Source organism: Pseudoalteromonas qingdaonensis (genome assembly GCF_038739665.1).
In the GTDB taxonomy this organism is placed as follows: Bacteria; Pseudomonadota; Gammaproteobacteria; order Enterobacterales; family Alteromonadaceae; genus Pseudoalteromonas; species Pseudoalteromonas qingdaonensis.
The window spans coordinates 1-57,671 of record NZ_JBCGCU010000013.1 but is presented as its reverse complement, the minus strand read 5'-3'; the positions used below and the strand labels follow the sequence as shown (position 1 = coordinate 57,671).

52 protein-coding genes, 3 tRNA genes and 2 rRNA genes (1 of these 57 running past the window's edge) are annotated in these 57,671 nt (G+C 49.0%); 26 read left to right on the top strand and 31 right to left on the bottom strand.

The features are described 5' to 3' along the window. Nucleotides 1-183, top strand: partial view of a chromate efflux transporter gene (gene chrA / locus WCN91_RS11825; protein WP_342679298.1) — the 3' end only. It extends 975 nt beyond the left edge of the window; only the last 183 of its 1,158 coding nucleotides appear in the window; its start codon lies off the left edge, out of view; its stop codon occupies nt 181-183. A 64-nt stretch (nt 184-247) separates the two neighbouring features. Here chrA and WCN91_RS11820 read toward each other — a convergent pair whose 3' ends face one another. From WCN91_RS11820 to speA, 4 genes are all read right to left on the bottom strand, one after another. Beyond that, a complete protein-coding gene (locus tag WCN91_RS11820; protein WP_342679296.1) occupies nt 248-1,444 on the bottom strand; it encodes a mechanosensitive ion channel family protein in 1,197 nt (398 codons plus the stop codon). Nucleotides 1,445-1,451: 7 nt separating this feature from the next. After that, nucleotides 1,452-2,375 (bottom strand): acyltransferase, encoded by a 924-nt coding sequence (locus WCN91_RS11815; RefSeq protein ID WP_342679293.1) that lies wholly within the window; start codon nt 2,373-2,375, stop codon nt 1,452-1,454. 2 nt (nt 2,376-2,377) lie between these two features. After that, nucleotides 2,378-3,271: an acyltransferase gene (locus WCN91_RS11810; protein WP_342679291.1), complete on the bottom strand. Its 894-nt coding sequence runs from the start codon at nt 3,269-3,271 to the stop codon at nt 2,378-2,380. Nucleotides 3,272-3,371: 100 nt separating this feature from the next. Beyond that, nucleotides 3,372-5,264: a biosynthetic arginine decarboxylase gene (speA, locus tag WCN91_RS11805; RefSeq protein WP_342679289.1), complete on the bottom strand. Its 1,893-nt coding sequence runs from the start codon at nt 5,262-5,264 to the stop codon at nt 3,372-3,374. 160 nt (nt 5,265-5,424) lie between these two features. On the opposite strand from speA, the gene speE reads away from it, so the two are divergent. Both speE and WCN91_RS11795 read left to right on the top strand, forming a co-directional pair. Further along, nucleotides 5,425-6,288, top strand: coding sequence for a polyamine aminopropyltransferase (speE, locus tag WCN91_RS11800; RefSeq protein WP_342679287.1), 864 nt, complete (start codon nt 5,425-5,427; stop codon nt 6,286-6,288). Between the two features lie 444 nt (nt 6,289-6,732). After that, nucleotides 6,733-8,766 (top strand): glycoside hydrolase family 97 protein, encoded by a 2,034-nt coding sequence (locus tag WCN91_RS11795; RefSeq protein ID WP_342679285.1) that lies wholly within the window; start codon nt 6,733-6,735, stop codon nt 8,764-8,766. Nucleotides 8,767-8,798: 32 nt separating this feature from the next. On the opposite strand, the gene WCN91_RS11790 is transcribed toward WCN91_RS11795, so the two are convergent. From WCN91_RS11790 to WCN91_RS11780, 3 genes are all read right to left on the bottom strand, one after another. Continuing rightward, the gene (locus WCN91_RS11790) at nt 8,799-8,927 is read right to left on the bottom strand and encodes a hypothetical protein (protein WP_342679283.1); all 129 of its coding nucleotides are present in this window, start codon (nt 8,925-8,927) and stop codon (nt 8,799-8,801) included. 253 nt (nt 8,928-9,180) lie between these two features. Then, entirely contained in the window at nt 9,181-10,236 is a 1,056-nt protein-coding gene (locus tag WCN91_RS11785) for an ion channel (RefSeq protein ID WP_342679281.1), read from the bottom strand. A gap of 75 nt (nt 10,237-10,311) precedes the next feature. Further along, complete coding sequence (locus WCN91_RS11780) at nt 10,312-12,090, bottom strand: DUF885 domain-containing protein (protein ID WP_342679279.1); 1,779 nt, start codon at nt 12,088-12,090, stop codon at nt 10,312-10,314. 213 nt (nt 12,091-12,303) lie between these two features. Between WCN91_RS11780 and ubiE the strand changes: the two genes are divergently transcribed. From ubiE to WCN91_RS11730, 10 genes are all read left to right on the top strand, one after another. Further along, a complete protein-coding gene (ubiE, locus tag WCN91_RS11775) occupies nt 12,304-13,059 on the top strand; it encodes a bifunctional demethylmenaquinone methyltransferase/2-methoxy-6-polyprenyl-1,4-benzoquinol methylase UbiE (RefSeq protein WP_342679277.1) in 756 nt (251 codons plus the stop codon). A 9-nt stretch (nt 13,060-13,068) separates the two neighbouring features. Continuing rightward, on the top strand, nt 13,069-13,701 hold the full coding sequence (locus WCN91_RS11770; RefSeq protein ID WP_342679275.1) for a ubiquinone biosynthesis accessory factor UbiJ: 633 nt from the start codon (nt 13,069-13,071) through the stop codon (nt 13,699-13,701). 2 nt (nt 13,702-13,703) lie between these two features. Next, nucleotides 13,704-15,302 (top strand): ubiquinone biosynthesis regulatory protein kinase UbiB, encoded by a 1,599-nt coding sequence (ubiB, locus tag WCN91_RS11765; protein WP_342679273.1) that lies wholly within the window; start codon nt 13,704-13,706, stop codon nt 15,300-15,302. 88 nt (nt 15,303-15,390) lie between these two features. Next, nucleotides 15,391-15,636, top strand: a complete 246-nt coding sequence (gene tatA / locus WCN91_RS11760; protein WP_105200358.1) for a Sec-independent protein translocase subunit TatA — start codon at nt 15,391-15,393, stop codon at nt 15,634-15,636. 6 nt (nt 15,637-15,642) lie between these two features. Then, nucleotides 15,643-16,038, top strand: a complete 396-nt coding sequence (tatB, locus tag WCN91_RS11755) for a Sec-independent protein translocase protein TatB (RefSeq protein ID WP_342679270.1) — start codon at nt 15,643-15,645, stop codon at nt 16,036-16,038. Then, nucleotides 16,031-16,783, top strand: a complete 753-nt coding sequence (gene tatC, locus WCN91_RS11750; protein ID WP_342679268.1) for a twin-arginine translocase subunit TatC — start codon at nt 16,031-16,033, stop codon at nt 16,781-16,783. The genes tatB and tatC overlap by 8 nt, the downstream gene beginning before the upstream one ends. After that, the gene (locus tag WCN91_RS11745) at nt 16,780-17,328 is read left to right on the top strand and encodes a hypothetical protein (protein WP_342679266.1); all 549 of its coding nucleotides are present in this window, start codon (nt 16,780-16,782) and stop codon (nt 17,326-17,328) included. The genes tatC and WCN91_RS11745 overlap by 4 nt, the downstream gene beginning before the upstream one ends. Before the next feature lie 2 nt (nt 17,329-17,330). Beyond that, the gene (locus tag WCN91_RS11740; protein ID WP_342679264.1) at nt 17,331-18,101 is read left to right on the top strand and encodes a TatD family hydrolase; all 771 of its coding nucleotides are present in this window, start codon (nt 17,331-17,333) and stop codon (nt 18,099-18,101) included. A 307-nt stretch (nt 18,102-18,408) separates the two neighbouring features. Next, nucleotides 18,409-19,419, top strand: coding sequence for a porphobilinogen synthase (gene hemB / locus WCN91_RS11735; RefSeq protein WP_342679262.1), 1,011 nt, complete (start codon nt 18,409-18,411; stop codon nt 19,417-19,419). Nucleotides 19,420-19,912: 493 nt separating this feature from the next. Beyond that, complete coding sequence (locus tag WCN91_RS11730) at nt 19,913-22,549, top strand: ExeM/NucH family extracellular endonuclease (protein ID WP_342679260.1); 2,637 nt, start codon at nt 19,913-19,915, stop codon at nt 22,547-22,549. A 213-nt stretch (nt 22,550-22,762) separates the two neighbouring features. Here the strand turns inward: WCN91_RS11730 and WCN91_RS11725 are convergent, their stop codons facing one another. Further along, nucleotides 22,763-23,518, bottom strand: a complete 756-nt coding sequence (locus WCN91_RS11725) for an abortive infection family protein (protein WP_342679258.1) — start codon at nt 23,516-23,518, stop codon at nt 22,763-22,765. A gap of 1,367 nt (nt 23,519-24,885) precedes the next feature. On the opposite strand from WCN91_RS11725, the gene WCN91_RS11720 reads away from it, so the two are divergent. Together WCN91_RS11720 and WCN91_RS11715 are read left to right on the top strand one after the other, a co-directional pair. Continuing rightward, nucleotides 24,886-25,158: a type II toxin-antitoxin system TacA family antitoxin gene (locus WCN91_RS11720; protein WP_275863087.1), complete on the top strand. Its 273-nt coding sequence runs from the start codon at nt 24,886-24,888 to the stop codon at nt 25,156-25,158. Continuing rightward, nucleotides 25,155-25,652, top strand: a complete 498-nt coding sequence (locus WCN91_RS11715; protein WP_342679254.1) for a GNAT family N-acetyltransferase — start codon at nt 25,155-25,157, stop codon at nt 25,650-25,652. Before WCN91_RS11720 ends, WCN91_RS11715 begins: the two co-directional genes overlap by 4 nt. 200 nt (nt 25,653-25,852) lie before the next feature. Here the strand turns inward: WCN91_RS11715 and WCN91_RS11710 are convergent, their stop codons facing one another. The 9 genes from WCN91_RS11710 to nudE all read right to left on the bottom strand — a co-directional run bounded on the left by WCN91_RS11710 (nt 25,853) and on the right by nudE (nt 35,188). Further along, nucleotides 25,853-26,590: a hypothetical protein gene (locus WCN91_RS11710; RefSeq protein ID WP_342679252.1), complete on the bottom strand. Its 738-nt coding sequence runs from the start codon at nt 26,588-26,590 to the stop codon at nt 25,853-25,855. 60 nt (nt 26,591-26,650) lie between these two features. Further along, nucleotides 26,651-28,438 carry an alkaline phosphatase gene (locus tag WCN91_RS11705; RefSeq protein ID WP_342679250.1) on the bottom strand — a complete coding sequence of 596 codons (1,788 nt, stop codon included), beginning with the start codon at nt 28,436-28,438 and terminating at the stop codon, nt 26,651-26,653. A gap of 12 nt (nt 28,439-28,450) precedes the next feature. Then, a complete protein-coding gene (locus WCN91_RS11700) occupies nt 28,451-30,040 on the bottom strand; it encodes an alkaline phosphatase (RefSeq protein ID WP_342679248.1) in 1,590 nt (529 codons plus the stop codon). Between the two features lie 254 nt (nt 30,041-30,294). Next, nucleotides 30,295-32,382 carry an elongation factor G gene (fusA, locus tag WCN91_RS11695; protein WP_342679361.1) on the bottom strand — a complete coding sequence of 696 codons (2,088 nt, stop codon included), beginning with the start codon at nt 32,380-32,382 and terminating at the stop codon, nt 30,295-30,297. A gap of 518 nt (nt 32,383-32,900) precedes the next feature. Beyond that, a tRNA-Met gene (locus WCN91_RS11690) sits at nt 32,901-32,977 on the bottom strand. A 249-nt stretch (nt 32,978-33,226) separates the two neighbouring features. Further along, nucleotides 33,227-33,303 (bottom strand) — tRNA-Met (locus tag WCN91_RS11685). Between the two features lie 163 nt (nt 33,304-33,466). Beyond that, a tRNA-Met gene (locus WCN91_RS11680) sits at nt 33,467-33,543 on the bottom strand. Between the two features lie 265 nt (nt 33,544-33,808). Then, complete coding sequence (gene cysQ, locus WCN91_RS11675; RefSeq protein WP_342679246.1) at nt 33,809-34,612, bottom strand: 3'(2'),5'-bisphosphate nucleotidase CysQ; 804 nt, start codon at nt 34,610-34,612, stop codon at nt 33,809-33,811. 24 nt (nt 34,613-34,636) lie between these two features. Then, entirely contained in the window at nt 34,637-35,188 is a 552-nt protein-coding gene (gene nudE / locus WCN91_RS11670; RefSeq protein ID WP_342679244.1) for an ADP compounds hydrolase NudE, read from the bottom strand. 61 nt (nt 35,189-35,249) lie between these two features. Here nudE and yrfG point away from each other — a divergent pair, with 61 nt between their 5' ends. Next, nucleotides 35,250-35,903, top strand: coding sequence for a GMP/IMP nucleotidase (yrfG, locus tag WCN91_RS11665; RefSeq protein WP_342679242.1), 654 nt, complete (start codon nt 35,250-35,252; stop codon nt 35,901-35,903). 6 nt (nt 35,904-35,909) lie between these two features. Here the strand turns inward: yrfG and WCN91_RS11660 are convergent, their stop codons facing one another. The 4 genes from WCN91_RS11660 to WCN91_RS11645 all read right to left on the bottom strand — a co-directional run bounded on the left by WCN91_RS11660 (nt 35,910) and on the right by WCN91_RS11645 (nt 39,964). After that, entirely contained in the window at nt 35,910-36,530 is a 621-nt protein-coding gene (locus WCN91_RS11660; RefSeq protein WP_342679240.1) for a dUTP diphosphatase, read from the bottom strand. A 156-nt stretch (nt 36,531-36,686) separates the two neighbouring features. After that, entirely contained in the window at nt 36,687-37,190 is a 504-nt protein-coding gene (locus WCN91_RS11655) for a hypothetical protein (protein ID WP_342679239.1), read from the bottom strand. Nucleotides 37,191-37,287: 97 nt separating this feature from the next. After that, complete coding sequence (locus WCN91_RS11650; RefSeq protein WP_342679238.1) at nt 37,288-39,618, bottom strand: fatty acid cis/trans isomerase; 2,331 nt, start codon at nt 39,616-39,618, stop codon at nt 37,288-37,290. Beyond that, nucleotides 39,611-39,964 (bottom strand): hypothetical protein, encoded by a 354-nt coding sequence (locus tag WCN91_RS11645; RefSeq protein WP_342679237.1) that lies wholly within the window; start codon nt 39,962-39,964, stop codon nt 39,611-39,613. The genes WCN91_RS11650 and WCN91_RS11645 overlap by 8 nt, the downstream gene beginning before the upstream one ends. Nucleotides 39,965-40,082: 118 nt before the next feature. On the opposite strand from WCN91_RS11645, the gene WCN91_RS11640 reads away from it, so the two are divergent. Further along, nucleotides 40,083-40,670, top strand: a complete 588-nt coding sequence (locus tag WCN91_RS11640) for a LemA family protein (RefSeq protein ID WP_342679236.1) — start codon at nt 40,083-40,085, stop codon at nt 40,668-40,670. Between the two features lie 2 nt (nt 40,671-40,672). Then, a complete protein-coding gene (locus tag WCN91_RS11635) occupies nt 40,673-42,541 on the top strand; it encodes a M48 family metallopeptidase (protein WP_342679235.1) in 1,869 nt (622 codons plus the stop codon). On the opposite strand, the gene WCN91_RS11630 is transcribed toward WCN91_RS11635, so the two are convergent. The 4 genes from WCN91_RS11630 to WCN91_RS11615 form a co-directional block, all read right to left on the bottom strand. Next, nucleotides 42,530-43,195 (bottom strand): SDR family oxidoreductase, encoded by a 666-nt coding sequence (locus WCN91_RS11630; protein WP_342679234.1) that lies wholly within the window; start codon nt 43,193-43,195, stop codon nt 42,530-42,532. The genes WCN91_RS11635 and WCN91_RS11630 overlap by 12 nt on opposite strands. A gap of 3 nt (nt 43,196-43,198) precedes the next feature. Further along, nucleotides 43,199-43,981 carry a VOC family protein gene (locus WCN91_RS11625; RefSeq protein ID WP_342679233.1) on the bottom strand — a complete coding sequence of 261 codons (783 nt, stop codon included), beginning with the start codon at nt 43,979-43,981 and terminating at the stop codon, nt 43,199-43,201. 413 nt (nt 43,982-44,394) lie between these two features. After that, nucleotides 44,395-45,348, bottom strand: a complete 954-nt coding sequence (gene ylqF, locus WCN91_RS11620; RefSeq protein WP_342679232.1) for a ribosome biogenesis GTPase YlqF — start codon at nt 45,346-45,348, stop codon at nt 44,395-44,397. 202 nt (nt 45,349-45,550) lie between these two features. Further along, nucleotides 45,551-46,198, bottom strand: a complete 648-nt coding sequence (locus tag WCN91_RS11615) for a hypothetical protein (protein WP_342679231.1) — start codon at nt 46,196-46,198, stop codon at nt 45,551-45,553. A 143-nt stretch (nt 46,199-46,341) separates the two neighbouring features. Between WCN91_RS11615 and WCN91_RS11610 the strand changes: the two genes are divergently transcribed. Beyond that, nucleotides 46,342-46,761 (top strand): hypothetical protein, encoded by a 420-nt coding sequence (locus tag WCN91_RS11610; RefSeq protein WP_342679230.1) that lies wholly within the window; start codon nt 46,342-46,344, stop codon nt 46,759-46,761. A 66-nt stretch (nt 46,762-46,827) separates the two neighbouring features. On the opposite strand, the gene WCN91_RS11605 is transcribed toward WCN91_RS11610, so the two are convergent. From WCN91_RS11605 to norR, 3 genes are all read right to left on the bottom strand, one after another. Further along, the gene (locus WCN91_RS11605) at nt 46,828-47,208 is read right to left on the bottom strand and encodes a hypothetical protein (RefSeq protein ID WP_342679229.1); all 381 of its coding nucleotides are present in this window, start codon (nt 47,206-47,208) and stop codon (nt 46,828-46,830) included. Continuing rightward, a complete protein-coding gene (locus tag WCN91_RS11600) occupies nt 47,165-47,341 on the bottom strand; it encodes an Arm DNA-binding domain-containing protein (RefSeq protein ID WP_342679359.1) in 177 nt (58 codons plus the stop codon). Before WCN91_RS11600 ends, WCN91_RS11605 begins: the two co-directional genes overlap by 44 nt. A 146-nt stretch (nt 47,342-47,487) precedes the next feature. Further along, nucleotides 47,488-49,083, bottom strand: coding sequence for a nitric oxide reductase transcriptional regulator NorR (gene norR, locus WCN91_RS11595; protein ID WP_342679228.1), 1,596 nt, complete (start codon nt 49,081-49,083; stop codon nt 47,488-47,490). 171 nt (nt 49,084-49,254) lie between these two features. Here norR and WCN91_RS11590 point away from each other — a divergent pair, with 171 nt between their 5' ends. The 4 genes from WCN91_RS11590 to WCN91_RS11575 all read left to right on the top strand — a co-directional run bounded on the left by WCN91_RS11590 (nt 49,255) and on the right by WCN91_RS11575 (nt 52,262). After that, a complete protein-coding gene (locus WCN91_RS11590; RefSeq protein ID WP_342679227.1) occupies nt 49,255-49,527 on the top strand; it encodes a hypothetical protein in 273 nt (90 codons plus the stop codon). Between the two features lie 226 nt (nt 49,528-49,753). Next, complete coding sequence (gene hmpA, locus WCN91_RS11585; protein WP_342679223.1) at nt 49,754-50,935, top strand: NO-inducible flavohemoprotein; 1,182 nt, start codon at nt 49,754-49,756, stop codon at nt 50,933-50,935. A gap of 118 nt (nt 50,936-51,053) precedes the next feature. After that, nucleotides 51,054-51,599, top strand: coding sequence for a YaeQ family protein (locus WCN91_RS11580; RefSeq protein ID WP_342679221.1), 546 nt, complete (start codon nt 51,054-51,056; stop codon nt 51,597-51,599). A 63-nt stretch (nt 51,600-51,662) separates the two neighbouring features. Further along, nucleotides 51,663-52,262, top strand: coding sequence for a PGAP1-like alpha/beta domain-containing protein (locus tag WCN91_RS11575; RefSeq protein ID WP_342679219.1), 600 nt, complete (start codon nt 51,663-51,665; stop codon nt 52,260-52,262). Here WCN91_RS11575 and WCN91_RS11570 read toward each other — a convergent pair. Next, entirely contained in the window at nt 52,259-52,456 is a 198-nt protein-coding gene (locus WCN91_RS11570) for a hypothetical protein (protein WP_342679357.1), read from the bottom strand. The genes WCN91_RS11575 and WCN91_RS11570 overlap by 4 nt on opposite strands. A 549-nt stretch (nt 52,457-53,005) precedes the next feature. Here WCN91_RS11570 and WCN91_RS11565 point away from each other — a divergent pair. The 3 genes from WCN91_RS11565 (at nt 53,006) to WCN91_RS11555 (ending at nt 55,565) form a co-directional block, all read left to right on the top strand. Continuing rightward, nucleotides 53,006-53,479, top strand: coding sequence for a Dps family protein (locus WCN91_RS11565; RefSeq protein WP_342679217.1), 474 nt, complete (start codon nt 53,006-53,008; stop codon nt 53,477-53,479). A 76-nt stretch (nt 53,480-53,555) separates the two neighbouring features. Further along, nucleotides 53,556-54,941, top strand: coding sequence for a class II fumarate hydratase (locus tag WCN91_RS11560; RefSeq protein WP_342679215.1), 1,386 nt, complete (start codon nt 53,556-53,558; stop codon nt 54,939-54,941). Between the two features lie 108 nt (nt 54,942-55,049). Next, complete coding sequence (locus WCN91_RS11555) at nt 55,050-55,565, top strand: hypothetical protein (RefSeq protein ID WP_342679213.1); 516 nt, start codon at nt 55,050-55,052, stop codon at nt 55,563-55,565. Nucleotides 55,566-55,995: 430 nt separating this feature from the next. Here WCN91_RS11555 and rrf read toward each other — a convergent pair. Then, nucleotides 55,996-56,110: ribosomal RNA gene (gene rrf / locus WCN91_RS11550) — 5S ribosomal RNA — on the bottom strand. A gap of 178 nt (nt 56,111-56,288) precedes the next feature. Beyond that, nucleotides 56,289-57,671, bottom strand: a 23S ribosomal RNA gene (locus WCN91_RS11545); the annotation flags it as partial.

Genomic DNA, 57,671 nt, shown 5'->3' with positions numbered 1-57,671 from the left:
GTGGTTGGCTTTATTTTGGCGGCGCTCTATAACCCCATCATTCCCGCCGGTTTAACTCAGAGGTGGTACCTTGTTTTTATTGTCTTGGGATGGTGGTGGTTGCAGCGCTTTAAGCCACCTGTATTGATGCTGATTGCCGTCTTTGCGGCGCTAGGGCTATTGCTGGAACAATTGCCTTATTAACCAGATAAACTGTAAAGCAAAAGCCCGGCAAGCCGGGCTTTTTAGATGAATATTTATGGTTACCCTACTGGCTGGAGCCATTCATTTGCCCGCTGACGCTCTGATAAGGTAGCAGCTCAAAAATGGGCAATACCGCCAACAGATGATCCATAATTTCCGCCTGAATATGCTCGTACGAGATCCAGCGCTTATCGGCGCTAAAGCAGTAAAACTCGATGGGCAGACCATGATTCAAGGGCTGTAACTCACGCACCATCAGGGTTAGGTCCTTATTGAGACGATCATGCTGCTTAAGATAACCCTCGGCATAACGACGAAACAGCCCCAGATTGGTGACCTTATCCGGCAAGGAGGTGGTATTGATATACTCGGACAGCTGCAAGGTTTCCTCTATGCTTTGCTGCAACTCGTCATCGGCGATACGTATGCTGTTCATATCTATATTGAGCGAGCGCTTAATACGGCGACCGCCGGACTCCTGCATACCGCGCCAGTTTTTAAACGAGCCAGAAACCAGGGTATAGGTCGGCAAGGTAGTGATGGTGTTATCCCAGTTGCGCACCTTCACCGTGTTTAGACCTAGGTCTATCACCTCGCCATCGGCGCCATAGCTGTCCACCTGGATCCAATCACCATAAGTAACCAGGCGGTTGGCGGCTATCTGAATGCTGGCCACAAAGCCTAAAATAGTGTCTTTAAACACCAACATGGTTACCGCGGCAATGGCACCGAAGCCGGAAATAATATAGGTAGGCGAGCGCTCCAGCAGCAGGGCAAAAATTAAAATGGCACAGATGATAAAGGTGATCAGCTTCACCAGCTGGATCAAGCCCTGAATCGGCACCTCGCGGGAGAATTCAAACTGGTTATACAACGCACCGCCTATGCTCACCATGCTACTGACAATAAAACCACCGTAGACAATCAGCAGAATTTTCACACCCGTGTGCATTAAATTCAGATAAAGCTCAGGGAGCTGCACTACGGTTTGGAAAGACGCAAGAAAAGCGACACAGCAAATAAAGCCAGCCAGGCGACGGTTAAGTTTAACCAGCAAGGGCTTCAAGGTCGAAGTGCGATGCGGTGATATGCGCATCATCAGGCTTTGCAGCGCCGGCAGCATTAAACTACTTAAAAAGAAGTACAGCAGGATAATGGCCATCAGGCCGATACCCGCCGCTGAAATAGTGCTTAGCAGCTCGGCACGCTCGGTGTCGGCAAATAAGGGCTTAAGCATTTTTTGTAAATGACTTTGGGTCATAGCTGAGTTACACCTTTCCTGTGGTATCTACTACTTTGGCACAATTGGGGGCGGCTGTGGGTGCTTGTTGCTGGGCAATAAGCTCATCCTTGGCCTGCCAAATTTCGTTGAGTTGCTGTTGGAACTCGACCCGAAACGCCTTGTCTTGCTGATAATCACCGATCAATTGCGGCGCTATGTCGCGTACATTGACCAGTAAGTCTATCTGGGTCAGACGTCCGAGCATAAAATCACGACAGATATGGCTTCCTTGTGATTGATAGCATAGTGTGGCATCAAGCAAACCATCAAACTGCTCCCCTAAAACCTGCAAAGCAAAGGCGATACCGCCAGCCTTGGGTTTTAGCAAATACGCAAACGGACTAAGTTGGCGCTGCTTTTTACCTGGGGTAAAGCGTGAGCCCTCAACAAAGTTAACTATGCAGGACGGGTATTGCTTAAAGTTATGGCAACTGCGTTTGGTACGCTCCACATCCATGCCTTTTAACTTGGGATTCTTGGCGATCTGTTCCTTGCTGGCGCGCTTCATAAAAGGCATACCCATGGCCCAGGCACCGCTGCCGATAAAGGGCACGTATTTAAGTTCATCCTTAAGGAAAAACTTCGGCGCCGGCAGCTCGGTAACGGCGCTAAGCACTACGATATCAAGCCAGCTCAGGTGATTGGCAATCAAGAGATACCATGCCTTGGGGTCAACCTTGCCGTCAAAGCGCACATTAAAGCGCTCGCAGCCCAGCTGTAACGCCAAACGATTACCTAAACGCCAGCCACTGTAGGCCCAGTGCAGCACCACAGTAGTGGCATAAAAAGGCAGGATAAGTTTTACCAGCCCAAGGATAAAAACGATCACTCCCCACACCAAGGTATTTACCAGCAATAAGCAGGTGGCCAGGCTTCCCACCAGCCATTTGGGCAATAATCGTTTCAGCATAATTAGTTCCTTTTCTGCTGCGTTAGCTGCTTCAGGGTCGAGTCTTTTTCTTGCCATAAGGCATTGAGATGCTGCTGAAACTCTACGCGAAATGCATTGTCGTTGCTATAGTCACCGATCAGCTGCGAGTCCAGCGGACGCACTTCCACATGCACTACAACCTCTTTCACTTTACCGCCGGCAAAGTCCATAAAGGTAGGAATACCGCCCGGGTAATGAATAGTGACATTGACGATTTTACTGATCTGCTCGCCCATGGCCTGCAAGACAAAGGCAATGCCACCGGCTTTAGGCTTAAGTAAATGATTAAAAGGGCTGTTTTGACGCTTATGCTTGGCATCTGTGTAGCGGGTTCCCTCAACAAAGTTGACTATGGACACCGGCATTTCCTTAAACTTTTCACAGGCCTTGCGCGTGGTTTCTAAGTCTTTACCGCGCAGTTTCGGGTTTTTCTTCAGCTGTGACTTACTGGTTCGCTTCATAAAAGGGAAGTCCAGCGCCCACCAGGCCAGGCCTAAAAACGGCACATACAGCAGCTCTTTTTTCAAAAAGAAGTTCAAAAACGGAATGCGCCCACGAAAGATACGCTGCATCACCAGAATATCGACCCAACTTTGATGGTTAGCCACCAGCAGATACCAGTCTTTTTTGTCTAGTTGTTCAAGCCCGGTCACTTTCAGCTTATAAGGAGTGATCAGTTTTTGGTTTAAGGAGTTACCCGCAACCCAGCAACTGGCCATGGCTTTTGCCAAGGCGCTCATGGCTTTTCGCCAGGGTTTAATAGGGATAATTTTAAGAACACCACAAAGAACTATTGGAAGAAACCAAAATAAGGTGTTCAGGGTATAAAGACCAACACTCACAATTTGCCGAAATAAAGCAACCACTGCACGCACAACAACTTTCCTGTTTGGGTATAAAAAACAAGCGCTAATGATAGCGCTTTTTTGTCTTTAACGGAAAAGGGTTCTGTTGCCGACTAGCAACACCCCTGGGCTAGTCCTCAAAATAGGTATAGCCGCTTAATCCCTGATTTAGCTCATCCAGATAACTCTGCTTCAGCGCCGAGTCGATAGCCAAGGCACTCACTCTTTGCTGATAGCGCGCCGCCAAGGCTTCACTATCGTAATGAACGAATTTTAATACGTCCTGAACACTGTCGCCCTTGATTTCATTGGTCAGGCGGTACTCATCGCCGTGCATTTCCACATGCACAGAGTCGGTGTCACCAAAGAGGTTATGCAGGTCGCCCAGGATCTCCTGATAAGCACCTACCATAAACATGGCCAGGTGATATTGCTGACCAAACTCATAGCGTGGAATAGGCAAGCTGGCTTCGATACCGGCACCGTCTACATACTCGCGAATTTGTCCGTCCGAATCACAGGTAATATCCTGAATGATCACACGCTGATCCAACGGCTTATCAAGATTTTCTATAGGCAGTACCGGGAATAACTGACCAATACCCCACACATCCGGTAACGACTGGAATAATGAGAAGTTTACAAACAGCTTGTCCGCCAACTTTTCATTCAGCTCATCGATCACCTCGCGATGGGCACGGGCTGACTCGCTCAAACAAGCACGCACCTTGTGCAGGGTACGGAAATAAAGTTGCTCAACCAGAGCCCATTGCTCAATACCCAGCATACCATGAACATATTGAGCATGAGCCTCGCTAAATAGATGCATGGCATCGTGATAGCTTTCGATAGCCATTCGGACGTTCACACCGACGCAGGTTTGCTGCATTTCCAGCACCACCTTGGGCAGGTTTGCATCATCGGCTATCGTCACCTCGTTATTAGGTGCTTTTTCTACGTCCACCACATCTGTGATCAAGACCGCATGGTGTGCGGTCAGCGCCCTGCCCGACTCGGTAATAATGGCCGGATGAGCCAGACCGTTGGCATCGCTCACCTCAGCAAAGGCGGTCACCACGTTTTTGGCATACTCTTCAACCGTGTAGTTCATTGAGCAGCTGCTGCGCGAGCCCGAACCTTCGTAGTCGACACCCAGGCCGCCACCCACATCCACGGTTTGCAGCGGCACGCCCATTTGACACAACTGCGCATAATGGCGGGCGCATTCGGTTAGCGCACGTTGGATATCGCGAATATTGGCGATTTGCGAGCCGATATGGAAATGCACCAGCTCCATTAAATGCAGCTTATTGTGTTTCTTTAAAGTCTCAACGGCCTGCAGCACCTGAGAGGCGGTCAAACCAAATTTGCCACGCTCACCACCGGTATTTTGCCACTTGCCCTTACCCACGGAATTAAGACGAATACGAATACCAATTGGCGCTTCAAGGGCCATGGCATCCATTTCGCGGATCAGCGCATCAAGCTCGGAAAGCTTTTCGATAACAATATTAACCTTGTGACCGGTAGCCTGACCGATCAGCGCCAGGCGCATAAACTCGCTGTCTTTGTAACCATTACAAACTATGGTGATGTCTTTTTCGGCCAAACCTAAAATAGCCATTAGCTCAGGCTTAGAGCCAGCTTCTAAGCCGACCTGACCACTGCTGTGCGCCAATAACTTGGATACCACAGAGCGCTGCTGATTTACCTTAATGGGATAAACGCAGGTATAGTCACCCTGATAAGCCTTGGTGGTTTTAGCCTGACTAAAGGCGGAAATTAAACGCGATGCCCTATGCTGCAAAATATCGGTAAAACGCACCAACACCGGCAAGGTCAGGCCTTGCTCTTTAAAACGCTCGACTAAGGCATTTAATGCCAAACCGGGTTTATTTTTATCGCCATCGGGATAAGCCACCAGCTCACCCTGAGCGTTAATATCAAAGTAGCCATCGCTCCAATGACTGACGTTATAAACGGATTGAGCGACCTGGTAACCCGCTGGGTGAACCTTTTCCATACTCTGCTCTCAATATTGACCCAAGAATTTGCCGCTAGTTTAATACCTCTTATTGCCACTAGCGAATAGAAAATCACATAAATGCAGCTAAAATGTGATTGAGCATTGCCCTGCACACTGGCAAAATTGCGTTTCTCATTTATTGGTGATTATGTAACACATGACAAGTTTAGATAAAAACCACTGGTTTACCGAAATCAGTGACCGTGATGGCAGTGCTTTCTCACTGCGTATCAACAAATTACTTGAAGAAAAACAGTCTCCCTTTCAGCATGTTGCCATGTATGAAACCACCGACTTTGGTAACCTGATGATCATTGACGGCTGCACCATGGTGAGTACTCGCGAGAATTTCTTTTACCATGAAATGATCGCCCACCCTGCGCTGTTCAGTCACCCGAATCCGAAAAACGTGGTGATCATCGGCGGCGGCGACTGCGGTACCCTGCGTGAAGTGCTTAAGCACGATAGCGTAGAGTCGGTCACGCAAATCGATATCGACCAAGTTGTTACCGAGATGTCGCTCAAGTACTTCCCTGAGCTGTGCACTTCAAACCAGGACCCTCGCGCCACCTTGTTATTTGATGACGGCATCAAATACATGCGCGAAGCCGCGCCTGAGTCTATCGACGTAGTGATTGTTGACGGCACAGATCCGGTTGGCCCGGGTGAAGGCCTGTTCAACCACGCCTTCTACCAAAGCTGCTTGAAAGCCCTGCGCCCTGGCGGCGTGCTGGTACAGCAAAGCGAAAGCCCGCTAATGCATATGCCATTACTATTGGAAATGCGTGGTGCAATGAAGGAAGTGGGCTTTGGCGCCTTGCAAACCTTGCCATTCCCGCAGCCTATTTACCCGTCGGGTTTATGGTCTGTGACTCTGGCCCGTAAAGGCATGGGTTTCGACGGCTTCCGCGCCTGTGATCCACAAGCACTACAAACCGAATACTACACCCCGGGTATCCACCAGGGCGCCCTAAGCGAGCCGCCATTTATGGCCAGAGCCTTCGCTGGCGAAACAAAATAAAATCAGGCGAGTTCAACTCGCCTTTTTTACCTCTGCAGCTAGCCCCTCGCCTTTGAATACGTATGCAATCTCTATGTGATCGCCCCCCGTTCACCTTACCCTAAGATTTCTCTTTAGGCGTTTCATAACTTGGCTAGGGTCTGTTGACCTTTGTTGTTTGTTTCTGCAGCAGTTTGTAGTGTATTTGTACAAGGCGGCACATGTGTGGTGTAGTTATTCTACATAAACATGTAACAACACAGTAGAAATGCGCTACAAACGCTGCCCTACGGGTTCACCTAAACGCATCCTGCTCTGTGTTGCTCGCGATGAACATAGAATGACTATGCATCATAACGAGCGTCGTGATCAGAATGCGTTTAGATTGAACATAAAGTAAACCGCAAAGATAAACAGACCCTAGGTAAATCTCAGCCTAACCATAGTTATTACCAGGACAAGTCAATGCGAGTATTTATCCCTTTGCTTTTGGCATCGCCATTAGCGCTGGCAAAAACCGTGAGCGTCAGCTCTCCCGACGGACAGATCCAAATTTCTTTAAGCGATGAAGGCGCCCCAAGTTACCAGGTGACCTTTGCCGGTAAGCCGGTGATTAACTCATCCAAACTGGGTTTTTATTTTAAGGACGAAGTGCCACTGCGTGACGACCTGGTGATCACCGAGACGCAAACTCAAAGCGCCGACCAAAGCTGGCAACAGCCCTGGGGTGAGCAACGCCTTATTCGCGACAATCACAACGAACTGACGGTCACCTTCAGCGACGAAAGCGATGCCAGTCGCAACTACATGGTGCGGGTGCGCGCCTTTAATGACGGCCTGGGCTTTCGTTATGAATTAGAAGGCAAAGAGCGCCCCGATTACCAGATCACCGATGAGCTCACCGAGTTTGCGCTGGCAGGACAAAACAACGAAGCGCTGTGGATCCCGGCCCGTGGCTGGAACCGTTACGAGTACGTGTATAAGCGCACCGACGCCAGCGAAGCAGCCCATGTTCATACGCCCTTTACCCTGAAAATGGGCAACGGCGTCCATATCAGTATTCATGAAGCCGCCCTGGTCGATTATGCTGGCATGACTCTAAACCAGCGTCGTCCGGGGATTTTTAAAGCGGATCTCACCCCTTGGTCCGACGGCATTGCGGTAAAAACCGAAAACGGTTTCACCACCCCCTGGCGTACCATTCAAATCGCCGATAAGGCCACAGGCTTGCTTAACTCGCACCTGATCCTCAACCTTAATGAACCGAATAAACTCGGCGATGTATCCTGGGTGAAGCCGGGTAAATACGTGGGTATCTGGTGGGGTATGCACATCAATGAAAACACCTGGGGCAGCGGTGAAACACACGGCGCCACCACAGAAAACACCATTGAATACCTGGACTTTGCTGCCAAATACGGCTTCGACGGCGTGCTTGTTGAAGGCTGGAACCAAGGCTGGGATGGCGACTGGTTCTTTAATGGCGATGTCTTTAGCTTTACCAAAAGCTATGATGATTTCGACCTGGCCGCCATTGCCAAACACGGTGAAAAGGTCGGCGCCAAACTGATCGGTCATCACGAAACCTCGGGCAATGTCAGCAACTATCGCAACCAGATGGAAGACGCCTTTAAGCTGTATCAAAAACATGGCGTCAGCCAGATCAAAACCGGCTATGTTGCCGACGGCGGCAATATAAAGCGCATCGATGAGCAGGGCATCGCCCGCTACGAGTGGCACGACGGTCAGTTTATGGCTAACGAATACCTCTACAATATTGAACTGGCAGCCAAGTATCAACTTAGCATCAACACCCATGAGCCGATCAAAGACACCGGCCTGCGCCGTACCTACCCGAACTGGATCACCCGTGAAGGCTCGCGCGGTCAGGAATTCAATGCCTGGGGCACACCGCCGAACCCACCTGCGCATACGCCCATGCTGGCCTATACCCGCATGCTGGCGGGACCGATGGACTTCACTCCGGGGATCTTCGATATGGGCTTTAACGGCCTAGGCGCCGATACCAACCGCCCACAAACCACCTTGGCAAAACAGCTGGCGCTCTATGTGGTGCTCTATAGCCCGGTACAAATGGCGGCGGATTTACCACGAAATTACCTGGCCAAGCCGGGTGCCTTCCAGTTTATCCAGGATGTGCCCACCGATTGGGAGCTAAGCCAGGCCCTTGCCGGTGAAATGGGTGAGTATGTGGTTTTTGCCCGTAAGGAGCGCAAGCGCGATCACTACAGTGGTAACGACTGGTATCTGGGCGCTATTACCGATGGCGAGGCCCGCAAGGTTGATATCAAGCTCGACTTCTTAGAGCCCGGTAAGCGCTTTGAGGCGCAGATCTATGCCGATGGTGAGGATGCCGAATGGGTGAATAACCCCTACAGCATGACCATCAGCAAGCAGGTGGTCACCAGCAAGGATCAGCTTACGCTTAAGCTGGCGCCCAGCGGCGGCACCGCCATTCGCTTTAAGGCACTGGATTAATAGCTCTGAACCAAGAGCGAAAAAGAAGCCACCTACTCGGTGGCTTTTTTATGGCTGCGCTCAAGCAATAAATACTCGGTGCGTTTAATTTCACGAATAATGGAGTTGCGGTTCATTTCCATAATAGTGGCGCTCACACAGGGCACAGAAGACCTGTGCATCCCCTTTCTGTGCGGCCAGAACCAATAACGCCGTGGTTGTTTCTGTCATAGTGAAAATCAAACCTTTATTATAAGACGCAGTAGCAAGCAAAAAGGTTGGCTACCAAGGTAATTAATTTATACCAATTCTGTTAAGTATGTGATCAGATATAGCGCTGGATAAATGAGGTGATAATAAGACGGACAAGGCCTTCCCAAGCACCTAACCCAGGGGGTGGATTGGCTGCTCAGGGAAGGCAAAATGACTAACCGGTTATGGCCACTTTACCTCGGCGGCAAGAACGCGTACCGGGGCAATATAGTGAATAATATCGCCGCCTTGAATGGCGTAATCCAGCGGTGGGTTGAGGTCCATATCCAGAGCGCTGAGATTATGGGCAATGCCTAAAATGGTGGCGTCATACTGGCGCTTAAAGAGCTCAAAAATATCCGCATAGGTGAAGCGACTGACTTCGTTAGGGATCACCATGGAGAAATGCGTGTCACCATGGAGACTCGACATAATTTCCTGCTGCACTCGGCTGGCACCTGGGTCTTCCATGGAGCGCACCAATACCTCTGCGGTACGGTTAGAACTGCATTCAACGTTGGCACAGTGCTCGCTGAGCATTTGCGCCTTACTTTCATCATCGAAATAAGCACAGATATGGGCGCTTTCCTTCACTAACTTGCTGATCTTCAGCGCCGTGGTAAAGCTTTGGTTGTCGTCCGCCCCCTCCACTATGATGCGATCGGCGGTACTGATACCCACACGCTTGAGTTGCTCTTCATCGGTATAGCTGCTCAGTTTTACAAAGCTGACATTGGGCTCAGAAAAGAAAGGGTGCTCAATATCATCGGTCACCGCCAGCACTATGTCTCGGCGTACCCGTTTGTCATCGGCAAGAATGTAGCGCACCATTTTGCGAGTGCGCACTGGGTGCCAACCGAAAATAATGATGTGGTTAGCAAAATGCGTTACGTCTTTTTCACCTGTCATAGCACGCCTTATTATATGTGTAATGGTTTGTCCGGCCTTACCCAGCAGCATACCGAATAACGCCAAACCGAAAGGAATTTGTACCAGGGCCACCAGCAGACGCCCCAGATCTGAGCTTGGGCTTAAATCGCCATAACCCACGGTTGAAGTGGTAACCACGTAATAGTAAAAAAACGTGTTTGGCGCCAGCAGCGCCTGCTCACCGGCCCCAGCCAAAAGCAGCCAGGTTAACCCCATATGCACCAAAATTGCGAGCACCACCGCCTGCCAACTGAGTTGGTCGATATGATTGCGAATGGTGAGCAAGAGGCGCTTAATCAATATCGGCATAATTCGCCTTATCCCTAACTATTTGGGCGCCTTAGGCGCCCAATTTTTTGTATTAATTATACTTATTTCAGCATTCTAGCTGTTCTTGGTCGCTAATGCCTCAGCAATATATTGATCAATTTGCTGCTCTAGTACATTAAGGGGAATAGACCCATGACGCAAGACCTGATAGTGGAACTCGCGCACATCAAAGTCATGACCCAGGGCTTTTTCCGCCTTGGCACGTAAGCGTTTAATGGTAAGCTCGCCAATTTTGTACGACAGTGCCTGAGCCGGCCAGGAGATATAACGATCCGTTTCCGTTTTCACATTATGCAGTGATAAGGCGGTGTTTTCGCTCATAAAATCCAGCGCCTGCTGGCGCGACCAACCGAACATATGCATGCCGGTATCCACCACTAAACGCGCCGCACGCCACATTTCATAGGTGAGGCGACCAAAATCGCTATAAGGGTCTTGATAGAAGCCCGCTTCAATACCCAGATATTCACTGTACAAACCCCAGCCTTCGCCAAAGGCCGAGAGATAGGCATTACGGCGATAGCTTGGCAGGTAATCCAGCTCGGCATTAAGGGAAATTTGCAGGTGATGACCCGGTACCGCTTCGTGCAAGGTCAGTGCTTCTAATACATACAAGGGGCGCTTATCCAGGGCATAAGTATTGACCCAGTAGAAGCCCGCTTCGTCATCACGGCTGGATCCCGAGTAGCGGCCCGTGGTGTATTTAGGGGCTATGTTGGCGGGAACCGGCGCTACACCATAAGGCTTACGCGGCAACTCCTTAAACAATTTTGGCAACTGAGCGTCCATCTTTTTGGCGATATAAGACGCTTCCTTCAGCAGCTCTTCCGGGGTGGTAGCGTAAAACTGCGGATCGGTACGCAAAAACTCAACAAAGTCGGCAAAACTGCCTTCAAAGCCAAGCTCATCTATGATCGCCTGCATCTCACCACGAATGCGTTTTACTTCCTGCAAACCCAGTTCATGGATCTCTTTTGGTGTCATTTGTGTGGTGGTGTAATGCTTGGCGCGATTGGCATAAAAGGCCTCGCCGTTAGGTACATTCGAGATGCCTATGGTTTCGCGGGCGCCGGGGCGATAGGTGTTAACGAAAAAGTCGTAGTAGTTTTGATACGCTGGCAACACCTGCTGGGCTATCACTTCCTTGGCCTGGCTTTGCAACTGGGCAAACTCGTCATCGGTGATGCCGGCGGTATTTTGCTTAAAGGGCGCATAAAACTCGGATTCGGTGACATCATCCACCAAAAAGGCACTGATGGATTCTTCATAACCGGCCAACACAGCCTTAGGCTGGGTTAAACCGGTTTCCAGGCCCTTGTTCATCCAATAAATATTCTGCTCGAAGAAACGCGGCACCTGGCTTAAGCGCTTAAGGTAGGTTTCAAAGCCTGCTTTTGAGCTGTAATCGCCACGGGCAACCATAAAGGACAGCGAAGAGTGAAAGCCGTACTCTGAGGTCAACGGCATATAGTGGCTATTAAAGCGATACTCATCCAGCTGGTTCTGCACCTGGGCGCGGATAATCTGTAGATTAATCTTGTTCTCGCCGCTCAGAGCCTCGCTATCTATGGCATCAAGCTGGGCAAGCAAGGCCTGGCGTTGCTCGTACTGGGCCTTTAGGTACTCGGGACTCAGGTTGGCCAGCAGGTAACCGTCCACCTCTTGCCTGTAAGGGTTCACACTTTCGCGATAGTTGACGATTTGCTCGGCAACCTGGGTAAAGGTCTCATCCTGGTTCAGAGACACGGTTTTACTGGGCGCCGCGCAGGCACTCACGCCCAATACCAAGGCTGTGGCCAGGGCCAATGTTTTCAACTTAAAGGGAGACTGCATATTTCTGTTCTCGTTATTGCAATGCACTATGATGCCCTACTCTAGCCCAGCGGCTATTTGTGTCAAAGTCGATGCGACCAAATTATCCTTGGTTGCGTTTGCACACTCTATGCTCGCCCAAGTGCAGAGCCCAGCGTAAAAATGGCTTAATCCTTGAGCTGTTACGGGCCCTCAAGTACACTATGGCCAAATTCCCTCTAGGCTTGAATTACCATGAAAGAAGCTGAGCAAAAAACCACGCATTTTGGTTATAAAACGGTCGCGGCAAACGAAAAAGCGGCTCATGTTGCCGATGTTTTCCACTCGGTCGCAGCTAAATACGATTTAATGAATGATTTGCTCTCTTTTGGCATTCATCGTCTTTGGAAACGCGTCACCATAGCCAGCTCCGGCGCCCGCAAAGGCCAGACAATTCTTGACTTAGCCGGTGGTACTGGCGACCTGACCGCTAAATTCAGCCAGCTGGTTGGCGATACCGGCCGCGTGATCTTGGGCGATATCAATGATTCTATGCTCAAGGTAGGTCGCGATAAACTGCGCGACCGTGGCCTGGTTAGCAATATCGAATATGTGCAGATGAACGCCGAAGAGCTGCCATTCCCAGACAACAGCATAGACGTGATCACCATAGCCTTTGGTCTGCGTAACGTCACCGACCAAAGCAAGGCGCTGGCCTCAATGTATCGTGTGCTTAAGCCAGGCGGTCGCTTGCTGGTATTGGAATTCTCCAAGCCTGAGCATGAAGTGCTGAGCAAGCTTTATGATGTCTATTCCTTCAATATTCTGCCTAAGGTAGGCCAGGTAGTGCTCAATGACAGTGAGTCTTACAAATACCTTGCCGAGTCTATTCGTATGCACCCGGATCAAGAGACCCTAGAAGGCATGATGAAAGAGGTGGGCTTTGAGCAGACCAGCTATCAAAATATGAGCGGCGGTATCGTTGCTCTGCATCGTGGCTTTAAGTTTTAAGGAGCGGCCATGCTCGGGCATTTTGCTATCGCCGCCATAGAAACACTCGCCAACAGGCTAATCTCTCTCGACCCTCAGGTACAGACTCGTCTTGCCAAGGTACAGGGGCAAAGCCTGGTGGTGCATGTGCGCGACTGGCAGCAATTTATCAGCGTCGTCTACGCCAGCGAAGGCTTGATGCTGCAAGTGCACGATGCACAGCCTGAGCACAGCGACTGCTTTATCAGTGCCGATACCGACACCCTGATGAAGCTTAAAGAGCCATCGCGCCTGACTCAGCTTATCCGCCAGCATAAACTCGATATCGACGGCGATATTCATCTTGCCCAGGCCTTTAGTCAGGCCTTTAGCGAGCTCGATATCGACTGGCCGGAACATTGGTCGCAATATATCGGCGATGCCCCAGCCCAGTTATTATGGCAAGCTGTCAGCCAAGGCAAAGCCCGGGCGTTAGAAGCGCAAGGCAAGCTGGATCATATACTGCTGACGCTGTTGCAAGACGAGCTTAAAGTAAGCATTCACCCGCTGGAACTGACCCAATTCACGCGTCAGAATCGCCAATTAAAGAGCGATGTACAACAGCTGGAACAGCGCCTAGATAAACTATTGGCCCAGGTGCCAATGCAGCAAACAAGAGGTTAATTGTGGCCGCAGCGCGACTGTATTTCATCACCAAAACCTTATTGCAGTACGGCATCGATGAGCTGCTGCCGCGCCATAAACTCCCCTGGTTCGCCAAACTGGCCAGAAGCAGCGCCTTTTGGCTGCGCAATCGCCACCGCGACAAGCCCGCCGGCATGCGTTTACGCCTGGCCTTTCAAACCTTAGGGCCGGTGTGGATCAAGTTCGGACAAATGCTATCGACCCGCCGCGATCTATTGCCCGCGGAAATCGCCAACGAACTGGCTTTGTTACAAGATCAGGTGCCGCCCTTTTGTGGCGATCAGGCACAGAAAATCATAGAACAAGCATTAGAAATCGACGATATCAGCGCCGTTTTCAGCGAATTCGACACCAATCCATTAGCCTCTGCCTCCATCGCTCAGGTACATACCGCCAAGCTGGCCAACGACAGCGGCGAGCATCAGGAAGTCGTGGTTAAGGTCATTCGCCCCGATATCAAAAAGCAGATTGATGCGGATCTGACCCTGATGCAGCAATGCGCCAAGGTGGTGGCTAAATTACTGCGCGAAGGCCGTCGTTTACGCCCGGTTGAAGTGGTTAAAGAATATAAGAAAACCCTGCTCGATGAGCTGGATTTAATGCGCGAAGGCGCCAATGCCATTCAGTTAAGACGCAATTTCGAAGGCTCTGAATCCCTCTACATTCCTTATGTGTACAGCGACTACAGCCGCAGCAATGTGCTGGTGATGGAGCGTATTTACGGCATTCCCGTATCCGACACCGATGCCCTGCTGAAGCAAGGTACTAATATGAAGTTGCTGGCCGAGCGCGGCGTTGAGGTCTTCTTTACCCAGGTATTTCGCGACAGCTTCTTCCATGCCGATATGCATCCGGGTAATATTTTTGTCTCTTACGGCAACCCGCATAACCCGCAATATATAGGCATAGACTGCGGCATAGTCGGCACCTTGAATAAAGACGATAAACGCTACTTGGCAGAGAACTTTATCGCCTTTTTCAACCGTGACTACCGCAAGGTGGCAGAGCTGCACGTAGACTCAGGCTGGGTGCCCGCCGATACCAGCATAGAAGAGTTCGAATTTGCCATTCGCACCGTGTGCGAGCCCATATTTAATAAGCCACTGGCGGAGATCTCCTTCGGCCATGTGCTGGTTAACCTGTTCAACACGGCGCGACGCTTTAATATGGAAGTGCAGCCACAACTGGTGTTACTGCAAAAAACCTTGCTCTATGTTGAGGGCCTGGGACGTCAGCTCTACCCGCAGTTGGACCTGTGGAAAACGGCGAAACCTTTCTTGGAAGATTGGGTCAAACAACAAGTGGGCCCTTGGGCCGTGGCCAAGCAAATGTATGCTAATTTGCCGTTTTGGGCGGAAAAGATGCCCGAGATCCCGGATTTACTCTATCACGCCCTCAAGCGCCAGCATCTGCAGCCACCACCTCAGGCCAATAACCACAAACCCGTGCTGCTTACCCTAATTGGTTGCAGTGCCTTGATAGTCAGTAGTATTTTGGTCATCAACCACTGGTACACTGGGGCCGCAATTAGCGCCACCTTGGGAGCAGGCCTTTGCTTGCTGGGCTGGCGAAAGAGCTAGGGTCTCCCCCGTAAAGATTTATACTATTAGCTCGACGCAGTACAAGGTATACTCGTCGAGCAATTATCCGCATATTGGAGTACATAATATGGGCATTGGTAACGTCGGCTGGGTACAGCTACTTATAGTTTTAGCGATTATCGTATTGCTATTTGGCACCAAAAAACTACGTAACATCGGCAGCGATCTAGGCAGCGCGGTGAAAGGTTTTAAGAAGGCCGTTAAAGACGAAGATAAAACCGAAACGACCACTCAAGAAAAGATCAGCGAGCAGGATAACGCGACCAACCCGGCCGCCGATAAAACCGCTGCGCAAGATAAAGACAAGGTATAAGCGCCGATGGGCATGTGGGAATTGCTGGTTGTGGCCATAGTTGGCCTGATCGTATTGGGCCCCGAGCGTTTACCTGTGGCCATACGGACCGTCAGCACCTGGATACGCAAAATCAAGACCATGGCTAATCATATTTCCGCCGAAGTCAGCGAAGAGCTGCGCGTGCATGAGCTACATCAGAACCTCAAAAAAGCCGAGCAGCAAAATATGAGCGATATTTCCCCGGAACTGCAAGAATCGGTGGCGCAATTACAGCGCGCTGCACAGTCCGTTACCCGCAGCTATGAGAAAACGGATAGCGCGGCAACAAGCCCACAAAGCAAAGAGCAACCGAACATAACGTCCGAGCCTACCACAGACACCAGCAACGACCCGCAAAGCACAAAGAAAAATCATGACTGAACCCGCGCAATCCGGCTTTATTTCGCACTTACTTGAACTGCGTAACACCTTGTTGCGCTCTGTGATTGCGGTATTGGTGATCTTTATCGGTCTGGCCTATTTCGCCAACGATATTTACTCCTTCGTCGCCAATCCCCTGATAGAAAATCTGCCGGAAAACAGCCAGATGATCGCCACGGATGTGACGGCTCCTCTGTTTACACCCTTTAAATTGACCTTGTTTGTCGCGCTTTTTGCCGCCATTCCCTTTATTTTGCACCAAATCTGGTCCTTTATAGCGCCCGGCTTATACGCCCATGAAAAGCGTATGCTGATCCCCATACTACTCTCGAGCATAGTGCTGTTTTACGGCGGCATCGCCTTTTGTTATTTTGTTGTGCTGCCGATTATCCTCAGCTTTTTCACCGGCATTGGCCCTGAGGTCATGACCCTGACGCCGGATATCAGCAGTTATTTGGGCTTTGTACTCAAGCTGTTTTTGGCCTTTGGTATCGCCTTTGAAATCCCCGTCGCCATCATGTTGTTATGCTGGAGCGGCGTCACCTCGACCAGCAGCCTTAAAGAAAAGCGCCCTTACATAGTGGTCGGTGCCTTTGTACTGGCGATGTTCCTAACGCCACCGGATGTGCTCTCACAAACCTTGCTTGCCTTGCCCATGCTGTTATTATTTGAGCTTGGCCTTATTTTGGCTGCATTTTATAGCGCGAAACCATCATCGGAAGAATCACAGGAAGAAAAGCAATGAAAAAATACCTCGTGCCCGCCTCGCTAGCATTACTAGCCACCCTAAGCACCACGGCTCAAGCCGATGATGGTGTAAATATTCAGGCCTTAAAAGCATGTAGCTTTATCGAAAACGATTTCCGTCGTCTTTTATGTTACGACAACATCATGGCCGGCAAGCCAATCGACAGCATGCCCGCCGAAGCACCAGCTAACAAAGCGGGCAAGTCTCAAGGCAAAGGCGCAGCGGCTGCTGCCGCGGCAGCAGGCAATGCAAACGCCGCCAACAAGGGCAAAAAAGACAAGAGCGACTTTGGCATAGAGCACAAACAGCGCAATGAAGAAAATGGCGATGAACTTGTGGCCAAGGTCAGCAGCGTTAAAGAAGCGCCATACGGCGAGCTTATCATCACCCTGGACAACGGCCAGCGCTGGCGCCAGGTTGGCACTGAATCATTCCGTGTCAGTAAAAACGATACCGTAGTGATCAGTCGCGCCATGTTCAATTCTTTCTTGATGAAAAAACAAGGCACCAATAAAAGCATCCGCGTAAAACGCACCGACTAATTATGATCGACGCCGGCGTTAACCTTAGCAGCAGTCAATTTCGCCATGACTTTGACGCCGTGGTTGCCCGCGCTCGCGAGGCCGGCGTTCAATCCATGATGGTGATCGGCTGTGATGAAGCAGACAGCCAAGAAGCATTGACTCTGGCGCAGCAATTTAACCTTTATAGCTGCGCCGGCATTCACCCCCATAATGCCAAGGATGCCACGGACGATTTCGTCGCCAACCTCACCGCAATGGCCCAGACCAAAGAAGTGATTGCCATAGGCGAATGCGGCCTTGACTATAACCGTGACTTTTCACCTCGCCCCCAGCAAAGAAAAATATTTTCCAGTCAGTTAGTACTTGCTAACGAGCTCAATATGCCGGTGTATTTACATGAGCGTGATGCCCATGAGGATATGTTGGCTATGCTGCGTGAGTATCAACCCCGCGGGGTATTGCACTGCTTTACCGGCAACCGCCTGCAGGCACAAAATTATTTAGATCTGGGCCTGTATCTGGGTATTACCGGCTGGGTATGCGACGAGCGCCGCAGCGGCGAGCTTAACGATGCGCTTAATGTTATTCCCATGGATAAGCTGCTTGTGGAAACCGACGCCCCCTATTTATTGCCACGCACCATTCGCCCCAAGCCTAAATCACGGCGCTGCGAACCGGCTCATCTGCCCTATGTAGTTGCGCACCTAAGTGAACATTATCGGGTATCAAAAGAGCAAATCAGCGCCCTCAGCGTCGCCAATTTCAACACCCTGTTCGCCCTTGAGTGCTAAGGGAAAATCTTGTCGGCGATAAATATGCGCGACATCAACAAATTATCTTATACCAATTCTGTTAAGTATGTGATCAGATATAGCGCTGGATAAATGATATGATAACAAGACGGAATTTTTCTTATGTAGTTATTCTACATAGAAAAATCCCAACACTGTTAGCATGATATTTAGCCCGCTAGAATGATTAGCTATTTAAGTGAATTGGTATTATAGCCAGAGCATCCCCTTGGATTAGCTGGTAAAATGCCAACTAGACTGCGCGGCATCGCCTTGCCGGCTTACACTCAATGTACAGGAGAGCACCATGCCTCAATCAGGACTCGATTTATTTCCTTACACCCGTATGCGCCGTTTGCGCAAAAACGACTTTTCACGCCGTTTGACCCAAGAGCATGAGCTGAGCGTCAATGATCTGATCTACCCCGTTTTTGTGTTGGAAGGAAAAAACCGTCGCGAAGCGGTAGAATCAATGCCAGGTGTTGAGCGCCTGTCTATCGATCTTCTGATTGAAGAAGCCAGAGAATTGGCAGCCCTTGGTGTGCCTGCCATTGCTTTGTTCCCGGTGACGCCTGGCGATAAAAAAACACTGCATGCAGAAGAAGCCTACAACCCGGAAGGTTTGGCTCAACGCACAGTGCGCGCCCTTAAAGAAACAGTGCCTGAGCTTGGTGTTATCACGGATGTGGCGCTAGACCCATTCACGGTGCATGGTCAGGACGGCATCATTGATGACAACGGCTATGTGATCAACGACGTAACCACACAAATCCTGGTAAAGCAGGCGCTGTCTCACGCCGAAGCCGGAGCCGATGTAATCGCCCCATCGGATATGATGGATGGACGTATCGCCGCCATTCGCGAAGCCCTGGAAGAGCATGGTTATATCCATACGCAAATCATGGCCTACTCGGCCAAGTATGCGTCCAGCTACTATGGTCCATTCCGCGATGCGGTGGGCTCGGCGGGTAATCTTAAGGGTGCGGATAAGAAAACCTATCAGATGAACCCGGCCAACTCGGACGAAGCCTTGCGTGAAGTGGCCTTAGACCTGCAAGAAGGCGCCGACATGGTGATGGTGAAGCCAGGCATGCCATATCTGGATATTGTTCGTCGCGTAAAAGACGAATTTTCGGTACCCACCTTTGCCTATCAGGTAAGCGGCGAATACGCCATGCATATGGCCGCCATTAACAACGGCTGGTTAAACGAGCGTGAAACCATAATGGAATCCCTGCTGGCCTTTAAACGTGCCGGTGCCGACGGCATTCTTACCTACTTCGCCAAACAAGCCGCCCTTTGGCTTAACGAGAAATAATTGCATAAAGGACGATAACTTAAGTTATCGTCCTTTTATTAGGATCTGTTTATCTTTGCGGTTTACTTTATGTTCAATCTAAACGCATTCTGATGAATATAATCACTAATTTATGTGGTCAAATTCATCCATGAAGCTTGGTTACATCGCGCATCCATGCGCTCACCTCGCTAAGCTGCGAAGCATTGCTTCGGTCTTGCTCGCCTATGCTCATAGCGAGTAACACAGAGCAGGATGCGTTTAGATGAACCCGCAGGGCAGCGCTTGTAGCGCATTTCTACTGTGTTGTTACATGTTTATGTAGAATAACTACACCACACATGTGCCGCCTTGTATAAATACACTACAAACTGCTGCAGAAAAAACAACAAAGGTCAACAGACCCTACAATCATCACAATTAGGTTAAATTATTGACACCTAGCTGTAACCTCTCCCCCGTAAGCTATGTACCCCTTTAAGGGTAATCTAATTAGAAACACGGGATTTACTTCATGAAAAACACCTTTACGCCAATCGCTTTGGCAGTAGTCAGCGCCTTTGTGTCGCTCTCGGCACAAGCGGATATTTTTATCTCTGAATACGTTGAAGGCAGCAGCAATAACAAGGCCATAGAGCTTTACAACCCGACCGACAGCGAAATCGATTTAAGCCAGTACCAGTTAGCCTTTTATTTTAACGGCAACAGCAGCGCGGGATTAACCCTAACGCTGACAGGCACCTTAGCGCCACAAGGCGTGTATGTTGCTGTTCACAGTTTGGCGGCGGCAGAGATACTTGCAACCGCTTCTTTAACCAATGGCAGCGGCTGGTTTAACGGTGATGATGCCATAGTGCTGAGCAAGCAAGGCGAGGTTATCGACAGCATGGGTCAGGTGGGTGTAGACCCAGGCTCAAGCTGGGGGGCAGGCACAAGTACAACGCAAAACAATACCCTGCGCCGCATCGACGGCACACCGGCACGCACGGATATCACCTCAGCTTATGATCCCAGCGCTTATTTTAGCGGTGCCGGTAATGATGACTTTAGCGATCTCGGCCAGTACCTGGGCACTAACCCGCCGGTTGATCCCGAGCCTGAACCAGATCCGGACTTCAGCCTGACCTGTGCCGATACCGCCACGGCCATCCATAGCATTCAGGGTAATGGCGCGGCCAGCCCCATGGTTGGCGAGCAGGTGGTGGTAGAGGCCGTAGTCAGTGCCGACTTCCAAAACAGCAATGAGCTAAGCGGTTTCTTCTTATCTTCACTGCAAAGCGATAACGACCCAAGCACCTCGGAAGGTATCTTCGTATATCACAGTAATAATGATGTGAATGTGGGTGAGCGAGTGCGCTTAATCGCCACGGTAGCCGAATACTATGGCGCTACCCAGCTTAAAGATGTAACCGCCTTGGTCGATTGTGGCACCGCTGCGGTGAGCGCAACCCCATTGACTCTGCCGGTAGCGGATGTAAACGACCTGGAAGCTTTTGAGGGCATGTTGGTAAGCCTTGCCCAGCCTCTGTATGTGGTCGATAACTACAACCTGGCGCGCTACGGCGAAGTAGGCCTGGCCAGCGAGCGCTTGTATCAAGGTACTCAGGTTGCACTGCCCGGCGCTGCCGCCAATGCGATAGAAGCCGATAACCTGTTAAAGCAGCTGCTGCTTGATGATGGCTCAACCCGTCAAAACCCAGCTCACATCGCCTACCCGGCGCCGGGTCTTGATGCCTATAACACGCTGCGCCTGGGCGACACGGTCAGCGGCCTGACCGGGGTACTGGGATATAGCTTTGATCGTTACCGTCTGCACCCAAGCACGGCACCTCAGTTTGTTGCCGCCAACCCACGTACGGACGCGCCTGAGCTAACGCAGCAGGGTGATATCAGGGTAGCTAGCTTTAACGTTTTAAATTACTTCAATGGTGACGGCCAGCAAGGTGGCTTCCCCACCGCTCGCGGCGCCGACAACCTGGAAGAATTTGTTCGCCAAGAGCAGAAACTAGTCAGCGCCATCACCGCCATGAACGCGGACATTATCGGCCTGATGGAAATCGAAAACGATGGCTTTGGTGACTTCAGTGCCCTGAGCTCTTTGGTTAACGCCCTGAATGCGGCCAGCAGCGAGGGCGAATATGCCTTTGTCGATTTTGGTGTAGAGCAAGTAGGTAGCGATGCCATCACCACGGCGCTGATTTATCGCAAGGACAAGGTAGAGGAAAATGGCCTTGCCGCCATTAACAACCAGGGTGCTTTTGCCTACGGCAACCGCGCCGCCATAGCGCAAACTTTTAAAGATATTGCCACCGATGAGGTGCTGACCGTGGCTGTTGCGCATCTTAAGTCAAAAGGCGGCTGTGGCAGCGCTCAAGGTCTGGATGCAGATCAAAATGACGGCCAGGCCTGCTTTAACGCCACCCGAGTGGCCGGCGCCAATGAATTTGCCAGCTGGCTTGCCAATCACCCGACCGGTGTTGAAGACGAGGACATCATACTGGTAGGTGATATCAATGCCTACGCCATGGAAGAGCCGATGCAAGCCTTTGCCGACGCCGGTTTTGCTAACGTGCTACCGACTCTGGACGGTGATAACCTGAGCTACTCCTATAACTTCCAAGGCCGCATGGGTAGTCTGGATCACGCCCTAGCCTCACCCAGCCTGATGGCCAAGGTAGTCGCGGCAACGGATTGGCATATCAATGCCGATGAACCGCGCGTACTGGATTACAACCTGGAATTTAAAACACAAGAGCAACAAGCCAGCTGGTACGCTGAGCATGCATATCGCGCTTCGGATCACGACCCAGTAATTGTCGCTATTAAGGCAGAGCCAAAGCCAAGCGAAGAGTTCAGCGGCGAATTCACCGCCATCAGCGGCTCGTTCCAACCGAAAAACTTCACCATAGAGTTACCTGCCGATTTCGATTACCTGGATATCGAACTGGTAGGCGGCTGGGGTGAAGCGGATCTCTATGTCAGCAAGCAGCGCCGCGGCACGAAGAAACATGCCGATTGCGCCTCACGCAACAGCGGCCCAGAGGAGCTTTGCCAGTTCACTAACCCGAAAGCAGGCAAGTGGAAGGTACGTGTTCAAGGCAGCCAGCCTTACGGTGAAGTAACCCTGCGTTACCGCGCTACTAAGTACTAAGTGTTTTAGTCTAATTAGTACTAAAAAGGGCAGATATCATATCTGCCCTTTTTGTTGGGATGCTTAATGACAATTCGCGCCATAGTGCTTGCTTTAAGTATAATAGCTGTTGGCTTTGAATTAACGCCTGCATAACTGGCTAATAAAGCTTGACTTAAATTGGTGACGCACGAACCAAGCCAAGCTTTATTAGTCCATGCGTTGATGCACTTGTTATGTTTTTTGTGCTTCATAAGTTGAAACCAAAAACAAAGCCATTGTGCCAGCTAAGTTTACTGACAATTCGGCATGTCTTGCTTGTGGTTTAACTGGCTTCTTACCTTGACCGTGTGCATCACCCAACTTATTTCTTAATGATCCAAGTCCATTAACTATACCGCTACAACCACCAAGTATTTGCTTGAAAACTTGCTCACCATGTTGGTCAGGAGCTAAGTTTAATTCTTTAGCTGTAAGCTTATAAAGTTCAGACAACTCAATAGAAGTGGCGTTGTAGCTAACTCCTCTATCATCGAGTATGTGTTTACAGACACTTTCTAAAATAGTTCTAGAGATAGTTATTGCACCCTCTGGATCTGTACTTTTTCTCTCTAAAGCTTTGCCCCAAGCATAATGAATACTTTCGGAATCAAATTTCTCTAGGACTTCTGATATTGATTTCTGAGCAGGATGAGTCTCGCCACTTTCAAGTAGCTCCAATATTGGGTTAAAAGCATTCCAAATATGCTTTCTGCGATCTGCGTAGTTATCATGTTCATGCTTAATGTATTGCCAAAACTGAGATAAGTTTCTATTTACTCTAACCCAACGAGGTAGAAGGTTTGAAATTGTTGGGTTATCAAGCGCTTCCTTCCTGATTAATTGATAGTGACCATCATCAGCGTTACCACCGGTAGCTTGAGCAATTAATACATTCTGAAAATATTCAATTCGATCATAAAGAGAATTTAGGTGTTCTAATCCTTGCACAAAACTTCCTTAAAAACATAACATTTTAGTATTTATGGGACACGTTGTTCGTGTCACATAATCCCTTGTTGAACTGAGGTGCTACCTGCACCTAGCTTGGTGTAGTTTATGCTATGGGAATTTGCTTTTTGAAGCATGAGGGGCAATGACTTGGTTTGCTCAATCCTGTGCCTTCTTTTACGCTTCCCAGCATCGCTCAGTCATGTTTTTTATGTGTCTATTACAGCGCTTCCAGGGCTTATAAGCAACTTTTTTTAAATCGCACAGCCTATCTCATCCCAATTCTGTTAATTAGGGTAACTCATTGAATTTAGGCAGCTCGTTTGCGCTGCTAACTCAGTCGTATGTCTGCCTATATGTCGCTTTGGCAAAAGATGTTTTGCGGATTTGCGTGTACGCAAACAATCAGGTGCGTTCCAATTCGGAAGTCTCACCGTAAGCAATTACAACATATATACGTTATACATCTTGTCACGTTAGCGGCCCGATAAAAATTGTCAGGTTGAAACCTGACCTACAGGTATCACCCTCTCCCGTTTTGATTCGCGCTTTCGATCTCGGCTTTTGCTGCGGCGCGTGGCTATGACAGCGAGGCATGGATGCCGAGCTAGATTTACCGGTACAGGGATGGGCCGTTAAATCGTGTCGCAGCCTAAGCAGAGCGTTTAGCAAAAACCTGAGTTCGGAAGCATTAGCGAATCACGGGCGCCTTGGGGTTCCAAGGGGCGGTTGGCGTAAACCGCCCTTTGGTTGTCGTCGCCAACGCGACAAGATCTTAATTTGAAGGATGTAGTGGAGAAACTGCAAGCAATTCACCCCTGAAGCTGCATTGTTGCCCTTTGTCGGCCTAAAAGGCCGACCTACAGGGTTGTCGTCGCCAACGCGACAAGAACTAACTTCTGTGCAAGAAATTCATCCATGAAACGTCTCTCCTGTCGGCTTCCATGCCTCCACCTCCTCGAGCTGCGAAGCAGTGCTTCGGTCTCTCGTCGCCCAACGCGACAAGATCTTAATTTGAAGGACGTAGTGGAGAAACTGCAAGCAATTCATCCCTGAAGCTGCATTGTTGCCTTTTGTCGGCCTTTCGGCAATGTGCTCCTGCATTGCTCTACTACCGCCATCCATGGCGGCAAAGGCCGACCTATAAGTGCCGCCGCTGTCGGCGGCCGACAAAAATTGTCAGGTTGAAACCTGAGCTCTGAAGCATTAGCGAATCACGGGCGCCTTGGAGTTCCAAGGGGCGGTTGCCCACCTGAAATCTTAAACGCTTTGTTAGCTTGCGTGCCAAAGTGACACAATGATTGCTTATTTCACACTTTAAGCCCATAATTCCAATGTGACATTTTGGCACAATAGGAGATAACAATATGGCTACTACTTTACCTCGCATCACGGCTAGAGTTGATGTCGATACACAAGATTTACTTACTAAGGCTGCCGCGATAGCTGGCATGTCTAGTATTAACTCATTTGTTTTAAGTGCTGCAATTGAAAAGGCTAAACAAGTCATTGAACGTGAACAGGCTTTAAAACTGAGCCAAGCTGATGCCATGTTGCTAATGGAAGCTTTAGACCGGCCTGCAACACAGAACTCAAAACTAAAAGCTGCCTCTGATCGGTACGAGAGTAAAACTCAATGATGAATACGGTACTTCTAGATAAAGCTAAACACGATAGAAACCGATTCAACTGTGGCATCGAAGCCCTCAATAATTACTTAAAAATAATGGCGAGTCAGCAAGCAAAGAAAGACAACACCCGAACGTTCGTCTTGGAAGATGATGGCGACAACTCACATATCATCGGCTTTTACACGCTAACAATGATACCCATTGACTTAAAGGCATTACCCGATAAGTTACAAAAAAAACACCAATCATCGACCTCTGGCGGTCTCATCGCTCGTCTTGCTGTAGATGACCGATACAAAGGTAAAGGCTTTGGTGAGTGGCTGCTTATCGATGCGCTCCGAAAGCTATTGGCTGCTAGTGATAGCGTTGCGTTTCCAGTTGTTATCGTTGATGCCAAAGACGGTGCAAAACATTTCTATGAGCGCTATGGTTTTCAAGCATTTCAAGACGCTGAAAACAAACTCTTCATCACCATTGCAGATGTGAGAGCAAGCTTAGGCTAGCTTTTACCAGCGCCCACTGAAGTGGTGAAGCACGCAATACCAAAGTACTGCATGGCACTTCAACATGAAAGCTCCGGCTGCTGGTTAGACAGAATAACAATACGGGCAACTTGCAGATAAGTCTGGTATTGACCACCTTGCAAGGCTAAAGCCTCGCCCACAGCAGTGCAAGACCGCCTTTGTCGGCGGCCCGACAAAAACTAATGGTGATGACCACCTTTTAGCGCCTGACCATCACTGCTATAAAAACCCGAGGCACCATGCTCGATAAAGCCCTGGTTAATCATTTTCGCCAAGAAAGGGTCTTGCTCGTTGTCGCCAACATCCGCATAGTCGGTGCTCTGGTAACTATCCCAAAGGGCGAACTGGCGCTCAACCGCTTGTGGGTTAAGCTCATAACCCTGTAGCTTTAAGCTGTTTACTTGCTGCCACTGACCTTGGTCGTCCCGCTGGCTTAGGGTCATGCTTTTTACCAGCTTAAGCTCGGGGAGCCAGGTAATGGCCAGCTTTTGCTGCTCATTGCCATGCTCATAGAATTCTTCACGTTCGCAGCTCTGCCCCTTAGAGCGCAGCGGTTGCTCCAGTAAGGCGTTGCTTACTAACTGATATTTTTGGGCCCACTCAATTTTTTGACCCTGACTTTTAAGCTCGCCTGGCTGGTACTCTATACCTCTTTGGTATTGCTCAAAATAGCGTATTGGACGTAGCTGACCTGAGCTTAAACGTTGCCATTTTTCAACAAGGCCCTGAGCCATCGCCTGATGGGCAACTTCCTGATGCAAACGCCACAGGTTAAAGTCTTTGCCATCCTGCTTGCCCTGTTGCTGCTGATAGCTGGCTTTAAGCACGTCGGCATTGGCATTACATTGCTCGGCTGGGGCTGCGTTGGCAACACCCGTTAGGGCACAACACAGTGCCGCGAGGGGAAAATACTTCATTTTTATTCCTTTAAGCAAGGCTAAGCCACGGGCTTGACCCATGGCTCGGCCCATACCTTATTACTTAGCTAGCTTAGCTTCTGCTTTGCTTACCAGGTCAGCGGCATAGTTCATCACGTGGAAGATGTAACTTTGCTCATTGGTACCTGTTACCAAGTGCGCGCCCGGGCCTTGAGCATAAACACCCACGTCCTCACCGGCGTGCGTTTCTGAGCTCATAGGTACCAGGGCTTCCTGGTGGAAACCTGGAGTTGTAGTGTCGATACCGCTAAGGTCAACACGACCGGTAACGATCGCGCCGTTATAGCTGGCGTCGGCATCGGTTTCTGCACCTAGGTCTTTAAAGCCGTTACCATTGGTGTAACCCAAGGTAGTGTAAGGCATATTATCGGCGGCCAGAGTTGGCTTATCGCTGCCTACACCGACAACTTTACCTAGAATTGGGTTACCACGCTTAGGATAACCGGCAATGGTAAATACGTGGCTGTGGTCAGCGGTAACGATAATCAGGGTTTCTTCGCTGTTGGTATTGTCGATAGCCGCTTGTACCGCATCGGCAAAGGCCACGGTATCATACAAGGCGTTATAAGCATTACCGGCATGGTGAGCATGGTCGATACGACCCGCTTCAACAGTCAGGAAGAAGCCTTCATTGTTATTATCAAGTACGTCGATGGCCTTAGTGGTCATCTCGGCCAGCGACGGCTCACCGGCTACGTCATTGGCACGGTCTTGCTCGTATTGCATATGTGATTCGTTGAATAAGCCGAATACGCGCTCTGTGTTCGCCGGGTCAATCTTATCGAAGCCAGCCTGGTCCATCACATAAGTGCCGTTTGGATAGGCTTGCTGCCATTTAGCGGTAAGGTCGATACCATCGGTACGGTCGCCCTCTGTGCTGCTTAGCGCATCGGCACTGTTAAATGCAGGGTCTTTAGGCAGGAAGTGACGACGACCGCCCCCCATAACTACCTCGATACCGTCCACATCTACTGCGAAACGTTTTTCCAGGTTTTCCTCGAAGTTAACCAGCTGCATGGCGATATCCTGACAGCCCTCGGCCACGGCAGCGGCTGGCATGTCTGATACGTCTTCCCAGTTACGGTCTGCCGACTTAGCATAGGTTGCCGCAGGCGTTGCGTGGGTGATACGTGCCGTTGAGATAACACCGGTAGACTTACCAGCAATTTCCGCCAGCTCTAATGCCGTTACCAGCTCGTTACCATAAACAGAAGCGCAGCTGCCGCGCTCTACCGCTTCGGCCACACCGATCACGCCAGCATCGGTTTTTACGCCCGAAGCCATAGCCGTCATGGTGCCCGCTGAGTCTGGTGTTTGTGCATCAACGTTATAGGTTTTTGAGAAACCAGAGTAAGGCATGGCTTCAAAGCTAAGCTGGTGTTCTTCACCGGCCTTGTTTTCTAGCTGACCGGCAAGAATACGAGCCGCAGTCACGGTAGAAACGCCCATGCCATCACCAACAAACAGGATCACGTTTTTAGCCTTGGCCGTAGTCGTTGCTAATGCTTCGCTGCGCTCCTGAGCCTGACCCACCTTTTGCTGTGCATCGGCAAACCAAGGGTTGCTGGTTAAACTTGCCAGCTCAGACGCATCCAGTGAGGTTTTAACGTCATTACAAACGGTTTTACTACCATCTACTTCGCCTTGCTCCAGCTGGCCGTTACCATTATCGTCGGCACCAACCTGAGTCAAAACACCGCCATTGATACACTGGCTGTCACCAACCGGGATAGCGCTGTCCAGGCTTAGGGTTTGTGGCGCATCATCATCCGAGCAACCAGCTAATGCAGCCAGCACTGCTAGAGAAAGAAAACTTAACTTTTTCATTTTATTAATTCCTTATTGCTTGGTTAACTCAAGCGCCGAGTCGATAATGTGGAAAACCACGCTTTGTTCAACAACACCCTGCGCCAAGTGTGCGCCTGGGCCCGTGGCATGCAGAGAAATATCTTCACCGGCATGAGTTTCTGAGCTTAATGGAATAGTTGCTTCCTGGTGGAAGCCAGGAGTCGATGTGTCCAGACCCGTGATATCTTGACGGCCCGCCATAGGCGCATCGTTGTAGCTGGCGTCGGCATCGGTTTCAACGCCCAAGTCACGGAAACCCAGACCATTGGTGTAACCCAAGGTGGTGTAAGGCTTACCATCGGCGGCTAGAGTTGGCTTCTCGCTGCCTACGGCCACAACCTGACCCAGGATAGGGTTACCACGCTTCGGATAACCGGCAATGGTAAATACGTGGCTGTGGTCGGCAGTAACCAGTATAAGGGTTTCTTCTGGGTTGGTATTTTCAACCGCATGCTGTACCGCTTTGGCCAGTTCAATGGTGTCATATAGCGCGTTGTAAGCATTACCTGCGTGGTGAGCGTGGTCGATACGACCCGATTCCACGGTTAGGAAGAAACCCTTGTCGTTATTATCAAGGATATCGATGGCTTTGGCCGTCATCTCAGAAAGCGAAGGCTCACCAGCAATATCGTTTTCGCGGTCTTGCTCATACTGCATATGCGATTCATTGAACAGCGCAAACACACGCTCGGCATTATCGCTCAGGGCTTCAAAACCGGCGCGATCCCAAACATATACACCGTTTTCGTATTGCTCTAGCCATTGCGCCGTTAAATCAAGACCATCGGTACGGTCACCTTCAACTGTGCTCAGGGCATCGCCACTGTTAAAAGCTTCGTCTTTAGGCAAGAAGTGGCGACGACCACCGCCCATCACGACTTCGATACCATCAACATCTGTACCCAGGTAGCGAGCTTCTAAATTCTTTTCAAAGTTTACCAGCTGGGTGGCAATATCCTGACAGCCTGCGGCAATCGCTTCTTCTGGCATGTCTGATACGTCTTCCCAGTTACGGTCAGCCGACTTGGCATAGGTTGCCGCTGGTGTTGCGTGGGTAATACGTGCAGTTGAAACAACACCCGTGCTTAAACCACGGATTTCAGCCAGTTCCAGCGCTGTTACCAGCTCATTGCCAGCAACCGTTGCACAGTTGCCACGCTCTACATCTTCGTCAACACCGATCACACCGGCATCGGTTTTTACACCGGAAACCATGGCTGTCATGGTACCCGCCGAATCTGGAGTCTGGGCATCGACATTATAGGTTTTTACTTGCGCCGAATACGGGAATTGCTCGAAGCTAAGGTAACCTTCTTCGCCGAGCTTATTATTATCTTGGCCCTGTAGAATACGTGCTGCGGTCAGGGTCGAAATGCCCATGCCGTCACCGACAAAAAGGATCACGTTTTTAGCTTTGGTTTTTTTCTCTGCAGTAGCCTGCTGTAGCTTAGTGTTCAGCTTGTCTTGGTCGGCTTGATACCATTGGCTGTTGGCTTGCGCTTCTGGCAAAACAGATGCAAATGCCTGGCTTGATAGGGCCAGAGCCACTGATGTAGCAAGGGCTAACTTTGTCACTTTCATGATTGGTTCCCGAGTATTGGTTAAATAGCGCAGGATAGAGATACGCCTCTGTTGCGCTGATGCTTCAAAGCAAGGAGCTTCCTTGCTGCAGCCCATACTCTAGAGAAGGAATGTTGCTAAAAAATAACTGTTTGTTGACCCTAAGATGACGAAAATATGACAAAGAGAAGTCAGTAAGGACGCCAGCTGGCGAGATTTTAGGCATAAAAAAACCCAAGTCTAGGACTTGGGTTTTTCTGTAAAAAGGCGGCTAATTACTTAGCAGCTTTTTTCGCTTTTTCAGCGGCAATTACTTCTTCAGCAACGTTGTTTGGACATGCTGAGTAGTGTGAGAACTCCATAGAGAACTGACCACGACCTGAAGTAATAGTACGTAGGTGGCCGATGTAACCGAACATCTCTGAAAGTGGTACTTCACCCTTGATGCGAACGCCCATAGCGCCTGCTTCTTGGTCTTTGATCATACCACGACGACGGTTAAGGTCACCGATTACGTCACCCACGTTGTCTTCCGGAGTGAACACGTCAACTTTCATGATTGGCTCAAGAAGCTGAGGGCCCGCTTTAGGGATAGACTGACGGAATGCGCCTTTAGCAGCGATTTCGAACGCGATTGCTGATGAGTCAACTGCGTGGAAGCCACCGTCGAATAGCTCAACTTCAACGTCTAGCACTGGGAAGCCTGCAAGAACACCTTCGTGCATCATTGATGCGAAGCCTTTCTCAACTGCTGGCCAGAATTCCTTAGGAACGTTACCACCAACAACTGTAGAAGTGAAAGTGAAGCCAGAGTTAGGCTCACCAGGCTTGATACGGTAGTCGATCTTACCGAACTGACCAGAACCACCAGACTGTTTCTTGTGCGTGTAGCTATCTTCAACTTCTTGCGTGATAGTTTCACGGTAAGCAACCTGAGGCTGACCAACGATTAGGTCTACACCGTAAGTACGCTTAAGGATGTCTACCTTGATGTCTAGGTGAAGCTCACCCATACCTTTAAGGATGGTTTCACCTGAATCTTCGTCAGTTTCAACTTGGAAAGAAGGATCTTCTGCAACCATTTTACCGATAGCAACACCCATCTTCTCGTTACCGCCTTTGTCCTTAGGAGCAACAGCGATTGAGATTACTGGATCAGGGAAGATCATTGGCTCTAGTGTACATTCATGCTTAGGATCACAAAGAGTGTGACCAGTTTGCACGTTCTTCATACCTACAACAGCGATGATGTCACCAGCTTGTGCAGAAGAAAGCTCTGTACGCTCATCCGCGTGCATCTCAACCATACGGCCGATACGCTCAGTTTTACCAGTAGCAGAGTTAAGGATGGTGTCACCCTTGTTAAGCTTACCTGAGTAAATACGGATAAAGGTTAGGGCGCCGAAACGGTCGTCCATGATCTTAAACGCAAGTGCGCGGAATGGTTCGTCAACAGAAACTGTTGCTACTTCACCAGTCGCTTCACCTGTATCAGGATCAGTTAGTGGCTGTGGATCAACTTCAGTTGGAGACGGTAGGTAGTCAACAACAGCGTCAAGGATAGGCTGCATACCTTTGTTACGGTAAGCAGAACCACAGAAAGTTGGGAAGAAGGCTAGATCACGAGTACCTTTACGGATACAAGCTTTGATCTGCTCTAGAGAAGGCATTTCACCTTCCATGTAGGCTTCCATTAGGTCATCGTCTTGCTCAACAGCAGTTTCGATTAGCATCTCATGGTATTCTTCTACTTTCTCTACCATGTCTGCAGGAACGTCTGTGATTTCGTAGTTTTCTGGAAGACCAGTTTCGTCCCAGATGTACGCTTTCTTTTCAAGAACGTCAACAACACCACAGAAGTCATCTTCGATACCGATAGGTAGAGTCATAACTAGAGGAGTTGCAGCTAGTACGTTTTCTACTTGGTCAACAACACGGTAGAAGTCAGCACCCATACGGTCTAGTTTGTTAACGAAGATAAGACGAGCAACGCCAGATTCGTTAGCATAACGCCAGTTAGTTTCTGATTGCGGCTCAACACCACCAGAACCACAGAATACACCGATACCACCGTCTAGTACTTTAAGTGAACGGTATACTTCGATAGTGAAGTCTACGTGTCCAGGAGTATCGATGATGTTGAAACGGTGGTCTTTCCAGAAACAGGTAGTCGCAGCTGACTGGATTGTAATACCACGCTCAGCTTCCTGTTCCATGAAGTCAGTTGTGGTAGAACCATCGTGGCTGTCGCCCATTTTGTGGATCTTACCGGTAAGCTTAAGAATACGTTCTGTAGAGGTCGTTTTACCCGCATCAACGTGCGCGAAAATACCAATGTTTCTGTATTTGGATAAATCTGCCATTTCTATACTCTGATTGGTCGAAAAATTATTCGGCGGGAGTATATCACCTCTCGTGGCGAACATCATCATAGAAACCGCTTAAAATGCAATCAAATTTAGAAAAACTAAGCGAGCAGGTCCTCGCGGATGCTGAAAATGTCGCCCGCTGCCGCACCATGTTAAAAAATGAATTAAAAACTGTGAAAAGCTAATATTTTTGGAACGAAAAAAACAATAAAGCAGGGAAATATCAAGCTGATATTAGCGAGAACAAGGTATAAAGGCGATACGCAGTGGTGGCGTTCCTGAATGTTCTAGAGTGAACTCAAAGAAAGTTTACAAGGAAAGCGTTTGCGGGAGCTGTGAACGTTGAAAGCGAACCGACGACCGGAGATCGATAATTGTAAATTCAAGAGAGAATAATAAGGGAATCTACCAAGGAATTGGTTGCGGGAGCTGTGAATATTGAAGGCGAACCGACGACCGGAGGTCGAATTATACTAAATTTGAAAACTTTAAGTGAGGAAACACTAAGAAGTTGGTTGCGGGAGCCGGATTTGAACCGACGACCTTCGGGTTATGAGCCCGACGAGCTACCAGGCTGCTCCATCCCGCGCCTGTAGACTTTAAAGCTTCATTATCGTCGGGAACCGACGACCTTCGGCTTTTTCTGGTTTAGCGAGTCCGACGGATGATTTATCATCCTGCTCCATCCCGCGCCAGTAGACTTTAAAGCTTCATTTATCGTCGGGAACCGACGACCTTCGGCTTTTTCTGGTTTAGCAGTCCGGCGAATGATTTATCATTCTGCTCCATCCCGCGCCAGTAGACTGAAGGTTGTTTTACTTCTACCAAACAAAAGAAGTGGTTGCGGGAGCCGGATTTGAACCGACGACCTTCGGGTTATGAGCCCGACGAGCTACCAGGCTGCTCCATCCCGCGCCTGTAATTGTCTTAGCTGAGTTTCGTCGGGAACCGACGACCTTCGGCTTTTTCTGGTTTAGCAGTCCGGCGAATGATTTATCATTCTGCTCCATCCGCGCCAGTAGACTTGAAAGTTGTTTTACTTCTGCTTTCGAAAGAAGTGGCGTATCCAATCAAGAAGTGGTTGCGGGAGCCGGATTTGAACCGACGACCTTCGGGTTATGAGCCCGACGAGCTACCAGGCTGCTCCATCCCGCGCCAGTAGACTTTAAAGCTTCATTATCGTCGGTAACCGACGACCTTCGGCTTTTAGGCTTAGCAGTCCGGCGAATGATTTATCATTCTGCTCCATCCCGCGCCTGTAATTTCGAAACCTAACCTGCCAATAAATGACTTAATTTAGCTTCTATCACCGGTATTGAGGAGTACCCCCTAGCCAGCGAGAGCGTCATAATATAGCAAAAGAGTGAAAATGCAAGTTTAAATACCAAGAACGTGACTGGATGCTGCTTTTTCCACCAATTCAGTCGTGGTGCGAGCGTTGATGTGGGCTGATCATCTTTTGCCATTCCCAATCGGGGTGACCCATAACTATAAAGTCGGGATTTTCGGTCGACTCCCTTTGATTATAGGTCAGAGGATTGAATTCGGCATCGGTAATACTGCCTCCCGCCTCTTCGACTATTACCTGTGAGGCGCCGGTATCCCACTCGCCTGTAGGGCCGATACGCATAAAGCAGTCGGCTTTACCTTCGGCAACAATGCAGGCCTTTAACGAGCAAGAGCCTAAGGGTACGGTATCAAATGTGGTATTGAGGTATTGGCTTACCGCTTCGAGTTTTTGCCTGCGACTGACCGCAAGCGTAAGGCCACCTGGTTGCGCCACACTAATACGCTCTATGCCTTTAGCAGTCTTTTTAAAAGCGCCATGTTGGTAGGTGGCATAATAGGTGATGTTTTTCGCCGGCCAGTGGATCACCCCTAAAACCGGGCGATTATTCTCTACTAAGGCAATATTGACGGCAAAGTCACCGCTTTGAAGAATAAACTCGCCGGTGCCATCCATGGGGTCCAACAACCAATAACGGGACCAGTGTTTTCTGTCCGCCAAAGGGGGAATAGGCGTTTCTTCGGACATAATGGGGATATCGCTTGCTAATTCTTGCAGACCGGCGACCAATACCGCATTCGCCGCAAGGTCGGCCTTAGTGACCGGCGTATCATCGGCTTTTACTTGCCTGCCAATATCCGGCTGACGATAAATCGCCATAATTGCTAAGCCAGCCTGTTCAGCCAATTCAATGCATGGCTCTAAGAATTGTTGCAACTTTACCCCCTCTCCTAAAACTTACTAGCAAGCCTTTACTAATAATAGCAAAGCGGCAACGCTTCGCGCCTCGGTAAAATCCGGCTCCGCCAAGAGTTGCTGCCATTGTGCTTTTGGCCAATACACCACTTCTAAGGGTTCGGGCTCATCACCGGATAAACGTTCGGGATAAAGCTCAGTGGCGGCAATAATGTGCATATGGGCATTAAAATAACTTGGCGCCAATGACACCTTCTTGAGAGCCTCCAAGTTATGGGCGCCAAAGCCTACTTCTTCTTTAAGCTCACGCACCGCCGCCTGCTCAGGGCTTTCGCCGGGATCGATCAAGCCTTTTGGAAAGCCCAGCTGATAATCATTGGTGCCGGCACAATACTCACGCACCAGGATCAGCTCATCATTTTCGGTCACTGGCACTATAAGCACAGCCCCTCTGCCGCCGCCACGAATACGTTCATACTGGCGCTGCTCACCGTTGGAAAAACATAAATCTAAGGTCTCGACGGTGAATAAGCGGCTTTGAGCAACCACTTGAGTGCCTAAAATTTGTGGAGGAGTTGGATGCTTTTTCTGTGTCATGGCCACGACTTTGTTATTATCACCTTAATGCTCATCATAATTGTTTTAATAGGAAAAGCCTATGCCAAATTGGGCCAATATCGACACCGTGCTACTGGATATGGATGGCACTTTACTGGATCTGCATTTTGACAATCATTTTTGGCTGGAGTTGATCCCCCAAGCCTATGCCAAGCGTCACCAAATCAGTCTTGCCGAAGCCCGCGATGTCATAGCCCAGCGCTATGAAGAGGTGCATGGACAACTGCAATGGTACTGTCTGGATTACTGGCAGCAGGAATTACAGTTACCAATCATGGAGCTTAAACGCGAGATACAACACCTTATCTCCATTCGCGATGATGCTATTGTGTTTCTCAAGGCCTTAAAAGCAGCGGGTAAGGAATTGATTCTGCTCACCAATGCCCACCGCGACAGTTTAAGCCTGAAGGTGGAGATAACCGAGCTGGATCAGTATCTGGATCTGCTTATTTCCACTCATGACTATGGTGTCAGCAAGGAAGAGCAGAGTTTATGGCAACAGGTGCAAGAGGATTTGAAATTCGATAAGGAACGCACCTTGTTTGTGGACGACAGTGCGGCTGTGCTGGCATCGGCCAAACGCTTTGGTATTGGCCATCTGCTGGCGGTGGCCAACCCGGATAGCAAGCAACCAAGTCGCCAGCTAGCCGGGTATGAAAATATCACCGACTATCGGGATATTTTACCTATTTAGGGTTACTTACGCCGGGTAACGTTGTTGTAAGCCCTGGTAAACCAGGTGGGCAAAGTCTGGATTTTCTGTATCCAGGCTTTTCACCACTTCAACCAGGTGCTCGTTGTCTTCCTGACCATGCCATACCTTGATATAGGTGCCATCCTTATAGCCGTTATCCTGACGGAAGAAGTTAAGGGTGTTCTTGCCAACATAGCCACGATACAGATCATCGATATTCATGCCGATTTGCTGCATACAGCCAGCAAATGCCGCGGCATTAAAAGCTTTGTCATTTACCGCGCTGGCGGCCAAGACTTCTAAAGTGGCTTTAAAATCTGCTTCGCTATGTACTTGCGCCATTTCCTGCTCAAGGGCGGCGGCCAGATCGGTAAAGGAGGTTTCACCATCAATGCGCAGGCTTAGGCCAAAGTGAAAAATATCCACCAGCTCTAAAATTACTTGCTCGGTGTCGGGCGTTTGCTTTTTCCACCATTTCCAGCCGTAGTGATCAAGCATTTCCGCACACTCAACCCAAATTGCACGATACCATTCAAAGCCTTGGTCAAACCATTGCTCGTGAACTTTAGTATTCATGGCATGTTGCATTTCCAACATAACGGCTATTTTTTTTGCAGCACTCGACATTTTATCTCTCACATTCGCGGTTAATAAACCTATCATACCGTTATCTGCAAAGAGAGTGAAAGGGATTAGCCACTTCCCCTACTCTGGCTCTAGGCCTGCAGCGAATTCAAGGCAATAAAAAAGGAGCCCAGGCTCCTTTTTTGTGTATCTTAAGTTTTATCTTAAGCGGTAATCACAGACCCCTTCGGTCACATATCGGGACGCAAAAGGTGCACCACTGGTAAATTCAAAACGCATATCCTGAAGATTAAAAATAGGATGCGGATGCTCTTGAATCCATTGCTGAGTAGCCTGACAGATACCTTCCAGTTTATGCAAGCGAAAGGTGTCTACCACCACCACGGCATTGCCTTGCTCCAGGTAGCTGCGCTGAATATTCTCAACCCAATCAGTGTGAGTAAAGTTATTACGCAGATAAAAAGCCAGGTCGGTTTCGTCGGCTTCTTTAGGGCCTACGTCCGGTGCCTGACGTGCTTTTTGCGCAAACTGCATCAGCGACATCTGCTCACGCATCACCTGCTCACGGTGCCCTGCAGGACAAGACTCTGTAGTGTAAGTCACTTTACCCGAAGGGCTAATACACTTATTCAACTTCTTTTCATTCGCCTGAGCAGTAAATGCTGCAGCGATAATAATTAACAATATAGACCAATAGTGCATTGTTATTCTCTTTCTAATAGGCACGAGCACAACAATTTTGCCAAAACAAACACAGGTGCACAAGTGTTATAAAACTGTTGCACTGAAAGCAGCTAAGCTAGCGATTTTCCAAGCGATTATAATCTAACAGTCCGTATTCAATGCCGCGGTAGCGCTGTGAGACCCGGTGTAACAAGTCGCTATAGTGCCAAAAATCCGGGTCGCTGCGACGTACTGCAAAGCGACTCTTCAGGGCGCGGTACTGCTGCTCATTGCGCACCTGCTCCAAGCCTTGCACAAAGGCTGGCAACTGCTCTTCACTGAGCACCCATAAGGCTTCCGGGTAATCACCGATAAAACCTGGCACCAGCATCGCCTTGTCTTCATCGTAAGCGCGCTGCGCTTCTTCGCGTAGCAGACTGCTGATGTTGTAGTGGGCGTTATGGTGCACCAGGCTATAGGCCTGATACTCAGACTCCTTATCGCCCACCAGGATATAACTGACCTGGGGCAGCAGGTTGACCGCCTTGCTATCTAACTTATTAAGGCGCTGTAACACCTCTGGTGCCTGACGATAGTCATAACGCTTGCTCAGCACAGGCTCCAACTTGGCCGCCAGCTTGTTGTAAAGCTCCTGCTGCATATCATCACTGCTATAGCTTATGCCGCTAGGCTGGGTAAAGCGGATGTCCGAGTCTTTAAGGAACTCGACCAGGCTTTTCGGTGAGCGGCGATACCAGTGGGCACGCAATTGGGCACGCTCCTCCAGTGGCAACAGCGATAAGAAGTTGTCTTCCCCTTCCATACGCAAAAAATCCATATAAAGACGGGTGATCAGCTGATGACCGACATTGCCGTAAACATCAAACCCGGCCACCAGCAGGTAGTGAATACGCTCAAATAGAGAATAGTCGAGGATCCACGCCGTTTTCGGCGCTTCGCCCACCCAGCCCTTCACCACAGTGGCACTGTTAAAGTGACGGAAAATGGTCAAGGCGGCATTGTCGTTATGGCCTTCACCCTGCCAAAGAAGGTCCGGGGTTAAATGCCGACCGTCGGCAAACACCTCATTTGCCAGTGCCGCCTTGGCTTCTAGAAACTTGCTTTGCTTGGCGGCATATTTGACCCAGCTCGAGATGGGCAGCGCATTGCTTTGCTCCTGCGCCGGCATATCCAGGGCATCTTCGTGGCGCTCTAAAAACTGCTCAAATTGCTCGGCGCCGATAAATTGCGGGTCAACAAAGGCCACCCAAAACTGGTCGTTGATCACATTAAGGGCGATTTGCCCGCGACATACCGGGCCTTGAATAAAGCCGCGAATTATCAGCTCAGCCTCGTCCAACATAAACTGATAACGAGAGCGCACTGGGATGGCGGCAAAGGCCTTAAAGGGGTTGGAAGCCACCTCTATGTTATAACCGGGCAAGCGGCTGACCTGGTAATCGGTATCGATAAACTGTTGCTGCAAACGCGCTAGTTTGCCGTCATTCAGCGCTAGCGGAATATTGGTTTTCGCCAGCACTGTGCTGTGGGACGCCAGCAAGCGGTAATAAACACGCTCGACCTTAGGGTCTTCATAAGGACGGCGGGTGGCGATCACCTTAACGGCCTGTCCCGGCGGCGTGCTGGAGCGCACCAGTTTAAAGAATTGTCCGCGCTCCACATCGGCAAAATAGATATTGGCCAGATACCAATGCTCATAAATATAACGGGCGCTCAATCTGTGCTTTAGCTCGTCACGGTTAAGAAAGGCTTCCCACTTATCGACCTCAAGCTGCAACTCGGTACTGATTGCCTGGGCTTCGGGTAAGGGCGCTCCCAGCTGCAACCAATTCGTCAGGGTTGCCATTTCCGCACTGTTTAGCGCCGGCAAGCCATAAGGCATACCCGCCAAGGGGTTGTCGATGGCGTAGTCGTCAAACTCTTCTATGGTCGGGCAGCTTTGCTGGCGATCCAGGCTAAAGTCAAATTCTTTACCCAAAATGGCTTGCTCTGGCAGCGGATGCTGCTGTTTAAGAGCCAGGGAGCGATACATAACGCTGGCCATTAAATTGGCATGGGGGTTTTGTTGGCGCTCGTTTAAGACTGGGTTAAACCCCTTTTCACGCCACTGCGCCGTGGTGTGTGCATCGATAAACAAGCGGCTCGGCTCGGACGCCAACAGCCTGGTGCCATCGTACACCAGATCTTTTGAAGTGCCGCGCTCTATGCCCTCAGGTGAGGACATTTTCAGCTGGCAGGGCGCATCATAACAGCCATGACAGACCACACAGCGGTTATCGATTATGGGCTTTACTTCTTGTTGGAAGTAGTCCTGCTGCTCGATGGCAACGGGGTGCTGGCGATTTTCCACCAGCTGTTGACCGTAAAGGCTGTCGTACTTCTGGGCGCCAAACACGGCGCAGCCGGTACAAAATACCAGAAGCAGCATCCAGGCCAGTTTATTCATAGTCGTCACCGAGGTCGAAAGTTGGCATCATTTCCAACTGGGGCGAGACATAGCTTTGACCATCACTGCATTCCAGCACTGCCGCCAATAGCGGGCCGCGACTTAGCGTCAACATGGCCTGATGCTCACAAGGCAATAAGGGTTGAGCCTGAGGGCGCAGCTCGTAGCTGCTAAGCTGCAGGCTTACCGTTTGCTCGGCGCTGGGGTTTTGGCATAAATGCGCCAACAGGTCTTCGTCCAGCTCTACTTCTAACAGCAGATCTGGTTCATTCATGTCGCGAGAATAAAGTGAGTCATTAAGTAAAAACAAAGGTAGGCTAAGCACAGCGCCTTGCGATAATTCCACGGAAAACCCCGAAAAAAAGTCGATAATCAGCCCTCATAATAGCAAAAAAGTCTTTGCTTTGGCTGCTTTTATAACCAGATAGGTTATATTAACCAAGTAATTAGGGAGGAAAATGCACATGACAGTACTTTTAATCATACTGGTTGTTGTCGCCATAGCCGTGGTAATAATCTTCAACAATCTAGTACAGTATAAAAACGAATTTCAAAATGCCTTTGCACAGATAGATGTGCAATTACACCGCCGTCACGACCTGGTGCCCAACCTGGTTGCCACTGCGCAGGCGTATCTGGATCATGAAAACACCACCCTAAAAGCGGTTACAGCCGCCCGCAACCAGGCGGTAAGCGCCCTGCAAGCCCTGCATCAGGGCAATATCGACGCCACCAAATTAGCTCAGCTGGCCGCCAGTGAAGGCGCGCTAAGTAGCGCTCTGGGTGCATTGCAAATTAGTGTCGAGGATTACCCCGACCTTAAAGCCGACAGCACCATGGCTAATTTAAGCGAAGAGCTTACCAGCACAGAGAATCGCATTGCTTTTGCCCGTCAGGCATATAACGACGCGGTGATGCAATACAACAGCTTTAAGCAAAGCTTCCCACCTGTACTGGTCGCAAAAATGACGGGCCATGGTATCGACGCACCACTGTTGCAGCTGGAAGACCCACAAGCACAACGTCAGGCACCAAAAGTATCCTTTAACTAGCCGTGCAAAACTTCTTTGAACACCAGCGCCAGGCCAGACGTAAAACCTGGCTGCTGGTTACCTTATTTGTTCTCGCGGTCACCCTGCTGATCGCCCTCGCCCATTGGCCATTACTCTGGCTGATGCGTGTCTTCGCCACCGATCCCTATACATTCTTTAATTATGGCTTACAGCCTCTGGATAATGGCGGCCGTATTCACCTTGGCGTCACCCTAACCATAGGCTCAGTGATCATGGTGGCCGTACTCTATAAGTATTTTCAATTGCGCCGCGGCGGTCATATTATTGCTCAACAACTCGGTGGCGAGCAGGTGCAAAGCAACAGCTATGATCCATTGCATCGCCAGCTGCTTAATGTGGTTGAAGAGGTTGCCATCGCTGCACGAATGCCGGTACCCGGGGTTTATGTACTTGAACGTCAGCCCAGCATCAATGCCTTTGCCGCCGGTTATCACAGACAGGACAGCGTGATTGCCGTTACTCAGGGAGCCTTACAACAGCTAAGTCGCGAGCAATTACAGGCGGTGGTAGCCCATGAATTCAGCCATATTCGTCACGGCGATGTACGCCTTAATGTACGCATGACGGCCCTGCTTTTTGGCATCACCTTTATTGGCCAGGCCGGTGAAAATCTTATCTACAGCGCCATGAATGCATCGCGCCGACACGCCCAAAAAGGCGACGGAGCCGGCTTTGGCGCCATAGTCGGTCTGATACTCACCCTGTTTGGCTGGCTTGGAACTCAGCTTGGCGACGCTATTAAGGCCCTGGTCTGTCGCCAGCGGGAATATCTCGCCGATGCCGGAGCCGCCGAACTCACCCGCGCCCCTTATGACCTGGCTCAGGCTTTACTGGTAATAGCTGAAAGCCCACGTAAAAACACCCTGAGACAAAATAACGCGCATTTATATAGTCATTTGTTTTTTTCCGATGCGCTCAGCCCCTGGCTATCCTGGTTAAGCACCCACCCGCCTCTGAGCAAGCGCATAAAAGCACTCGACCCCAGCTGGAGAGGCGTGCTTACCAAACGCCCTAGAGGTCATGCTCATGCGACTGTGCATGGCGCCATGATGGCAGCGCATGAGCAAAGTCAGTTTCAGGTGGAGCGACATCAAAACAACAGCCTGAATCAGATAAAACTTGAAGGAATCGATGCCAACCTTGGTTACCTGGCTCATGAGCCAGTGGATGCCCAGTGGCTGGTAATGCTGCTGTGCTTACATCAAGACTGGCAGCAACGCCAAGCACAACTGCGTCAGATTGTTGCTTTACCCTATGTCGATGCGTTTAAATTCGACCAGGCCGAAACCTCATTGTCTGCACTTGGTTTGAGTAAAAAGCTGATGCTGTTGGAGGTTGCCATAGGAGCACTACGTTGTTTACCACCACATGGACAGCGGGAGTTTTTAGCCAAGCTAAAGAATATTGTTGTGGTAGATGGTAGTTTGGACCTGCATGCCTGGTCCTTCTATGAACTGAGTGCCCACGCTCTGAGTGAAGCCAGTACAGGCGCCATAGGTGGTCTTAATAAAAAACTTATCGGAACGGCCTGCGAGCAATTGCTTAACGCTCTTGCCAGCTTTGGTCACAGTGATGAGCAGCAGCAAGCCACAGCACTTAAGGCGGCCTCTGAAGCCTTGCAGTTACCCATGCGCTATTATGGTGACGCCCAATGTCAGATCACCCGTTTGCAACGGGCATTAAGCATAGTGAAAGCCTTGCCGCAGGCGAAGAAGCAGGCGCTGGTTCAAGCCTGCCAGCTCTGCATTAGCCACGATGGCGACATTAATGAGGCGGAGCAGGTGATCTTATACACACTTGCCGCCTGCTTAAATGTAGATAGTGAACTAGTGAGTCGCTTACCAGGGTAAGCGCTCACCATTGGCATGCCAAAAGCCGCCAGTATTGGCCAAGTCCAGCTCGGCGATCCGCTGCTTTATGCGCTGCGCCGCGACCTCGGGGCTAACATCACCGGCAAAACCCACCATACGCGTTTGCACAAACCCGGGATGAAATAGACCAACCGCCACGGCACGGGGCTTAAGTTCGTGAGCCAGACTTACGGCGGCGGCATTCAAGGCTGCTTTAGACATGCGATAGCCGATATAACCACCGGAGCCATTATCGGCAATAGAGCCCATGCGTGAGGTGATCATCGCCACCTTGGCACCGGCGGGCAATAAATGCCCCAAGGCATGGGTCACACGCAAAGGTGCCAGGGCGTTAACGGCAAACTGCCGCTCTATTACCGTAAAGTCCATATCGGCCAAGGTTTCATTGTGCAATAGCCCGGCGTTGTTAATAAGAATATCTATGGGCTTGTTGTCGAGCTTAGCTGCCAGATCACGTACCTGCTCTGGTTCGCAAACATCGATACCAGAGATCACCTGAACACCTAAAGCATCTAGTTCATCGCTGCTTTGGCGCACCAAGGCGCTTACTTCGGCACCGGCATTCACGTACTGCCTAGCCAATTCCAGACCTATGCCACGATTGGCACCTGTGATCACTACATGTTGAGTCATTACTTATCCTTGAAGTTGAATAACCGAAAATACCGCGCCTTGGGGGTCATTAATCACGCTGAAGCGGCCAACATCCGGGATGTCTATAGGCTCTACGCATACCTCGGCGCCGAGTTTTTTCGCCAGCTCCACCTGCTCATCGCAGTTATCAACCTGAAAATACACCATCCAATGAGATGGAATGTCGTCCGGCCACTGCTCATTCATTTCCAGCATGCCACCAATTTCCTCACCATCAATGCTGAGAACCCTGTATTCCATATCATCCATGGGGTGCAACTCGCTATGCCAGCCCACCAGCTGCTGATAAAACTCGGTACTGGCGCGCATATCCCGGGTGGCCAGTTCAAACCAGCAAGGGGTGTTGGTTTCATTCTTACGCTGTGAACCCTTATGGCCCTGACCCTGCCATAAGGCCACCATGGCGCCACCGGGATCGCATAGCAGCACCATTTTCCCGGCACCGGGAATCTCATGTGGGCCATCTACTATGCTGGCCCCAAGCTCTTTGGCGGCGGCGGTTTTGCTGTCGACATCATCAACGGCAATATAGGTCAGCCAATAGCTAGGCACGCCCTGCGCCTGTTGCTCGGCGGGCATCTGATACATGGCGGCAATATCCTGCTGTTGCTTTTGCAGCATGGTGTAATACACACCTTCTCCAATAGCTTGATCGTGCGCCGACCAAGAGAAAAAGTCACCGTAGAAGGTCTTGCCGTTTTGCCAATCGGTAGAGCACAGCTCCGCCCAACAAAAATGTCCTTGAGGGTAATTATCTTGACTCATACTAGTGCATCCCATTTATTGTTTTAATAACCATAGCGTAATCCACCAGCGCTGGGGCAAAAATTAGGTAGGGTTTCACCTTAATCGAGCTAGAGATAAAAAGGCACATAAATTTAATTGAGAATTATTTGCATTAAGTATTGACTGACATTCAAATCTAATTGATAATCAATCTCAACAAGACGGGAATGCAAATAACCTCCTTGTTACTGAAACTTGTTTCACGACCCTGAAACACGCTTAGCGCCCGTAAGGCACAGGTTGATGGCGGCCAATTCAACGCCCCTTGATATGGTCACTCCATCAACCGCATTACATTTTACTTGCTACATTGCTCATATCGGTGACGGTAGATATGAAAACAAAAAAGCCCTTTCGGGCTTTTTTTATGTCTAAAATTTGCTGCTTATCTATTAGCGGCGGTTCTTACGGGCTCGTGCACGGCGCAGACGCTTTTCTTCTTCCTTGGCCGCCTTCTTGGCCTCGGCAGCGGCGCGTAATTCGGCCACCATCAGCTCTTCGCGCTCACGCATCTCGGGCGTTTCCATACTTACTCGGCCAAGCACTGCATCGCGCAGCTCATTGATTAAAATTTCCGAGAACTTATGTAGATCCACCTGGTTACCACCACGAATACAACCACGGTTCTTGCCTGCCGCCAGCATAAAGTCATAATCTTGCTCGGGTAAGGGGTCGACCTTGTAACGGTCAATCAGCAATTGCGGGTAGGCTTGCAGCAAATACTCGGCGGTATAGCTGGCCACTTCTTCATAGTCGATGGCAGTATCGCGAATAGCGCCGGTGGCCGCTAAGCGATAGCCGGAATTTTCATTCTCAACCTTGGGCCAGAGCATTCCCGGGGTATCGTAAAGCATGATGCCTTCATCGATTTTAATCCGCTGTTGTGCCTTGGTTACCGCCGGTTCGTTACCAGTTTTGGCGACGATGCGCCCAGCCAGGGTATTGATCAGTGTCGACTTACCAACATTGGGAATACCCATGATCATGGCTTTAATTTGTTTATCGGCACCCACCTTGTGAGGCACCAGCTTTTTACACAGCTCGACTATTTTGCCTACTTGAGCGGCCTTGTCATGCTCCAGAGGCAGAGCCTTAACACCACTTTCCTGCTCAAGATAATTAAGCCATTGCGTGGTCATCTGTGGGTCGGCCAAATCCGCCTTATTGAGGATCTTGATCACCGGCTTATCGCCACGCAGGGCACCCACCATGGGGTTTTCGCTGCTGTAGGGAATACGCGCATCCAGTACTTCAATAATCACGTCCATCTGCGGCATGATTTCTTTTATTTCATTGCGCGCCTTGTTCATATGGCCCGGAAACCATTGAATTCCTGCTCTACTCATTTGATAAATTTAACCTTTTAACTCAACCCAAAACACCATGGGGTACTGTATGGGGGCTGGGTGAATAATTTTGATTTATCACCTCAACTAATGCTGCGTAGTTTACTATAAAGTAAAAATTAGTTTTCATAAATTTAGGTGGCAAAGTCACTTACAAGAAATGTCTGATAGCAGGCTGTATATGAGAGCTGAAAACTAGTAATTATGTTGAGCCTTTAAGAACATTTTCGAAATCTGTTTCTTCTGCAAAAACCTTAGCTAGAGGCCTTGGATCTACATTTTCTTGATAGGCCCTTTGAAGTGGGCTTTTATCCATATACTCTAAGCAATTAAACTTGCCTAACTTATCAAAATGAAATGCAGCCTCGGCTTGAAAAACAGCATACCACTCATCCCATGTTTGATAGTTCTTTAAGTTCACTTGTTCACTCGCATTCTCTTCATTGGGCAAGTCTTGAGAAAACTCTACATAAATCTTGCTAGCTATTTCTAGCAACTCAACATCCACCGCCTTAAGCTCGTATAGATTCCTATTTACATCAACTTCAGCAAATAGATCTCTAAGTAAAACCAGAAATGCCTTTTGATTTTGTATATCATCTTTTGCTAGGCACTCTAGTCCATTTGATAATGCAGCTATTGAAAAAACAATCCGGGCAGGTCGCTTGTGTATTGAGCCATTTAAATAACTAGTACTTTCACCCCATAGGTTTTCCACTAGCTCTACGGAAAGTTTTTTATGGTTAAAGGTTAAAAGTCCAAGCGACTCAATCCGCTCAAACTGATCATTTAAAATTTCAATAACAAAGTTCTTTTCATAATTGTCTTTAAACTTACTAAAGATGCCCATAATTTTGTTATCCTTCACATATAGAATGAAATTAAGATACCATCACTTCTTAATAAAATGAAAAATGTTCTTATTATTATCATGTATGGGGACCAATTTCGTTCAACATAGATGATAAGTATAATCTCTACTAAAGGATTGACATGTTTGGATTATTTAACAAAAGGCCTAAATACTGGATTCTAGAAGACTCTTATGATGGGGGTAAAGAAGCTAACTTTATAGGTAGTACTAAAGGTTGTCTAAATACAGTAAAGATTTCTCGGAACAATATGACAGGTAATGCGAGTGTACTTATTGGCTTTGACGCTCCTGACACCCATCCTGATGAGGTAACAATTTCAATAACATCATCGAATCGTCAAATTGGTCATAACACAATATCAGAAAACAATTCTTGTAACTTTGTATCAGTATCTATTGAATCTAAGAATAGCGCTAAGCTTGCCGATAGTGGAGGCATAACGGTTACCTTCATAAAAGAAGGTGCAATAGTTGCTAGTGACTGGGTACCGACTAAGGGTCATCGAATTGATATCTCGAAAGCTGTTACTTATCGCTAGATATCATAATTTCCCTCATGATTATTAGCCAAAAACTTTAGCATCTTCAATTGCTCTTTTTGGCATTTATAGGGATCCATGCTCCCGCATGTAAAGGTAATGTTGCTTAAGTTGGGTCAAATCAATACCCGCATCGTCCAGAATGCGACTGACAACCAAACGTGACTCTTTCATGGCCAAGTCACAATCCCTACCGCCAAAAGAACGCTTTTTTAATTCTGTGAGAACTTTTTTTACTTTACCAGTATCCCAATCTCCATTTAACTCTAATATCATGCGAGCTTCATAGCCAGCATCTCTAAAGCTCGTTTCTGCTTTACTACCATGTTTAGCATCACACCAAGTCATTATGCCAACACTTAAATGCAGCGCTTTAATTCTAGACATTGAATCTCCAGCGTAACTAAAGTGTGAAAACAACAAAAGAATGACAATTAAAATTTTCATGATTACACCTTATGGCCATAGAGACTTTTTTACTGACAGTATATTTAAACCGCCAGATTTTTGTGCCATTAGTTTTAACACGTAACATTAAGCAATTACCGTCAGAAAAGGTTTGTTCTTTGCCAGTAGCAATTATTCATTTTATCTTGCGATCAGATATAGCGCTGGATAAATGATGTGATAACAAGGCGGAATATTTCTTATGAGGTTATTAATTTCAACGCCGTGAGCACGATATCTAGTCCGCTAGAATGATTAGCTACATTAAGTGAATTAGTATTACCACACCACCTTTTCAACTCGTATGCCCAAGCGCTTGGATAAACGCACCAGATTAGCGCGATCAACGCCAAGGTGTTTCGCCGCCTGACTCCAATTGCCTTGATAATGATGCAATGTCTGCTTGATCAAGGCTTTTTGATAATCGTCTACCGCGTCTCTTAAATTGAGGCTCTGCTCAGTGCTAATCTGCTCTGTTAACGCCAACTCCCTTGGCGCTTTGGCATGCTCTTCTGCACCCTCTGGGGCAAGCTCATCGCAATCGCTGATCTCCAAAGTCACTATTTGCCGATGACGATCTTGCATGGAAACCTTTGCGCAGGCTTTAAGAGCTGCTCTGCTCAGCAGGTGTTCAAGCTCACGCACATTGCCCGGCCAGAAGTAATGCTCTAGGCGCGCCATCAGTTCACTTGATACCTTTAACTGATTCACGCCCAGCTTGCGTTTGATGCGCTCATTAAAGAACCCCACAAGCAGGGCGATATCCCCCTCTCTTTCCCGCAGTGGCGGCACTGTGACCGGGTACACATTGAGCCTATGATAGAGATCGGCGCGAAAATGCCCTTGCTCAACTTCCGTTTTCAGATCCCTGTTGGTGGCGGCAATAACGCGCACATCAACATGAACTGTGCTGTCATAACCCAGGGGTTGAATTTCATTACTTTGCAGCACACGCAGCAGCTTGCTTTGCACCGCCAGAGGCAGTTCGCCCACTTCATCTAAGAATATGGTGCCGCCATTGGCGATAAGGAACTTACCGGCACGCTTTTGTGCCGCCCCGGTAAAGGCACCCTTGGCATGGCCAAAGAGTTCGCTTTCTATCAGATTTTCCGGCAAGGCGGCGCAATTGACATGAATAATGGCTTCGTCACTGCGCGTTGACTGCTGATGAATGCTGTGCGCCACCAGCTCCTTACCTGTGCCGCTTTCCCCTTGAATTAAAATTGAATAGTTTGATGGGGCGACCAGGGCTATTTCGCTTTTAAGCTTTTCCATTGCCGCACTTTGGCCAACCAGGTTTGACTGCTGCCCCTGGCTGCCCGGCTCATTAAGCACCCGCATGACCTCTTTGGAGTGCTTGATATTGGTTTCCAATAAATCCAGAGCGAGAGCCGTATGCAGGCTGATCGAGGCCATGGAGGCGATCAGCGCCAAGGTTCTTTGCGACAGGGAATCAAAAACCTCGGGCGTTAAACTATCCAAGGTCAGCACGCCAATCAGCTGTTGTTCAAAATACAAGGGAATGCCCATGCAGGCATGAATGGGCAAGTCGCCGTCTGTGGCCAGCACCAGCCCATCATAGGGGTCGGGTAAATTTGAGTCTGCCTCAAAACGCACCGCTTGCATGGATTGGCACACAGCCAAAAATCTCGGATGTTCGGCAATAACAAATTGCCGCCCCATGGTGCCGCGTCTTAACCCCTGCAAGGCCAGCGGCTGCAGGTAATCCCCTTTCAAAACCAATAACACTATGGCATCACAGGTGATAAATTTGCGCACAGCAGTTAGCAGGCCATCAAAACGCTGCTTGCTAGAGACGCTTTGCGCCAATTCCAGCGACAGTTCTAACAACTGGTTATCGGTAGGGTTATTCATACATCACCTAATCATAAAGACAACAATGAGTCATAAAGACACAATAGCAAAGAAGTCATTATGACACACCTTTATTTCTAAAAAAAATTATCCATATATTTCATACAATTACAAAATGGCACGCATTTTGACTATATAACCATGCCTAATTGTTCATAGTGTGGAGCGCAGATGTACTCAAATTTTTTACTCACCAATAACCAACAGCTGGATGGTCAACAACTTAACTTCCAATGGTGTGTTATTGGCGGTAACTGGACCATGGTGTTGTCTTTTATAACCACGGTTTTGTGTCTACTGATGACCTATCAATTTAATCATTACTTTTCCATCCCAGCACAGGTCAGCGCACATATAGCAACCATAGTCTTCGCGGCCATGTTCAAGATTGGCTATGTCATACGCTGTGTTGGTCTACACGGACTCGGTTGCTACGTTAAGTAGCCACACCTAATGATTTAAAAAAGGCAAAAGCCCAGCTATGAGTATAGCCAATTGCCCATCTAAGACGGGGTGATGGGCTATTTTCATGCGTTTAGGCAAACACTCAAGGCATGGCTGCACAAACTCTTGGAATTCCCCTATCGAGTAAAGGCAGCCTGCTTTATTCCTATGTTTCTAAAATTCCGGCCAACTATTCAAGGCCATAGCTATAACTTCTGGAGTTAAGATGTTATCTATTCAAGATATTAAAACTGTGCAATCAACCCTTCCTTTGATTGAACAGGCTGGCGCTGCGGTTACCGAGCACTTTTACACCCGAATGTTCACACACAATCCTGAACTTAAAGATATTTTCAATTTAAGCAACCAGCATTCCGGACGTCAGAAGTTGGCGCTGTTTGAAGCAATTGTCGCCTACGCAAAAAACTTAGATAACCCAGCGGTACTGGCTCACGCCATTGAGCGCATCGCCAATAAGCATGTGAGTTTTGATATTAAAGCTGATGATTATGACATTGTCGGCCACCATCTGATTGAAACCATGCGCGAATTGCTCAGCCACCACTTTACCCAAGCTGTCGAGCAAGCCTGGGGTAAGGCCTACGGCATCTTGGCCAATATTTTTATCTCCAGAGAGGAGCAGCTATATTCGCAAAGAGCTTCCGCCATTGGCGGCTGGCGAGGCAAACGAGCGTTTCAACTAGCTGAAAAAACACAAGAGTCAGAGCTGGTGACCAGCTTTACGTTTCGACCTGTGGACTGCCAGCCGGTCATGGACTTCCAGCCAGGCCAATACATTGCCATTGAATTGCAACCGGACACCTCTGAGCATATCGAAATCCGCCAATATTCTCTTTCGGCCAAGGCAAATGGTAAAGACTACCGCATCTCGGTGAAACGTGAAGGCGATACGCAACTGGGAGTTGTTTCCAATTACCTGCATAACAGGCTTAGTGTGGGCGACCTGGTTGATTTACATGCGCCAACGGGAGACTTCTTCTTTACCAACAAGCAACAGCCCGTTGTGCTTATTTCTGCAGGTGTGGGAATTACCCCTATGCAATCCATGTTGGAGACCTTGGCACATAGCCAATATGCGCACCCGGTAACCTTTATCCATGCCTGCGAAAACCAGGCTCAACACTCATTTGCGGCGCACACCGCGCACCTGTGTGAACAACATAACTGGCGTCATTATACTTGGTACAACCAAGAGCAAGGCAATGGCCAACATACCTTCGCCGGCCTTATCGACTTTTCTCAGATTGAACTGCCCATAGCTGATGGCGAATACTACTTATGTGGTCCGGTTGCCTTTATGCAGTTTGCCAAAGAAAAACTACAGCTACTGGGTATTGATGAAGCGCGTATTCACTACGAGGTGTTTGGCCCTCACGCCACACTTTAAAATTTAGTGTGCATTGGTTTTGGCTGCTGGGAATCCCCCGGCAGCGTCTATATGAGCTGAGCAAATCGCCCTGCGAACGTGTATACTGCCCGCTTTGCTCGCCTAGGAAGTAGTTGTTATGGCATTAAAGGCCACCATAATTAAAGCGCGTCTTAATATCAGTGATATGAATCGCCACCACTATCAAGAATACCCTTTAACCGTCGCCCAGCATCCTTCGGAAACCGAGCAACGCCTGATGATCCGCCTGCTGGCTTTTGCCTTACATGCCAATGATGACCTGCAATTTACCAAGGGTTTGTGCGCCGAAGACGAGCCGGAGTTATGGCAGCGGGAAATGGATGACAGCATCAGCCTGTGGATAGATCTCGGCCTGCCCGATGAAAAGCGCCTCAAAAAAGCCTGCACCCGTGCCAAAGAAGTAGTGCTGTACGCCTATGGCGAAAACAACCAGGAAATTTGGTGGCAGAAAAATCAGCAGAAGCTAAGCCAGTTTAAAAATCTTAGGGTGATCAGCTTAAACTATGAACAAACCCAGCAACTGGCGGCCATGGCCTCACGCAGTATAGATCTCACCATTAGTATAGAAGATGCCGAAGTATGGATGAGCAACCAAGAGCAAACGCTGCAAATTACCTTGACCGCTTGGCAGGGTCAGGGCTAAATAAGCCAAAACTGGAACAAGACATGCGTCATCGCCTAGGCCAAGACGTGGGTAAGGATAAGTATGATCACTAAGGTAGTAGTTTTACATGGCTTGTATATGTCGGGTTTTGTTATGCGCCCCCTGTGCGCACGGCTGCAAAAACACGGCTACGATATACTCAACCTGTCTTATAACACCTTAGATCCCAATACCGATGAGATCTTCGCCCGCATTAATGCCTTTATCGGCGATCAGGATTGCGCCTTTGTCTGCCATTCCTTGGGCGGCTTGATCGCACGACGCTATCTTAGCCAGGATTTCCCTCAAGCGGCTCAGGTAAAAAAGGTTTTTACCCTGGGCACGCCCCATAAAGGTGCCAAGATAGTCCATCATATGCAGCAAAAAGGTATGCAGGCGCTACTCAAAAACAGCCTGGAATATCTGGCCAGTGAAAATCAAGACTGGCCTTTTAACGCCAAGCTCTACAGCATTGCCGGTGACTTACCTCTGGGCCTATTACCCCTTTTTGAACAGGGACAGCCATGCGATGGCACGGTCAAGGTCGATGAAACCAAGCTCAACGGCATGGCGCAGCACAAGGTGTTTCACCTTAGCCACACCAGCCTTATCTACTCCCGCAAGGTCGTTGCTTATATTCTTGAGCAACTGCGCGAGGATTAATCCTCGGCCGCAGCGGCAACCTTATAAGCAACCACAGCGATAACAGCCAGCACCAAAGGGATAGGCGCAGCAATCATACCGAAGGCATCGGAATTTGCGAAGCTAGCCCCAGCAAGGTGACCCACTAAGGTAATTACAAAGGTGAGAACGGCAATAACACAAACGGTGATTTCAGCTTTTTTCGATTTATTCATAACCACATCTCCTATGTCGATGTTCAGATTATGCTCCCCTAGCACATAAAAATATTGCGCTAAATCAACTTTCAATGTCGCTTTTTTAAGCACAGAATCCACCTTTGCGGTAGATCAATATTTCACCATGAACACCTTGTTTTTGGTACAAGTCGTGCCCATGTCATTAGGGTCTGTTGACCTTTGTTGTTCGTTTCTGCAGCAGCTTGTAGTGTATTTATACAAGGCGGCACATGTGTGGTGTAGTTATTCTACATAAACATGTAACAACACAGTAGAAATGCGCTACAAGCGCTGCCCTACGGGTTCATCTAAACGCATCCTGCTCTGTGTTGCTCGCTATGAACATAGAGTGACTATGCATCATAACGAGCGTCGTGATCAGAATGCGTTTAGATTGAACATAAAGTAAACCGCAAAGATAAACAGACCCTAGTTACAAGCGTATGCAAATCATTTTATTTGATGGCTTAAATCGATTTTATCCGCTTGTTATTAATGGGCTTTACGCCATACTAAAGACAACTTCTAAACGCAAAGGAGACAGCTATGTCGCAAGTAAATGCTATTGGATTGGATACTCAAGAAACAGAAACCATTATCGATGAGCTCAACCGCTTATTGAGCTGCTATCAAATTCAATACATGAACGCTCGAGGCTTTCATTGGAATATAAAAGGCCGCGACTTTTTCGAACTGCACGTCAAATTTGAAGAAATCTACAACCTGTTACTGGAAAAGGTCGATGAAATCGCCGAGCGCATTCTTACCCTGGGAGGGGAGCCACTGCATGCGTTTACAGATTATATCGAGCTGAGCCAGATCAACGAGGCTAAAAATATCAGTGATGGCGTTCAGGCGGTGCAAAACCTCCTTGATGGCTATACCACCCTGATCAAGATGCAGCGCAACATTCTTGTCGATGCCAGCGATAATGAAGATGAAGGCACGGCGGCATTAATGAGCGACTACATCAAAGAGCAGGAAAAACTGGTGTGGATGCTTAAAGCCTATCTCGACTAGAAGCCCAGTAAGCCAGGCGACAACTTAACGCCTGGCTTTATTAACTCCCGCCTTTACTAGCCTTCAGGAGCAAAGCATGACCCCGAAATACCGCAGCGAGCACGATAGCATGGGGGAGCTCAAGGTTCCCGTTGACGCCCTCTATCAAGCGCAAACACAGCGCGCCGTAAATAATTTTAAAATCAGTTCGCTAACCATGCCGAGCCGCTTTATCACCGCGCTCGCACATATCAAACGCGCCGCAGCCAAGGTCAATCATCAGCTTGGATACTTAGATGCCAAAACCAGTTCGGCTATCGCCAAGGCATGTAGCGAAATCATCGCTGGAGAGCACTTAGAACACTTCCCCGTGGATGTATTCCAGACCGGCTCAGGCACCAGCACCAATATGAACGCCAATGAAGTGATTGCCACCCGTGCTACAGCCCTACTCGGTGCCAAGGTGCATCCCAATGATCAGGTGAATCTCGGGCAAAGCTCCAATGATGTGATCCCCACGACTATCCATGTCAGCAGTGCCATCGCCATAGAGCAGGAATTGCTGCCAGCCTTGGATCATCTTGCAGAGGTGATCGCGGCCAAGATGGAACTGGTTGGTGAGCTGGTTAAAACTGGACGCACCCACCTTATGGATGCCATGCCGGTTACCTTTGCGCAAAGCATGTCAGCCTGGCACACGCAAATCGTCGCCGCCAGAGCCCATATCAGCCAAAGCGCAGCAGCCCTGTTACAGCTTGCTCAAGGGGGCACTGCGGTCGGCACAGGCATTAACGCCGATCCAAATTTCGCAGCGCACTTTGCCAAAGAAATAAGCAAGCAAACCGGCGTAGATTTCACTGCCGCAGAGAACCTCTTCTTTCATATTTCCACCCAGGATACTGTGGTCGCCGTTTCCGGGCAGCTTAAAACCGCCGCGGTAGCGCTAATGAAAATAGCTAATGACTTACGCTGGATGAACTCGGGCCCGCTAGGTGGCTTGGCGGAAATTGAGCTGGAAGCACTGCAGCCTGGCTCATCGATTATGCCCGGCAAGGTCAACCCGGTGATCCCAGAAGCCACCACCATGGCCGCCGCTCAGGTAATAGGTAACGACACCAGTATCACAATCGCCGGCCAGTCAGGTAATTTCGAACTCAATGTTATGCTGCCGGTGATCGCCTATAACATACTGCAAAGCATAGAATTACTTAGCAACAGCAGTATCGCGCTGGCCGATAAAGCCATCGCCAGCTTTAAGGTAAGCGAAGAAAACCTCACCCGCTCTTTGGCTAAGAACCCTATTTTGGTTACCGCCCTAAACCCAATTATCGGTTATGAAAAAGCAGCGCAAATCGCTAAAAAAGCCTACGCCGAAAAGCGTGCCATACTTGATGTCGCCGCCGCTGAAACAGATATTCCCTATGAAGACTTATTGCAATTACTGGATCCAAAAAAGCTTACTCAAGGGGGCATTCTAAATTAGCGAGGCTAGGTAGAGGCATGAGTTAAAGGATAAAAAACAAGCATTTGCGTGCGGTTAAAATGTCAGTATTATGGTGTTCAATATCATCAACAAAAGAATAAACTCATTATGCGATTATCATTAGTAGCTTTAACCGTGCTGGCACTGAGTGCCTGTAATAGCAATAGCCAGGAGGAAACTCAGGCTGTTGCCGCAGAAAAGCCAAACCAAGCACATCAACTAGAAAACCAGCTAAAGCCTGCACCTAAACAGCTGGTCACGACAGAAAAGCCTATCAGAGCGGAAAATATGAAGATGACCGCCACTGCCGAGTCCATTGCTCAAGGTTATAAGCAGATCCATGAACTTACTGCGGATAAATCCTGTGATACCACACAGCAATGCCAAGTGGTTGCCGTTGGCAGCAGAGCGTGTGGTGGTGCCAATGAATACCTTGTATTTTCGACTAAAAGCGCCGATGCGGAGCAAGTTAAAGCAATGGCAAAAGAACTTACGGCACAAGAGCAACAATTTAACCTGAATACAGGTGCGGTGAGCATTTGCGAACACCTAATGCGCCCATCAACCCAGTGCCAAGAGTCTCAATGTGTGAAAATTCAAGGCTCATCATCTTCGGCTTACTAATCTCAGTAACCAAATAAGCTGAGCAATAAAGACAAGACAATAATCGCCAAGAGACAAAGCAAGGCCCTGATAATATATCGGGGCCGCATTTCTTGGCGACGCCATTGAAAATAAAGAAATTTAGCAAAATAAGTGGCAGCCACCCCAAATAGTGCAAACACCAATAAATATGCACCTAGTGCTATCACAACAACCTCTACCCTATTCTTCACTCACCCTTCATAGCCTAACAAGTTCACTCCCTTAATACCAAGAAAAGCCAACCTAATTATACTCGGGGTTTGCAGCCATGGATGGCGGTAGTAGAAGAATGCAGGAGCATATTGTCGATAACCCCGACAAGGTGCAAATACATGCCACAATGACACGTCACATTGTCGGCCTAAAAACGCAAAAAACCCGCTCATTGAGCGGGTTTCTTTAAATAAGGCCCTGACGATGTTCTACTTTCACATGGCAAATGCCACACTATCATCGACGCTGTTTCGTTTCACTTCTGAGTTCGGCATGGGGTCAGGTGGTTCCAAAACGCTATGGTCGTCAGGAAAAAATTGTCCGGAAAATTTTTACCGCACTCTGTGCGGCCCGTTAGGGTCAATTACAGGGATGTAATTGATAAAATAATGTCCCAGTTAAATTCGGAAAGCTTTATAAGTAATGTGTCTACTTTAGTTTTTAATTTCTAACTTCTAACTTAACAGTCTCACACCATTTTGGTGTTGTATGGTTAAGCCTCACGGGTAATTAGTACAGGTTAGCTTAACGCCTCACAGCGCTTCCACACCCTGCCTATCAACGTTGTAGTCTTCAACGGCCCTTCAGTGGAGTTAAACTCCAAGTGAGAACTCATCTCGAGGCTCGCTTCCCGCTTAGATGCTTTCAGCGGTTATCGATTCCGAACGTAGCTACCGGGCAATGCAATTGGCATCACAACCCGAACACCAGCGGTTCGTCCACTCCGGTCCTCTCGTACTAGGAGCAGCCCCTCTCAATTCTCAAACGCCCACGGCAGATAGGGACCGAACTGTCTCACGACGTTCTAAACCCAGCTCGCGTACCACTTTAAATGGCGAACAGCCATACCCTTGGGACCGACTTCAGCCCCAGGATGTGATGAGCCGACATCGAGGTGCCAAACACCGCCGTCGATATGAACTCTTGGGCGGTATCAGCCTGTTATCCCCGGAGTACCTTTTATCCGTTGAGCGATGGCCCTTCCATTCAGAACCACCGGATCACTATGACCTACTTTCGTACCTGCTCGACGTGTCTGTCTCGCAGTTAAGCTGGCTTCTACCATTACACTAACCGTACGATGTCCGACCGTACTTAGCCAACCTTCGTGCTCCTCCGTTACTCTTTGGGAGGAGACCGCCCCAGTCAAACTACCCACCAGGCACTGTCCGCAACCCCGATTCAGGGGCCAACGTTAGAACATCAAACATACAAGGGTGGTATTTCAAGGATGGCTCCACGGTAACTGGCGTCACCGCTTCAAAGCCTCCCACCTATCCTACACATGTAGGCTCAATGTTCAGTGCCAAGCTGTAGTAAAGGTTCACGGGGTCTTTCCGTCTAGCCGCGGGTACACAGCATCTTCACTGCGATTTCAATTTCACTGAGTCTCGGGTGGAGACAGCGTGGCCATGGTTACACCATTCGTGCAGGTCGGAACTTACCCGACAAGGAATTTCGCTACCTTAGGACCGTTATAGTTACGGCCGCCGTTTACCGGGGCTTCGATCAAGAGCTTCGCTTACGCTAACCCCATCAATTAACCTTCCGGCACCGGGCAGGTGTCACACCCTATACGTCATCTCGCGATTTAGCAGAGTGCTGTGTTTTTAATAAACAGTCCCAGCCACCTGGTCACTGCGACTCCCGTCCGCTTAGAGAGCAAGTCTCATCACAGATAGGAGCGTACCTTCTCCCGAAGTTACGGTACTATTTTGCCTAGTTCCTTCACCCGAGTTCTCTCAAGCGCCTTAGTATTCTCTACCTGACCACCTGTGTCGGTTTGGGGTACGATTCGGTATAAACTGAAGCTTAGAGGCTTTTCCTGGAAGTATGGCACCAACAGCTTCCACTCCGTAGAGTGTCGTCTCG

Coding starts and splice junctions, on each gene's coding strand:
- WCN91_RS11820 (WP_342679296.1), bottom strand. CDS start 1,444: ATGACCCAAAGTCATTTACAAAAAATGCTTAAGCCCTTATTTGCCGAC.
- WCN91_RS11815 (WP_342679293.1), bottom strand. CDS start 2,375: ATGCTGAAACGATTATTGCCCAAATGGCTGGTGGGAAGCCTGGCCACC.
- speA (WP_342679289.1), bottom strand. CDS start 5,264: ATGGAAAAGGTTCACCCAGCGGGTTACCAGGTCGCTCAATCCGTTTAT.
- speE (WP_342679287.1), top strand. CDS start 5,425: ATGACAAGTTTAGATAAAAACCACTGGTTTACCGAAATCAGTGACCGT.
- WCN91_RS11795 (WP_342679285.1), top strand. CDS start 6,733: ATGCGAGTATTTATCCCTTTGCTTTTGGCATCGCCATTAGCGCTGGCA.
- WCN91_RS11790 (WP_342679283.1), bottom strand. CDS start 8,927: ATGCACAGGTCTTCTGTGCCCTGTGTGAGCGCCACTATTATGGAAATG.
- WCN91_RS11785 (WP_342679281.1), bottom strand. CDS start 10,236: ATGCCGATATTGATTAAGCGCCTCTTGCTCACCATTCGCAATCATATC.
- WCN91_RS11780 (WP_342679279.1), bottom strand. CDS start 12,090: ATGCAGTCTCCCTTTAAGTTGAAAACATTGGCCCTGGCCACAGCCTTG.
- ubiE (WP_342679277.1), top strand. CDS start 12,304: ATGAAAGAAGCTGAGCAAAAAACCACGCATTTTGGTTATAAAACGGTC.
- WCN91_RS11770 (WP_342679275.1), top strand. CDS start 13,069: ATGCTCGGGCATTTTGCTATCGCCGCCATAGAAACACTCGCCAACAGG.
- tatA (WP_105200358.1), top strand. CDS start 15,391: ATGGGCATTGGTAACGTCGGCTGGGTACAGCTACTTATAGTTTTAGCG.
- tatB (WP_342679270.1), top strand. CDS start 15,643: ATGGGCATGTGGGAATTGCTGGTTGTGGCCATAGTTGGCCTGATCGTA.
- tatC (WP_342679268.1), top strand. CDS start 16,031: ATGACTGAACCCGCGCAATCCGGCTTTATTTCGCACTTACTTGAACTG.
- WCN91_RS11745 (WP_342679266.1), top strand. CDS start 16,780: ATGAAAAAATACCTCGTGCCCGCCTCGCTAGCATTACTAGCCACCCTA.
- WCN91_RS11740 (WP_342679264.1), top strand. CDS start 17,331: ATGATCGACGCCGGCGTTAACCTTAGCAGCAGTCAATTTCGCCATGAC.
- hemB (WP_342679262.1), top strand. CDS start 18,409: ATGCCTCAATCAGGACTCGATTTATTTCCTTACACCCGTATGCGCCGT.
- WCN91_RS11730 (WP_342679260.1), top strand. CDS start 19,913: ATGAAAAACACCTTTACGCCAATCGCTTTGGCAGTAGTCAGCGCCTTT.
- WCN91_RS11720 (WP_275863087.1), top strand. CDS start 24,886: ATGGCTACTACTTTACCTCGCATCACGGCTAGAGTTGATGTCGATACA.
- WCN91_RS11715 (WP_342679254.1), top strand. CDS start 25,155: ATGATGAATACGGTACTTCTAGATAAAGCTAAACACGATAGAAACCGA.
- WCN91_RS11710 (WP_342679252.1), bottom strand. CDS start 26,590: ATGAAGTATTTTCCCCTCGCGGCACTGTGTTGTGCCCTAACGGGTGTT.
- WCN91_RS11705 (WP_342679250.1), bottom strand. CDS start 28,438: ATGAAAAAGTTAAGTTTTCTTTCTCTAGCAGTGCTGGCTGCATTAGCT.
- WCN91_RS11700 (WP_342679248.1), bottom strand. CDS start 30,040: ATGAAAGTGACAAAGTTAGCCCTTGCTACATCAGTGGCTCTGGCCCTA.
- fusA (WP_342679361.1), bottom strand. CDS start 32,382: ATGGCAGATTTATCCAAATACAGAAACATTGGTATTTTCGCGCACGTT.
- nudE (WP_342679244.1), bottom strand. CDS start 35,188: ATGACACAGAAAAAGCATCCAACTCCTCCACAAATTTTAGGCACTCAA.
- yrfG (WP_342679242.1), top strand. CDS start 35,250: ATGCCAAATTGGGCCAATATCGACACCGTGCTACTGGATATGGATGGC.
- WCN91_RS11660 (WP_342679240.1), bottom strand. CDS start 36,530: ATGTCGAGTGCTGCAAAAAAAATAGCCGTTATGTTGGAAATGCAACAT.
- WCN91_RS11655 (WP_342679239.1), bottom strand. CDS start 37,190: ATGCACTATTGGTCTATATTGTTAATTATTATCGCTGCAGCATTTACT.
- WCN91_RS11650 (WP_342679238.1), bottom strand. CDS start 39,618: ATGAATAAACTGGCCTGGATGCTGCTTCTGGTATTTTGTACCGGCTGC.
- WCN91_RS11640 (WP_342679236.1), top strand. CDS start 40,083: ATGACAGTACTTTTAATCATACTGGTTGTTGTCGCCATAGCCGTGGTA.
- WCN91_RS11630 (WP_342679234.1), bottom strand. CDS start 43,195: ATGACTCAACATGTAGTGATCACAGGTGCCAATCGTGGCATAGGTCTG.
- WCN91_RS11625 (WP_342679233.1), bottom strand. CDS start 43,981: ATGAGTCAAGATAATTACCCTCAAGGACATTTTTGTTGGGCGGAGCTG.
- ylqF (WP_342679232.1), bottom strand. CDS start 45,348: ATGAGTAGAGCAGGAATTCAATGGTTTCCGGGCCATATGAACAAGGCG.
- WCN91_RS11615 (WP_342679231.1), bottom strand. CDS start 46,198: ATGGGCATCTTTAGTAAGTTTAAAGACAATTATGAAAAGAACTTTGTT.
- WCN91_RS11610 (WP_342679230.1), top strand. CDS start 46,342: ATGTTTGGATTATTTAACAAAAGGCCTAAATACTGGATTCTAGAAGAC.
- WCN91_RS11605 (WP_342679229.1), bottom strand. CDS start 47,208: ATGAAAATTTTAATTGTCATTCTTTTGTTGTTTTCACACTTTAGTTAC.
- norR (WP_342679228.1), bottom strand. CDS start 49,083: ATGAATAACCCTACCGATAACCAGTTGTTAGAACTGTCGCTGGAATTG.
- WCN91_RS11590 (WP_342679227.1), top strand. CDS start 49,255: ATGTACTCAAATTTTTTACTCACCAATAACCAACAGCTGGATGGTCAA.
- hmpA (WP_342679223.1), top strand. CDS start 49,754: ATGTTATCTATTCAAGATATTAAAACTGTGCAATCAACCCTTCCTTTG.
- WCN91_RS11580 (WP_342679221.1), top strand. CDS start 51,054: ATGGCATTAAAGGCCACCATAATTAAAGCGCGTCTTAATATCAGTGAT.
- WCN91_RS11575 (WP_342679219.1), top strand. CDS start 51,663: ATGATCACTAAGGTAGTAGTTTTACATGGCTTGTATATGTCGGGTTTT.
- WCN91_RS11570 (WP_342679357.1), bottom strand. CDS start 52,456: ATGAATAAATCGAAAAAAGCTGAAATCACCGTTTGTGTTATTGCCGTT.
- WCN91_RS11565 (WP_342679217.1), top strand. CDS start 53,006: ATGTCGCAAGTAAATGCTATTGGATTGGATACTCAAGAAACAGAAACC.
- WCN91_RS11560 (WP_342679215.1), top strand. CDS start 53,556: ATGACCCCGAAATACCGCAGCGAGCACGATAGCATGGGGGAGCTCAAG.
- WCN91_RS11555 (WP_342679213.1), top strand. CDS start 55,050: ATGCGATTATCATTAGTAGCTTTAACCGTGCTGGCACTGAGTGCCTGT.